This window comes from Streptomyces sp. PH10-H1 (genome assembly GCF_030063355.1).
Classification (GTDB): domain Bacteria; phylum Actinomycetota; class Actinomycetes; order Streptomycetales; family Streptomycetaceae; genus Actinacidiphila.
This window is the reverse complement of sequence record NZ_JASISZ010000026.1, coordinates 19,067-76,737: the sequence shown is the minus strand read 5'-3', so window position 1 is coordinate 76,737 and position 57,671 is coordinate 19,067. Positions and strand designations below refer to the sequence as shown.

Below are 57,671 nucleotides of genomic sequence, written 5' to 3'. Positions count from 1 at the left end.
CGCGGGGGGATGCTCGACGACCTGTGGGGCGTCCGGCTCGACACCACCGTCTGGGCGATCCTGCTCGCGCACGTCTTCTTCAACTTCGGCGTCGTCGTCCGCTCCGTGGGCGGTCTCTGGTCGCAGCTCGACCCGCGCCAGGAGGAGGCCGCCCGGGTACTCGGCGCCGGCCGTTTCGCGGCCTGGCGCCGGGTGACGCTGCCCGCGCTGGGTCCCGCCGTGGCCGCCGCCGCGCTGATGGTCTTCCTCTTCACGTTCACGTCGTTCGGCGTCATCCAGATCCTCGGCGGGCCGAAGTACTCCACCCTGGAAGTGGAGATCTACCAGCAGACCGCGCAGTTCCTCGATCTGCCGACGGCCGCGGTGCTCACCCTGGTGCAGTTCGCCGCGGTCGTCACGATCCTCGCGCTGCACGCGTGGACCGTGCGCCGCCGGGAGAGCACCCTGAGGCTCGTCGATGCCGCGCACACCTCGCGGCGGCCGCGCGGCGCGGCCCAATGGACGCTGCTGTGGACGGTGCTGGCCGTCATCGTCTTCCTGATCCTGGTACCGCTCGGGGTCCTCGTGGCGCGCTCCCTGGACGGCCCCGACGGCTACGGCCTCACCTTCTACCGGGCGCTGCTCTCGGTCCCGGAGACCGGCGGGACCTTCGTCGTCGCGCCCGTCGAGGCGGTCTGGAACTCCGTGCAGTACGCCCTGGCGGCCACGGCGATCGCTCTGCTGGTCGGCGGCCTCGCCGCTGCCGCGCTCACCCGCCGGACCGGGGGGCTGGTACGGGGGTTCGACGCGCTGCTGATGCTGCCGCTGGGCATCTCCGCGGTGACGGTCGGCTTCGGTTTTCTCATCACCCTCGACAAACCCCCGCTCGACCTGCGGTCGACATGGCTCCTGGTGCCGCTGGCGCAGGCGCTGGTGGGTGTGCCGTTCGTGGTGCGCACGATGCTGCCCGTCCTGCGGGCGGTGGACTCCCGGCTGCGGGAGGCGGCAGCGGTGCTGGGCGCCTCGCCGTGGCGGGCCTGGCGGGAGGTGGACCTGCCGCTGGTACGGCGCGCGCTGCTCATCGCGGCGGGCTTCGCGTTCGCCGTCTCGCTCGGTGAGTTCGGCGCGACCGTCTTCATCGCGCGGCCCGACAACCCGACCCTGCCGGTGGCGGTGGCCCGGCTCCTTGGCCGCGCCGGGGAGCTCAACTACGGGCAGGCGATGGCCCTGAGCACCATCCTGATGCTGGTGTGCGCGGGCGCGCTGCTGGCACTGGAGCGCCTGCGTACCGACCGTTCAGGAGAGTTCTAGATGTCCACCGTGCCTCCAGCGCTGTCCTCGCCCCAGCCCTCGCCCCGGCCCTCGACATTGCGACCGTCGTTGCTGCGGCTCGACGGGGTGACGGTCCGCTTCGGCGACCGCGCGGCGCTGGACGCCGTGGACCTGGACGTCACGGAGCACGAGACGGTGTGCGTGCTGGGGCCGAGCGGCAGCGGGAAGTCCACCCTGCTGCGCGTGGTGGCCGGGCTGCAGACGGTGGATGCCGGGCGGGTGCTGCTGGACGGCCGCGACCAGTCGGGCGTGCCCACCCACCGGCGCGGGCTGGGCCTGATGTTCCAGGACCACCAGCTGTTCCCGCAGCGGGACGTCGGCGGCAACGTCGGCTTCGGGCTGCGGATGCGCAAGGTCGGGCGCGCCGAGGCGGACCGCACGGTCGCCGGGCTGCTGGACATGGTCGGCCTCCCGGGCGCTCAGCGGCGGGCCATCGCCGCGCTGTCCGGCGGCGAGCAGCAGCGTGTGGCGCTGGCCCGCGCGCTGGCCCCGGAGCCGAAACTGCTGATGCTGGACGAGCCGCTCGGCCAGCTCGACCGCGGTCTGCGCGAGCGGCTCGTCGTGGAGCTGCGTCAGCTGTTCGGGCGGCTCGGCACGACGGTCCTCGCGGTCACCCACGACCAGGGCGAGGCGTTCGCGCTCGCCGACCGGGTCGTGGTCATGCGCGAAGGGCGGATCGCGCAGACCGGCACTCCGCTGGAGGTGTGGCAGCGGCCCGCTTCCGAATTCGTGGCCCGCTTCCTGGGGTTCGACAACGTCGTCGAGGCGACCGTGCACGACGAGGCGGCCGACACCCCCTGGGGCAAGGTCCCGGTGCTGCCGGGCGCGGCCCAGGGGCCGGGCCGGCTGCTGGTCCGCCCCGCCGGGGTGCGGCTGACCGCCGTCCGCGACGGCCTGCCCTGCACGGTGACGGCCAGGACCTTCCGCGGTGACCTGGTCACCCTGCTGCTGCGCCCGGAGCACGGCCCGCCGCTGGAGGCGGCCTGCGCGCTGCGGGACGCGCCGGAGGCCGGCGCGTCGGTGGGTGTGGCCTTCACCGCTCAGGACGTGGTGGTCCTCAGCGTGTGACCGGTGCGTTCCGGGTGAGCCGGGCGAGCGCGTCCGGCGCCTCGTCGACGGAGTCGACCAGCGCGATACGGGCCGCCATGGGCCGGTCCTTCGCGAGCGCTTCGAGCAGCGGCCAGGCGGGCAGGTCACGGGTCCAGTGCTCGCGGTCCACCAGCACCATGGGCGTCGGGCCGCTCCGGGACTCGTAGTAGTTCGGCGTCGCGTTGTCGAAGATCTCCTGGACGGTGCCGGCCGCGCCCGGCAGGAACACCACGCCGGCCGTGCAGCGGGCCAGCAGGCCGTCCTCGCGGACCGCGTTCGCGAAGTACTTGGCGATGTGACCGGCGAAGGCGTTCGGCGGCTCGTGGCCGTAGAACCAGGTCGGGATGCCGACGGACGCGCCGCCGTCCGGCCAGCGCTCCCGTACGGCGAAGGCGGCCGACGCCCAGTCGCCGATCGACGGCGTGAACGAGGGCGACTTCGCCAGCAGCTCCAGCGCCTCCCCGAGCATCGCGTCCGCGAACGGGGCCGTGTACGCGCCCAGGTTCGCCGCCTCCATGGCGCCGGGGCCGCCCCCGGTGGCGACGGTCAGCCCGGAGCGGGCCAGCGTCCGGCCGAGCACGGCGGCGCCCGCGTACGTGTCCTTGCCGCGCTCCATCGCATGGCCGCCCATGACTCCGACCACCCGCGCCCCGGTGAGTAGTTCGTCGAGCGCGTCCGAAATGGCGTCGTCATGGATGCTCCGCAGCATCGACGCGAGTATGTCGCCGTCCGCCCTGGTCCGCTGGAACCACTCGTAGGCGCGGGCGTCGGGCGTCGTCGGGTAGCCCGCCTCCAGCCCCTCGTAGAGCGCGTCCGGGGTGTACAGCGCCCCGCGATAGGGATCGAACGGCAGATACGGCACCGGCGGGAACACCATCGCCCCGCGCGCCCGTACATGCGCCATGGCCGCCGGTTCCATCGGACAGCCCAGGAACACCGCCTCGGCCGGGTCCAGTGACAGCAGGACGGAGGTACGGTCCGTCAGATCGACGGCCTGCAGCCGGTATCCGGCGAGCGAGCCGGCGGCGGCCACGCGGTCGAACTCCGCCAGCGTTTCGATCTCACGGTCATGGGCGCCGCTGTACGGCGTGGAGTCGGTCAGCACGGCTGCACCCTAGTGGCAGTGGCGGCAGGAGACGGCGAGGACCTGCGCTCCCACCGCCTACGCGGTCAGCGGTGACGCCGCGAGCTGCGCGATGACGGCGGCCAGCGGGAAGGCGACCGCGAGCACGACCGCGCACCGCAGGGCGGCGGCCGCACGCAGCAGGCCGGCGGGCGCGCCGAGCTGGACGAGGGCGGCGGTGGAGTGCTCACGGGTGCGCCCGGCCTCGATGACGGCGGTGACGGCGGCCGTGACGGTGCAGACCGCGATCAGCGCGGCGGCGAAGCCGGTGAGTGGGCCGAACGGGCGGGAGCCGGTGCCGTTGAGCTCGATGGCGGCCAGCGCCCCGGAGGCGACGGCGCACAGCACGGCGAGCGGGCGGCCGGTCCTGCGGGACTCCTCCTGGAGGGCGCGGCCCGCGAGCAGCCGCAGGACGCCGGGCCGGTGGAGGGCCAGCAGGCGTCCGCAGGCGTGGACGAGTCCGGGGCCGGCGAGGACCATGCCGGCCGCGGTCAGTACCCAGCCGGCCAGGACCGCGGGAGCGACCTGGCCGAGGCCGCCGGGCAGCGGCAGCAGGTCGGCGGCGGTCGAATGGCGCAGGTCGTCGGTGGACACCTCGATGACGAGGCCGATGGCGGTGAGGGCGGCGCCCCATGACAAGCCGGCCGGGGCGGTGACCGCGGAGCGGGTGCCGGGGTCGTCCGCGTCGGCGGAGGCGGCCGCCGTGGGGGCGGTGCGCCGCGGCCACAGGCTGGCGGCGCTGGCCGCCGTGGCCAGCAGCGGCACGGCGGCGAGGAGCGTCAGCACGCCCGCGACCGGCAGCGGGCGGTCCTGGCCGAGGGCGCCGGAGGCCGTTCCGTCCAGCCCGGCGAGGCCGCCGCGCAGCCGCAGGAAGACCAGCAGCGCGATGACGCTGCCCAGCCCGCACGACAGCGCCGTGGTGGCGGCGCCGAGCACCGGCACTCCGGTGCGGCCGAGCCCGGCCGCGGCGAGTCCCGCGTGCAGGCGCCCGCTGGGTTCGGTCCTGGAGACCGCCACCGAGACCTGGACGGCGGCGGCGAACGGGACCACGCACCACGCGAGACGGGTCGCCGACGCGGCGGAGTGGCCGGGGTGTCCCATGGCGTAGCCGAGGGCGGACAGCAGCAGAAATCCGGTACCGGCGGAGGCGGCGGCGACCAGCAGTCGGCGGAGCAGGACCGTGACGGCGGATCCGCGCGCTACACGGAGGCTGAGCACGACGCGGCGCCCTCCCGGTCCTGAGCCGGCATGGCCGCGGCCGGCCGGCCGTCGACCAGGGTGATCACCCGGTCGGCGAGCGAGGCCACCTCGGGATCGCTGGTGGCGAGCACCACGGTGATGCCGTGCGAGCGCGCGGCGCTGGCCAGCGTACGAAGCACCTGGGAGCGGTCCGCGCGGTGCAGCGGGGCGGTGGGCTCGTCGGCGAAGATTACCTCGGGGAGGGTGACCAGGGCGCGGGCGATGGCCACCCGCTGGCGCTGCGCCTGGAGCAGCTCTGCGGGGCGTTTGCGGGCCACCGAGCCGACGTCGAGGCGGTCCAGCCACTCCTGGGCGGTGATCTTGGCGGTGCGGTGCGGATGGCCGCAGAGCAGGAGAGGGAGGGCGGCGTTCTCCCGGGCGGTGAGTTCGGGCAGCAGCTGCGGGGTGCTGCCGATCCATCCGAAGCGGTCACGGCGCAGCCGCTCGCGCGCGAGCAGCGGGAGGGTGTGCACGGGCGCGCTGTTGAACCACACTTCGCCCTGGTCCGGCAGCAGCTGTCCTGACAGGCAGCGCAGAAGTGTGGTCTTGCCCGAGCCACGGGGCCCCAGCACACCGAGGATCTCGCCGTCGCGTACGCCCAGCGAGACGCCGAGCAGTGCGGGTGAGCCCTGGTGGGCGTGGCGCAGGGCGCGGGCCCAGAGCACATCGTTGTCGGGCGGGGCCACCATTGCCGATTACCTCCGCGAGTCGTTCCCCCTGATCCGGTCAACGAATGCGGGGGAGACCGGTCACTGCCGGATCACTGCGTTGGCACCTTACTGAGGGTGCGGCGGCGCGCGGGTGAGGCTCGACGGCGGATCGTCCGGACGGCCGCACGCAAGCGCCGGCCGGGCTGCATTCAGCCCGGCCGGCGCTTGCGGCCTACGGAAACACCGCGTAGCGGTTAGAGCTTCGTCCACGCCTCGGTGAGGACCGCCCGCAGGATGCCCTCGATCTCGTCGAAGGTCTCCTGGGTGGAGATCAGCGGCGGCGCGAGCTGGATGACCGGGTCGCCGCGGTCATCGGCACGGCAGTACAGGCCGTTCTCGAAGAGCGCCTTGGAGAGGAAGCCGTACAGGACGCGCTCGGTCTCCTCGTCCGTGAAGGACTCCTTGGTGACCTTGTCCTTGACCAGCTCGATGCCGTAGAAGAAGCCGTTGCCGCGGACGTCTCCGACGATCGGCAGGTCGTGCAGCTTCTTGAGCGTCGAGAAGAACGCGCCCTCGTTGTCGAGCACGTGCTGGTTGAGGCCCTCGCGCTCGAAGATGTCGAGGTTCGTGATCCCGACGGCCGCGGAGACCGGGTGGCCGCCGAACGTGTAGCCGTGCAGGAAGGTGTTCTCGCCCTTGTAGAACGGCTCGGCGAGCTTGTCGGAGATGATGCAGGCGCCGATCGGGGAGTAGCCCGAAGTCATGCCCTTGGCACAGGTGATCATGTCCGGCACGTAGTCGAACTTGTCGCACGCGAACATGGTGCCGAGGCGGCCGAAGGCGCAGATGACCTCGTCGGAGACGAGCAGCACGTTGTACTGGTCGCAGATCTCGCGGACCCGCTGGAAGTACCCGGGCGGCGGCGGGAAGCAGCCGCCGGCGTTCTGCACCGGCTCCAGGAACACGGCCGCGACGGTCTCGGGACCCTCGAAGAGGATCTCCTGCTCGATCTGGTCGGCGCACCAGCGGCCGTAGGCCACCGGGTCGTCGCCGAAGAGCGGGGCGCGGTAGATGTTGGTGTTCGGCACCTTGTGGGCACCGGGGACCAGCGGCTCGAACGGCGCCTTGAGCGCCGGCAGGCCGGTGATCGACAGGGCGCCCGCCGGGGTGCCGTGGTAGGCGACCGCACGGGAGATGACCTTGTACTTGGTCGGCTCACCCGTGAGCTTGAAGTACTGCTTGGCCAGCTTCCAGGCGGTCTCGACCGCTTCACCGCCACCGGTGGTGAAGAAGACCTTGTTCAGGTCGCCGGGGGCGTAGTTCGCCAGCCGCTCGGCCAGTTCCACAGCCTTGGGGTGGGCGTACGACCAAATGGGGAAGAAGGCCAGTTCCTGCGCCTGCTTGTACGCGGTCTCGGCGAGCTCGTGGCGGCCGTGACCGGCGTTGACCACGAACAGGCCGGAGAGGCCGTCGAGGTACTTCTTGCCCTTGTCGTCGTAGATGTACGTGCCCTCGCCGCGCACGATGGTCGGCACAGGGGCGTTCTCGTACGACGACATGCGGGTGAAGTGCATCCACAGGTGGTCGTACGCGGTCTTCGAGAGGTCCGCGCTCATGGCTATCTGGTTCCCCAGGTGTAGGTCTGCTTCCGGAGCTTCAGGTAAACGAAACTCTCGGTGGTCCGCACGCCGGGCAGCGCGCGGATCCGCTTGTTGATCATTTCCAGCAGGTGGTCGTCGTCCTCGCAGACGATTTCGATCAGCAGATCGAAGGACCCCGCCGTGATGACGACGTACTCGACCTCGCCCATCTCGGCGAGGGCGTCGGCGACCGGCTCTATGTCACCTTCGACATTGATGCCGACCATCGCCTGCCGCCGGAAACCGACGGTGAGCGGGTCGGTCACGGCGACGATCTGCATGACGCCCTGATCGAGCAGCTTCTGGACGCGCTGCCGTACTGCCGCCTCCGACAGGCCGACGGCCTTGCCGATAGCGGCATAGGGCCTGCGCCCGTCCTCCTGGAGCTGCTCGATGATCGCCTTGGAGACGGAGTCGAGAGCTCCGGAGCCGGTGGTGCTCTTCGGATCTGTACTACGAGTGGCCACGGGCCCCACTGTGCAGTAGAGGTCGACGGTCCCGCAACCCCTGAACGATTAAATCCGTAGTTCTAGGGCAAGAATCTCACTGATTCCATTGTTTTGAGGATCCAGGTATGTCGAACACGGCCGTGGTGCGACTAGGCTGCGATTACTCTGGAAGCGTCTCACCCATCGGACAAAGGACAGGAGAGGTGCAGTGAGCGAGCTCAAGCGTCTGCGCAACTACATCAATGGAGAGTTCCGCGACGCCGCTGACGGGAGGACCACGGATGTGGTCGACCCGGCCACCGGTGAGGTCTACGCCACCGCGCCGCTCTCCGCCGCCGCCGACGTCGACGCCGCGATGGCCGCCGCGGAGGCAGCGTTCCCGGCCTGGCGCGACGCCACGCCGTCCGCACGCCAGAAGGCGCTGCTGAAGGTCGCCGACGCGATCGAGGCACGGGCGGACGAGCTGGTCGCCGTCGAGAGCGCGAACACCGGCAAGCCGCTCGGGCTCACGGCCAGCGAGGAACTGCCGCCGATGGTCGACCAGATCCGCTTCTTCGCGGGTGCGGCCCGGATGCTCGAAGGCCGCTCCGCCGGCGAGTACATGGAGGGCATGACCTCCATCGTCCGGCGCGAGCCGATCGGTGTCTGCGCCCAGGTCGCGCCGTGGAACTACCCGATGATGATGGCCGTCTGGAAGTTCGCCCCGGCGATCGCCGCGGGCAACACCGTCGTCCTCAAGCCGTCGGACACCACCCCCGCCTCCACGGTGCTGCTCGCCGAGATCCTCGGTGAGGTGCTGCCCAAGGGCGTCTTCAACGTCGTCTGCGGCGACCGCGAGACCGGCCGCGCCATGGTCGAGCACAAGGTCCCGGCGATGGCCTCCATCACCGGTTCCGTCTGCGCCGGCATGCAGGTCGCCGAGAGCGCCGCCAAGGACGTCAAGCGCGTCCACCTGGAGCTCGGCGGCAAGGCCCCCGTCGTCGTGTTCGGCGACGCGGACATCGCCAAGGCCGCCGAGGACATCGCGGTCGCGGGATTCTTCAACGCCGGCCAGGACTGTACGGCCGCCACCCGCGTACTCGTCCACGAGTCGATCCACGACGAGTTCACCACTGCGCTCGCCAAGGCCGCCGCCGACACCAAGACCGGCGCCGCGGACGACGAGGACGTGCTCTACGGCCCGCTGAACAACGCCAACCAGCTCGCCCAGGTCAGCGGCTTCATCGAGCGGCTCCCCGCGCACGCCAAGGTCGAGGCGGGCGGCCACCGTGTCGGCGAGAAGGGCTACTTCTACGCCGCGACCGTCGTCTCCGGCCTCAAGCAGGACGACGAGATCATCCAGAACGAGGTCTTCGGACCGGTCATCACCATCCAGCCGTTCACGGACGAGGACCAGGCCGTCGAGTACGCCAACGGCGTCGACTTCGCCCTCGCCTCCTCGGTGTGGACCAAGGACCACGGCCGCGCGATGCGGATGTCCAAGCGGCTCGACTTCGGCTGTGTGTGGATCAACACCCACATCCCGCTGGTCGCCGAGATGCCGCACGGCGGCTTCAAGAAGTCCGGCTACGGCAAGGACCTCTCCGCGTACGGCTTCGAGGACTACACCCGCATCAAGCACGTCATGACGTCCCTGGACGGCTGACCCCGCCCTGCGGCACGACGGCCCCGGACGCGGAGGACGCGTCCGGGGCCGTCGTGCGTCCCGGCCCGTACGGCGCGGCGGCGAGACACAGTGTCAGGCAGTTGGGGGGTACGGCTGACGGATCGCCGGTTGCCCCGGGCATCGTCCGACCGGGAGGGTGGCCCGCATGAGTGATCTCTCCCGTCGTACGGTGCTGCGCGGACTCGGGCTGGCAGGGCTGCTGGCCGCCGCCTCGGCATGCGGTGTACCCCCGGCGCACATCAACGCGGCGGACCGGGCGGCACGCGACCGCTCAGCGCAGGACAAGACGCTGAACTTCGCGAACTGGCCGCTGTACATCGATATCGACGCGAAGATCGCGAAGAAGCGGCCGACGCTCGACGCCTTCAGCGAGCGCAGCGGGATCAAGGTCAAGTACACCGAGGAGATCAACGACAACGACGAGTTCTTCGGGAAGGTCAGCCCCGCCCTGATGAACCATCAGGACATCGGCCGCGACCTGATCGTCGTCAGCGACTGGATGTCGGCGCGCTATGTACGGCTCGGCTGGGTGCAGGAGATGGACCGCGCCCGGCAGCCGAACGTCACCAAATACCTCGACCCGCTGCTGCGCGACCCCGCCTTCGACCGCGGCCGCAGATTCGCCGTGCCGTGGCAGTCCGGGATCACCGGCATCGCTTACAACAGCAAGGCGCTGGGCCGCGAGATCAAGCACGTCTCGGACCTGTGGGCTCCTGACCTCAAGGGCAAGGTGACGCTGCTGTCCGGGATGGACGAGGCGTTCGCGCTGCTCATGCAGGGGCAGGGCGTCGACATCCGGAACTGGACGGCGGACGATTTCCACCGGATGACGGACCAGGTGGAAACCCTGGTGCGCAGCAAGCAGATCCGGCGCTTCACCGGGAACGACTACACCAAGGACCTGTCGTCGGGCGACGTCCTGGCCTGCCAGGCGTATTCCGGCGATGTCGTCCAGCTGCAGTCGGACAACCCGCACATCAAGTTCGTCGTGCCCGAGGAGGGCGCCGAACTGTGGGCGGAGAGCCTGATGATCCCGAACCGGGCCGCGCACAAGAGCAACGCCGAGGCGATGGTCGACTACTACTACGACCCCGAGGTCGCCGCCGAACTCGCGGCCTACGTCAACTACGTCTGCCCGGTGCCGGCCGCCCGCGATGTGCTCGCCTCGTCCAAGGACGAGGGCACCGCAGCGCTGGCCGGGGACCCGCTGATCTTCCCGGACGACGCGATGCGCAAGCGGCTCGCGGTGGCCCGCGACATCACACCGCAGGAGCGCCCGGAGTTCGAGCAGCGGTGGAACCAGATCGTGGGTCTGTGAGCTGCGGGCGCCCGGAGCTCACCGGTCGTTCAGCGGTCGTCGAGGAGTTCGCGCAGGACGTCGAGGCGGTTCGTGGTGACCGAGTCGACGCCCATGCCGAGCAGCCGCGCCATCGTGCGCCGCATGTCGGCGGTCCAGGCCGCCACCAGCAGATCGCGTTCGCGCGCCCAGCGGACCAGCGGCGGACTGACGAGGCCGAACTGGAGGTTGATCCAGCGCGGCTGGACGGCGGTGAGCAGCTCCGCGGGCGGGAGCACCGAGGTCTTCCAGGTCAGCGCGATCTCGGCGGCCGGGTCGTACCGGCGCACCGCGAACATCGCGGTGAACTCGCCGCAGTAGTAGGCGCGGCTCTCCGCCCCCGCGTCCCGTACGGCGGCCACCGTCGGGCCTGCCTGATCCTCGGCGGTCAGGTCGAGCAGCGCCCGGCCGGTCCCGTGCTCGGCGACGGCGGTCAGCGCGTCGTGCAGCGTGGGTACGCCGTCGGCCGTGAGCCGCCGCAGCCGGTCCGAGGTGAGATCGGCGACGGCGGTCCTGTGCCCCCACAGCCGCCTCAGCGTCGGGTCGTGCAGCAGCACGGGGACGCCGTCGCGGGTGAGGCGTACGTCGATCTCCACCGCGTCGGCGCCCGCCCGCAGGGCGGAACGCAGCGACGGGAGGGTGTTCTCGCGGTGATGGTACGGGTCGCCGCGATGGGCGACAGCTACCGCCACGCGGCCGTGTACGCGTCGATCTCGGCGGCGATCCGCGCCTTGCCCGGCGCGTCGAGGAATGACGCCTCGACGGCGTTCTTCGCCAGCCCGGCGATACCGGCCGCGTCCAGGTCCAGGAGGCGTGCGGCGATCGCGTACTCCTTGTTCAGGTCGGTGCTGAACATGGGCGGGTCGTCGCTGTTGATGGTGACCAGGACTCCGGCCTCGACCATCTGCCGCAGGGGGTGCTCGTCGAGGGTGCGGACCGCTCGGGTCGCGATGTTGGAGGTCGGGCAGACCTCCAGCGCGATGCGGTGTTCCGCCAGGTGCTCCAGCAGCCGCGGGTCCTGGACCGAGCTGGTGCCGTGCCCGATCCGCTCGGCGCCCAGCAGGTCGACGGCGTCCCAGACGGTCTCCGGGCCGGTGGTCTCGCCCGCGTGCGGGACGCTGTGCAGGCCGATGGCGCGGGCCCGGTCGAAGTACGGCTTGAACTGCGACCGCGGCACCCCGATCTCGGGTCCGCCGAGCCCGAAGCTGACCAGCCCCTCGGGCCGCAGCTCGGTCGCGATCCGCGCGGTCTCCTCGGCGGAGGGCAGCCCCGCTTCGCCGGGGATGTCGAAGCACCAGCGCAGCACGACCCCCAGCTCGGCCTCGGCGGCCTTGCGGGCGTCCTCGATCGCCTCGACGAAGGCGCGGTCCGGAATCCCGCGGCTGGTCGAGGAGTACGGGGTGACGGTGAGCTCGGCGTAGCGGATGTTCTGCCGGGCCATGTCGCGGGCGACCTCGAAGGTCAGCAGCCGCACGTCCTCGGCGTCCCGGATCAGATCGACGACCGACAGGTACACCTCGATGAAATGAGCGAAGTCACGGAAGGTGAAGTACTCGGCCAGCGCGGCGGGATCGGTGGGTACCCGGGAGTCCCGGTGGCGGGCGGCCAGCTCGGCGACGATCCTCGGCGACGCGGACCCCACATGGTGGACATGCAGCTCGGCCTTGGGCAGTCCGGCGATGAAGGCGTCCAGGCCGGGTGCGGGTCCGGGTGCGGTGTCGGTCATGCGGATCCTCCTGCGCAAGTCAACGGTGTTGTCATCGTAGACGGCGGCCGGGGCTCCGCGAGGGCCTTCCGCTGCCCGACGCAGGCCATAGCATTGCCGGACGTAGTCAGAGGAAGGCCGCAATGTCCGACCAGCCCGATAGCCCCGCGCCCCGCAATCCCTGGGCACCGCCCGCGGACGTCCCGTCGCAGGCAGGACCGGGACCGCGCCCGGCGGACTCCGGCCCGCCGCTGCCGCCGCCCCCGCCGCTGGCGCCGGGCGCGGAAGCGTACGGCGACGGTGCCTACGGGTACGACCCGTCGGGTCAGTACGACCAGCCGGGTCAGTACGAGCAGTACCAGGGAGCGGGCGGCTACCAACCCGGCTACCTGATGGGTCCGTACGGCGGCTGGTCCCCAACACCGCGCAACGGCTTCGGCCTCACCGCGCTCGTCCTGGGCATCGTCGGCGTGGTCCTGTCGGTCATGTGCGTCTTCGCGATCCTCGGCGCCCCGCTGGGCATCGCCGCGATCATCTTCGGGATCGTCGGCCGGCGGATCGCCAAGCGCGGCGAATCGACCAACGGCGGGCAGGCCCTGGCCGGCCTGATCCTCGGCATCACCGCGACCGTGCTGTCCGCCGGGATGCTGGTGACCATAGGACTGTCGGTCAATCGCGGCTGGCTGGACAACGGGAGCGGAATGCGGGAGCCCGACCGGGGCACCTATGGCTCACCGCTGGCCGTCGGCGAGACCGCCAGGTATGACAGCGGGCTGCAAGTCACCATCGACGGCGTCCAGGACTCCGGCCGGCCGCCGGCCACCCAGGGCGGCGGCAGCGCACTGAAGTTCACCGTCACGGTGAAGAACACCGGCGGCGGCACCGAGAACCTGGACTACGGGGATGTGTCCGCGTACGCGGACCAGGAGGGTGACAACCCGCTGAAGGACATATCGGGGCAGGACGGCTTCAGCGGCCAGCTCGCCCCCGGCGCCGTACGGTCCCTGGACTTCATCGTCGTCGTCCCCAACGCCGACTACGAGTCCGTCGAGGTCGACGTCTCCCCGGGCGACGCCTACGACTACGCGTACTGGAACGTCCCCGTTCCCGTCCCCACCTCGTAGGGCCGGTCCGAACCTCCCAGGGCCCGGTCCGGCCCTAGCGTCGTACCGCCTCCAGGGCGAGCAGTGCCACGTGCAGGGACAGGCACGACTCCACCTGGTCGAGGTCGACACCCAGGATCCGCTCGACCCGGTGCAGGCGGTCGTAGAACGAGGGGCGGGACAGGTGCGCGGCGTCGGCCGCCGCCGACTTGTTGCGGCCGTTGTCCAGGTAGACGGTCAGGATGCGGACCAGGTCGGAGCCGTGTTCGGCGTCATGGGCGAGCAGCGGGCCCAGTTCGCGCTCGACGTAGGTCTGCAGCCGGGCGTCGTCGCGCAGCAGGTGCAGCAGTCCGCGCAGCCGGACATCGGGCAGCCGGTAGTACGTGCCGGCCTTGCGCCGTTCCGCGCCGCCCGGTGAGCCGTGCAGCGCCGCGTCGGCGACCTGCGCGGCCTCCAGGAGGGTGCGCCGCGCGTCGCGCAGCGAGCCGACCGAGGAGCCGGCCGCCATCACGAAGGCGGGCGCCTCGGAGGCCGGGTCCTCGATCCGGTCGAGGGTGGCGGCGAAACCCTCCAGGGAGCGGTGCTCCTCGTCGTGCGGCCCGAGCGACACCAGGACGCCGACCGCGCCGTCGTCCAGTGCCCCGGTCAGGGCGGTCAGCCCGCGCTCCCGCACCGCGAGCGCCACGTTCTCGGTGAAGTCGCGCAGCCGGGCCTGCGCCTCCAGCGCCGCCGACGCGGGACCGCCGCGCAGCCGCAGCATGACGCCGACCAGCCGGCGCCCTTCGAGCGGTACGCCCAGCGCCCGTGCGCGCAGCGCGACATCGGAGACGGTCAGGGCGTGGGTGAGGATTCCGGACAGCAGGGTGCGGTGGGTCTGCCGCTCCAGTGACTCGCGGTCGCGCTCCAGCAGCCGGTTGAGCGCGAGGGTGGCGGCGCCGCGTTCGAGCAGCACCGCGTGCCGGTGCGGACCGGTCATGGTGACGGGACGCCCCTCGGCCGAGGAGCGCGGCGGCGGGCCCGGCTCGCCCACCAGGATGAGGCGGCCCCAGTCACGGCCGCGCGCGCCGACCGAGGTGACGAGCCAGCCGGCCCGGCGGTCGTACCCTGTCCTGCCCGCCGGGGCCACCCCCCGCGAGCGCCGTTCCCAGCCGTCCAGCAGCGCCTCCGCGTCGTGGCCGGCCGGATCGAAGGCCAGGACCTGGTGCGACAGGTTCTCCAGGACGACCGGTGCGCCCGCCATCCGGGCCACCTCCCGGACCACCTCGTCGGCCTCCGCGCCCTCGACCGACAGCTCGTTGAACGTCTGGTGCACGGCTTCCGAGGCTCGGAGCTCGGTCAGCTGCGCGTCCACCACATGGGCGTGCACCGCCTGGGTGACGCTCACGAAGCGCACCTCGGTGCGCAGCGCGATCAGCGGCAGCCCGCGCCGCTCGGCGGCCCTGACCAGCGGGCGCGGCAGCGCGTCGGCGTACCGCCGCCCCAGCTCCACCACCAGACCGGCCGCGCCGACGTCCGCGAGGGCGTCGATGTACTGGGCCAGCGACTCCTTGTCCTCGGGCAGCATCACGCCGGTCGTCAGGACCAGCTCGCCGCCCTGCAGCATCCCCGCGATATCGGCCAGCTCGCTGATGTGCACCCAGCGCACCGGCCGGTGCAGCCCGGCGGCGCCCGCGACCACCTGCGGTGCGCCGCGCCGCAGCGCCTCGAGTTCCAGGACCTGGGCGACGGTGGGAAACACGGTGAGACCTCCGGTCGGGACAGGGGGTTCGGCGTGGTCGCACGCCACTGCCGGGGGCAGAGTGTAAAGCTCTCCGCGCCACCGGTTGCGGTGTGACGGTTCCGCCGCGCGCAGCGCTCCGGCATCGTGCCTCGGGACGCCGGAGAAGCCCACTGTGCAGCAGATCGCGGAAGACAGATTTCGTTGCGTAACCAAAAGGCAACAACGGAATCCCTTGTTGGCACAAGGCTACTCTGCCAGGATCAGCCACCAATCCAGTCTTCGGCCACGGCGTCAAGCGGATGCGAGGAGAGCACCATGGACCACCGTTTCGATGTGAAGAACCGGTTCGCGGACGGGGCCCAGTACATTGCAGGAGCCTCTCGCCCGGGTACCTCGGGCCACTCCCACTCCGTGATCGACCCGGCCACCGGCGAGTCGGTGTACACCTACGAGCTCGCCGGGGCGGCCGATGTGGACGCCGCGGTCGCCGCCGCCAAGGAGGCTCTCCCCGGCTGGTCCGGAGCCACCCCCGGTGAGCGCTCCGCCGCCCTGCACCGCTTCTCCGAGGTACTGGCCGCGCAGGCGGACGATCTGGCCTTCGCCGAGTCGCTGCAGTGCGGCAAGCCGCTCCGGCTGAGCACCGAGTTCGACGTACCGGGCACGGTCGACAACACCGCGTTCTTCGCCGGCGCCGCCCGCCACCTCGAGGGCAAGGCCGCCGGCGAGTACTCCGGCGATCACACCTCCTACGTACGGCGCGAGCCCATCGGTGTGGTCGGCTCGATCGCGCCCTGGAACTACCCGCTGCAGATGGCCGCCTGGAAGGTCCTTCCGGCCATCGCCGCGGGCAACACCATCGTCCTCAAGCCCGCCGAGCTGACGCCGCTCACCTCGCTGATGTTCGCCCGGGCCGCCACCGAGGCCGGCATCCCGGACGGCGTGGTCAATATCGTCACCGGCGCCGGCAAGGAGGCGGGCGAGCACCTCGTCGGCCACCCCGACGTCGCCATGACCTCCTTCACCGGCTCCACCGGCGTCGGCAAGCGCGTCGCCGAGATCGCCATCCGTACGGTCAAGCGGCTGCACCTCGAACTCGGCGGCAAGGCCCCCTTCGTGGTCTTCGACGACGCGGACCTCGAAGCGGCCGTGCACGGCGCGGTCGCCGGCTCCCTGATCAACACCGGCCAGGACTGCACCGCCGCCACCCGCGCCTATGTGCAGCGGCCCCTCTACGACGCCTTCGTCGCCGGAGTGGCCGATCTGTTCTCGGGTATCCGGCTCGGCGACCCGTTCGACCCCTCGACCGACCTCGGCCCGCTCATCTCGCACCTCCAGCGGGACCGGGTCGCGGCCATCGTCGACCGCGCCCGCGCCTATGCCACCGTCGTCACCGGCGGCGAGGCCCCCGGCGACAAGCTGGCGGGCGGCGCGTTCTACCGCCCCACCCTCATCACCGGCGCCGCGCAGGACAGCGAGATCGTCCAGTCCGAGATCTTCGGCCCGGTGCTCGTGGTGCTGCCCTTCGACAGCGACGACGAAGGTCTGGCCCTGGCCAACGACACCCCGTACGGCCTGGCCGCGTCCGCCTGGACCCGTGACGTCTTCCGCGCCAGTCGCGCCACCCGCGAGATCAAGGCGGGCTGCGTCTGGGTCAACGACCACATCCCGATCCTCAGCGAGATGCCGCACGGCGGCTACAAGGCGTCCGGCTTCGGCAAGGACATGTCCGCGTACTCCTTCGAGGAGTACACGCAGGTCAAGCACGTGATGTTCGACAACACCGCGATCGTCCGCAAGGACTGGCACCGCACGATCTTCGGCGACAGATAACCCCCCGCACCAGGCGCCCCCACCGCCGGTCCGCTCGGAAGGGCACAACCACGATGGAGCAGTACGAGACACTCTCGCCGCCCCAGCTCTCGGCGATACGGCGCAGCATGACCAACGGGCGTGGTGCCCTCGCCCGCCGGTCGCTGCTGCGCGCCGCCGGACTCGGCGCCGTGGCGACCGCAGGGCTCACCGGCCTCACCGGCTGCGGCATCCCGGCCGCCGCCGGCCAGAAGGACACCGCCACCACGACGGATTACTCCGGTACGGAGAAGACGGTCAACTTCTCCAACTGGACGCAATACATCGACGCCTCCGCCGACGGCAAGCACCGCCCGACGCTCGACGGCTTCGCCAAGCGCACCGGCATCACCGCCAAGTACACCGAGGACATCAACGACAACGTCGAGTTCTTCGGCAAGGTCAAGCCGCAGCTCGCGGCCGGCCAGGACACCGGCCGCGACCTGATGGTGCTCACCGACTGGCTGGCCGGCCGCATGATCCGGCTCGGCTGGGTGCAGAAGCTCGACCCCTCGAACCTGCCGCACGCGTACGCCAATCTGGAGCAGCGCTTCCGCAGCCCCGACTGGGACCCGGGACGCGCCTACTCGTACCCGTGGACCGGCATCGCGACCGTCATCGCCTACAACAAGAAGGCGACCGGCGGCCGCAAGGTCACCTCGGTCTCGCAGCTGCTCGACGACCCCGCACTCAAGGGCCGGGTCGGCATGCTCACCGAGATGCGCGACACCGTGGGCATGACGCTCATGGACATGGGCAAGAACCCGGCGTCCTTCACGACCGACGACTTCGACGCCGCCATCGCCCGGATTCAGAAGGCCGTCGACTCCAAGCAGATCCGCCGCTTCACCGGCAACGACTACACCGCCGACCTCTCCAAGGGCGACATGGCCGCCTGCCTCGCCTGGGCCGGTGACCTCGTCCAGCTGAAGGTCGACAACCCGGACATCGAGTACGTGTTCCCCGACGCGGGCTATCTCTCCTCGACCGACAACCTGGTGATCCCCAACAAGGCGCGGCACAAGAAGAACGCCGAACGGCTCATCGACTACTACTACGAGCCGCCGGTCGCGGCGCAGCTCGCCGCGTTCATCAACTACATCAGCCCGGTCGCGGGGGTACGCGATGAGCTCGCGAAGATCAATAAATCGCTCGCCGAGAACACGCTGATCCTCCCCGATGCGGCGCTGGCCGCCAGGACGCACTCCTTCCGCCTCCTGTCCTCCGCCGAGGAGACCGCGTACGAGCAGAAGTTCTCCAAGCTCATCGGCGCCTGACCGCACCTGACGACGACTGACGACTTACGGGAAGCGACCCCATGACACACGACTCCTCCGGCGGCGAGGTACACCTCTCCGGGATCAGCAAGCGGTACGGCTCGTTCACCGCCGTCCACCCGCTCGACCTCACCATCCCGCAAGGCTCCTTCTTCGCCCTGCTCGGTGCCTCCGGCTGCGGCAAGACCACCACCCTGCGCATGATCGCGGGCCTGGAGGACCCCACCTCCGGCAGCGTCTCGCTGGCGGGCGAGGACGTCACCGCCCTCCCGCCCTACAAGCGCCCGGTCAACACCGTCTTCCAGAACTACGCGCTCTTCCCGCACCTGGACATCTACGAGAACGTCGCCTTCGGGCTGCGCCGCCGCGGTGTGAAGTCGGTGAAGAAGCAGGTCGACGAGATGCTGGAGCTCGTCGAGCTCGGCACCATGGCGCGCCGCAAGCCGCACCAGCTCTCCGGCGGCCAGCAGCAGCGCGTCGCGGTCGCCCGCGCGCTCATCAACCAGCCCAAGGTGCTACTGCTCGACGAGCCGCTCGGCGCCCTGGACCTCAAGCTGCGCCGTCAGATGCAGCTGGAACTCAAGCGCATCCAGACCGAGGTCGGCATCACCTTCGTACACGTCACCCACGACCAGGAGGAGGCCATGACCATGGCCGACACCGTCGCGGTGATGAACGGCGGGCGGGTGGAGCAGCTCGGCGCCCCCGCCGACCTGTACGAGAACCCGGGATCGACGTTCGTCGCGAACTTCCTCGGCACCTCCAACCTCATCGAGGCCGAGGTCACCGGCGTCTCGGGCGACGACCTGCTGCTCGTCGCGGGGGGCGAGAAGCTCACGCTGCCCACCGCGCGATGTTCGGCCAAGGTCGCCGCGGGCGGACGGGTGCTGGCCGGGGTCCGCCCCGAGAAGATATCCGTCACCCACCGCGACGACGAGGACGCGATAGGCGCCGGCCGCAACCGGATCCCCGGCCGCGTCGTCGACTCCAGCTTCATCGGCGTCTCCACCCAGTTCGTGATCGACAGCCCGGTCTGCCCGGAGCTGGAGGTCTTCGTGCAGAACGTCGACCGCGACTCGCGCCTGGTGCCCGGCGCCCCCGTCGTCCTGCACTGGAATCCCGCGCACACCTTCGCCCTCGACGCGGCCCAGGACATCGACGCGGGCGTGCAGGAGGTGGAAGCCGCGTGAGCACCGTCATCGACCGGCCGCCCGCCGGGCCCGAGGCGCCGGCCCCCGTCCCCGTCGCGATGCGCAGAGCCGCCGCGCGCAAGCGCCGGGTGCCGTACTGGCTGCTGCTGCCGGGGATCGCCTGGCTGCTGGTGTTCTTCGTGGCGCCGATGATCTACCAGGCGTCCACCTCCGTGCAGACCGGTTCGCTGGAAGCGGGCTTCAAGGTCACCTGGCACTTCGCGACCTACTGGGACGCGCTGACCCAGTACTACCCGCAGTTCCTGCGCTCGTTCGAGTACTCCGCCATCGCGACCGTGCTGTGCCTGGTGATCGGCTACCCGCTCGCCTACACGATCGCCTTCCGGGCCGGGCGCTGGCGCAACGTGATCCTCATCCTGGTCATCGCGCCGTTCTTCACCAGCTTCCTGATCCGCACCCTCGCCTGGAAGACGATCCTCGCGGACGACGGTTTCGTGGTGCGGAGCCTCAACAACCTGCACATCCTGAATCTGACGTCCGCGCTCGGCATCACCGAGGGCGACCGCGTCCTGGCCACCCCGCTCGCGGTGATCTGCGGTCTGACGTACAACTTCCTGCCCTTCATGATCCTGCCGCTCTACACCTCGCTCGAGCGCATCGACGGCAAGCTGCACGAAGCGGCCGGCGATCTGTACGCCAAGCCGTTCACCGTCTTCCGCAAGGTGACCTTCCCGCTGTCCATGCCGGGCGTGGTCGCGGGCACCCTGCTCACCTTCATCCCGGCGACCGGTGACTACATCAACGCCGAACTGCTGGGCACCACCAACCAGAAGATGATCGGCAACGTCATCCAGTCACAGTTCCTGCGCGTCCTGGACTATCCGACGGCCGCCGCCCTGTCCTTCATCCTCATGGCGGTGATCCTCGCGATGGTCATGTTCTACATCCGCAAGGCCGGAACGGAGGAGCTGGTCTGATGCGCTGGATACGCAAGAACCTGGTGGTCTTCGCGGGCGTGCTCTGCCTCGCGTACCTGATCCTGCCGAACGCCGTGGTGATGCTGTTCTCGTTCAACAAGCCGAACGGGCGCTTCAACTACCAGTGGACCCGCTTCTCCACCGACGCCTGGCAGCACCCCTGCGACGTCGCCGACATGTGCGGTTCGCTGGGCCTCAGCCTGCAGATCGCGCTCTACGCCACCATCGGCGCGACCGTCCTGGGCGCGATGATCGCCTTCGCGCTCGCCCGCTACCGGTTCAAGGCGCGCGGTACGACCAACATGCTGATCTTCCTGCCGATGGCGATGCCCGAGGTCGTGATGGCCGCCTCGCTGGGGACGCTGTTCCTCAACATGCGCGTCCCGTTCGGCTTCTGGACCATCCTCATCGCGCACATCATGTTCTGCCTGAGCTTCGTCGTCACGGCGGTCAAGGCCCGCGTGATGAGCATGGACCCGCGACTGGAGCAGGCCGCGCAGGACCTCTACGCCTCCCCGCTCCAGACCTTCCTGCGGGTTACCCTCCCGCTGGCGGCACCCGGCATCGCCTCCGGCGCCCTGCTGTCCTTCGCCCTGTCCTTCGACGACTTCATCATCACGAACTTCAACGCCGGCTCGACGGTGACGTTCCCGATGTTCGTCTGGGGCTCGGCGCAGCGCGGCACCCCGGTGCAGATCAATGTGATCGGCACCGCGATGTTCGCGATCGCGGTTCTCGTCGTCGTCGCCGGGCAACTGCTCGGCAGCCGGCGCAAGGCCCGCGCGTAACACCGGCAAACCCGTACCGGATCACCAAAAGGTGTGAGAACAGATGGACCCAGCCCGTTCGCTCGCTGACGCGCGGCCGACACCCTTCTGGCTGGAGGATCCCGGCAGGCCGCAGCCGCTCGCCGCACTCACCGGCGACGAGCACTGCGACCTGCTGGTGATCGGCGGCGGCTACTCCGGACTGTGGACCGCGCTGCTCGCCAAGGAGCGCGACCCGTCGCGCGATGTGGTCCTGATCGAGGGCCATGAGATCGGCTGGGCCGCCTCCGGGCGCAACGGCGGCTTCTGCGCCGCCAGCCTCACCCACGGCCTGTCCAACGGGCTCACCCGCTGGCCCGGCGAGTTCGCGAAGCTGGAGGAGCTCGGGAACCGCAACCTCGACGAGATCGAGGCGGCGGTCGCCCGCTACTCGCTGGACTGCGAGTTCGAGCGGACCGGCGAGATCGACGTGGCCACCGAGCCGTACCAGTTCGAGGAGCTGCGCGAGGCCGCCGAGGAGGCGGCCCTGCACGGCGTCGACCTGGAGCTGCTCGACCGCGACCAGCTCCGCTCCGAGGTCGACTCGCCGACCTTCCTCGGCGGCCTGTGGGACCGCACCGGCGTCGCCATGGTCCATCCGGCCAAGCTCGCCTGGGGCCTCAAGCGCGCCTGCCTCGGCCTGGGGGTCCGGATCTACGAGCACACCCGCGCCACCGCACTCGCCGCGAACGGCGCCGGCATGGCGGTGCGCACCTCGTACGGCCGGGTCCATGCCCGGCAGGTCGCCCTCGGCACCAACGTGTTCCCGTCGCTGGTCAAGCGGGTGCGCCCGTACATCGTCCCGGTGTACGACTACGCGCTGATGACCGAGCCGCTCAGCCAGGAGCAGCTCAACTCCATCGGCTGGAAGAACCGGCAGGGACTCGGCGACAGCGCCAACCAGTTCCACTACTTCAGGCTCTCGGCCGACAACCGGATCCTGTGGGGCGGTTACGACGCCGTCTACCCGTACGGCGGCCGGCTCTCCGCCGAGCGCGACCAGCGCCCGGAGACCAACCTCACGCTGGCCCGGCACTTCTTCCGCTGCTTCCCGCAGCTGGAGGGCGTGCGGTTCACCCACACCTGGGGCGGCGCGATCGACACCTGCTCACGGTTCACCGCGTTCTTCGGGACCGCCCACGGCGGCAAGGTGTCCTACGCGGCCGGCTACACCGGCCTCGGCGTCGGCGCCACCCGCTTCGGCGCTGACGTGATGCTCGACCTGCTGTCCGGCGAACGCACCGAACGCACCGGTCTGGAGATGGTGCGCAGCAAGCCGATGCCGTTCCCGCCCGAGCCGTTCACCTCCGTCGGCATCGGCCTCACCAAGTGGTCCCTGGACCGCGCCGACCGCAACGGCGGCCGCCGCAATCTGTGGCTGAAGGCGATGGACAAGGCCGGACTCGGCTTCGACAGCTAGGGACTGCGCAAGGGGCCGTACGGGGCCGACGGGGCAAGGGCGCCGGTCACGTGCGCCCCGCGCCCCCAGGCGCACCTCCGCGCGGAGCCTGTGAGCCGCCCCGCTACCAATCAGTAGCGAAACCCGCGTAATGATCCGCGCTCCGGGCCCTCTCTTCCGTGACAGCAGTATCAGCTTCACGGGACGGAGGGACCGGCATGGGCAGCGCCGGTGCGAAGAGTGCGGTCGAATGGCTGGTATCCGCGGCGCCCGATCCGGAGGCCTGCCGGTGGGACTGGGAGCGCAACCCCCTCGGGGTCGCGCTGCTGCCCGCCGGCAGGCTCTGGGACGTTCTGATCCTGACGGGGGAGCTGGGTTATCCGACGCTGGACGTGCTCACCCGGCTCATCGACCGGCCGGGACCGGTCCTGTCGGACTTCGGGGACTCCCGGATGGGCTTCTTCGTGCCTCCGGGAACGGCTGCCCGCTGGATCGCCACCGGCGTGCGCAGCGCGGGCCGCGGCACCTGGATCGTCGTCCCCGACCCCGGACGGGCCACCGGCGGCGTCCGCTGGCTCATCCCGCCGGACGGCACGGGACACCTCAATGATCCGGTGATCCTGGAGCTGGCGATGCACGAGGCTGTCGCGCAGCTCGCGGGCGACGGCTGACCCACCGGAAAACCCCCACGGACACCGGAAAGCTCCCCACGGACACCCGCTGTCCGACGGTCTGTAAGGCCCCGCGACGCGCCGCCGACACGTTGCTGCTTGTACGCCCCGCCATGCCCTCGCAAGACTGGCAGCAGGCTAACGACCTGCCCCGCGATAGGGAGCGGGCTCGCGACGCCCTGCGACTCCGCTTGCGGCGTTGTCGTCGGTCGCCGAACTCCGCATGGACTCCCTCCTCCGCCTTGCAATCGAAGCCCCATGCCGCCGCTCCCTGATCCGCCCCCTACCGCGGGGCAGGTCGTTACGAGAGAAGGGTCCGCCCGTGACCACCAAGAACATCACCCACTGGATCGCCGGCCAGGCATGGACCGGCACCGCGGAACGGCGCGGAGACGTGTACGACCCGGCCACCGGGGCGGTCACCGGACAGGTGGACTTCGCGTCGATCGGTGAGGTCGACCAGGCCGTCAGCGTCGCCGTAGAGGCCTTCGCCGGCTGGCGCAACGCGTCGGTCGCCAAGCGCACCCAGGTGCTCTTCGCGTTCCGCGAACTGATCAACTCCCGCCGCGACGAGCTCGCCTCGATCATCGTCTCCGAGCACGGCAAGGTGCATTCGGACGCGCTGGGCGAGATCGCCCGCGGCATCGAGGTCGTCGAGTACGCCTGCGGCATCCCGCAGTTGTCGAAGGGCGGCTTCACCGAGCAGGCGTCGACCGGCGTCGACGTGTACTCGATCCGCCAGCCGCTCGGCCCGGTCGCGATCATCTCCCCGTTCAACTTCCCGGCCATGGTGCCGATGTGGTTCTTCCCCATCGCCATCGCCGCGGGCAACACGGTCGTCCTCAAGCCCTCCGAGAAGGACCCCTCGGCCGCGAACTTCATCGCGGGGCTGTGGAAGGAGGCCGGACTGCCGGACGGCGTCTTCAACGTCGTGCACGGGGACAAGGTCTCCGTCGACCGCCTCCTGGAGCACCCCGACATCAAGGCCGTCTCGTTCGTCGGCTCCACGCCGATCGCCCGCTACGTCTACGAGACGGGTACCCGTTACGGCAAGCGCGTCCAGGCCCTCGGCGGCGCCAAGAACCACATGCTGGTCCTGCCCGACGCCGACCTCGACCTCGCGGCCGACGCGGCCGTCAACGCCGGGTTCGGCGCGGCGGGCGAGCGCTGCATGGCGATCTCCGTCCTCGTCGCCGTCGACCCGGTCGGTGACGAGCTCGTCGAGAAGATCAAGCAGCGCATCGCGGGTCTGAAGGTCGGCCCCGGCTGCAACGGCGACTCCGAGATGGGCCCGCTGGTCACCGGCGTCCACCGCGACAAGGTGACCTCCTATCTCGACGCGGGCCTCGCCGACGGCGCCACCCTCACCGTCGACGGCCGCAAGCACCCGATCTCCGGCGAGGGCACCGCCAACGGCTTCTGGCTCGGCCCGACGATCTTCGACCACGTCAAGCCCGGCATGTCGGTGTACGACGACGAGATCTTCGGCCCGGTGCTGTCCGTCGTCCGGGTCACCTCGTACGACGAGGGCCTGGAGCTCATCAACAGCAGCCCGTACGGCAACGGCACCGCGATCTTCACCAACGACGGGGGCGCGGCCCGACGCTTCCAGTACGAGGTCGAGGTCGGCATGGTCGGCATCAACGTGCCGATCCCGGTCCCGGTCGCCTACTACTCCTTCGGCGGCTGGAAGAACTCGCTCTTCGGCGACACCCACGCCTACGGCGAGGACGGCGTCAAGTTCTTCACCCGCGGCAAGGCCGTGACGCAGCGCTGGCTGGACCCGTCCCACGGCGGCATCAACCTCGGGTTCCCCACCAACGACTGACCGCGGGGATCACGCGGATCACGCGGATCACGGGGATAGTGCGGATCACGGGGAGCACTCTCCGTCGCCGGGCGGGCTCGTTCTCCGAGCCTGCCCGGCGGCTTCGGTCCCGGGCGGTGTCAGGGCCACTCCCGCCAGCAGCGCCGCGCTGAGGCACCAGCTCCCGACGACGTCCAGCGGCCAGTGGTATCCGCACCACACCAAGGACACCCCGACGGCGGCCACCAGCAGCACGGCTGCGGCGGCGACCAGCCGCCGCCGCGCGGCGCGGTGGACATACGGCAGTACCAGGAGTGCGGCGGCGCCGATGGCGACCGTCGCCGACGCCGTATGCCCGGACGGGAAGAAGCCGGGGTAGGAGCCGGGGCCGAGACGGTGGTGGCCGGGGGAGGGGCGGGCGATGACCGTCTTGGCGCAGGTGACGATCAGTGGCACGGCGGCCATGGCCAGGGCCGCGGCCAGCGGTCGCGGCCACCACCGCGGCACTCCGGCCCGGCCGTCCCGCCAGGCGGCGTGGCCGATGGCGGCGGTGAGGAGCGGGACCGCGAGCTGCGCGTTGCCGATATCGCAGAGGAACTGGCCGGTGCTCCGCAGGCCCGCGAACCGCGCGGCGGTGTGCTGGGTCCGCCGGAGCAGCCACCGGTCGGCGTCGACCAGGGGACCTCCGGCAACGACCTGCCAGGTGATCAGCGCGAACAGCAGCAGGCTGAGAACCAGGACCAGGACCTGAGTCCGGAGAAAAATCGGCCGCCCCGGAACAGGGGGGAGAGTTCCGGAGCGGCCATGACGATCGTCGTGCCGCTCGACCCGGGGGGTTTGGGACGAGCGGCCGATCGATCGGCGAGGAGTGCCGGAACGCTTCGTTCCGGCGCTTTTGTGCGCGAGGGCACTGCCCTGCCGGCAATGGGGGGTCGCCGGCGAGGTGTCGCCCGTGGTCTCCCACGAGCGGGATGGTGCGGTGGATCTGTGGAAACCGTACGTCACCGGCGGGGTCGCCGGGAGAGCGATTACCCCTCCGCCATCAGGCCCGCACACCTTCTTCACCTATGCCGCCCCCTTGCCCAGAGTTACACCGGGTGTCACACCCGGGCGAAAGCCCCCTCGATGATGTCGAGGCCCTCGTTCAGCAGATCCTCGCCGATGACCAGCGGCGGCAGGAAACGCAGCACATTGCCATAGGTGCCGCAGGTCAGGACGACCAGGCCCGCGGCGTGGCAGGCCTTCGCCAGCGCGGCGGTGGCCGCCGCGTTCGGGTTCTTGGTGCCCGGCTCCACGAGCTCGACGGCGATCATGCCGCCGCGGCCGCGTACCTCGCCGATATTGACCGTCGCCGAGTCGGCCAGCTTCTCCTGCATCGCGAGCAGTCGGCCCTTCATGACCTCCTCGATGCGCCGCGCCCTGGCGTTGAGGTCGAGTTCCTTCATGGTCTCGATCGCGCCGAGCGCCGCGGCGCACGCCACCGGGTTGCCGCCGTAGGTGCCGCCGAGGCCGCCCACGTGGGCGGCGTCCATGATCTCGGCGCGGCCCGTGACGGCGGCGAGCGGCAGACCGCCCGCGATGCCCTTGGCGGTGGTGATCAGGTCGGGGACGATGCCCTCGTCCTCGCAGGCGAACCACTGGCCGGTACGGCAGAAGCCGGTCTGGATCTCGTCGGCCACGAACACGATGCCGTTCGCCTTGGCGAACTCCACGATCTTCGGCAGGAAGCCCTTGGCCGGCTCGATGAAGCCGCCCTCGCCCGCGATCGGCTCGATCACGATCGCGGCCACGTTCTCGGCGCCGACCTGCTTGGTGATCATGTCGATCGCCTGGGCGGCGGCCTCCTCGGCGCAGTTCTCCGCGCCGGTCAGCCAGCGGTAGCCGTAGGCGAGCGGCACCCGGTAGACCTCGGGCGCGAACGGCCCGAAGCCCTCCTTGTACGGCATGTTCTTGGCGGTGAGCGCCATCGTCAGGTTGGTGCGGCCGTGGTACCCGTGGTCGAAGACGACGACCGCGGTGCGCTTGGTGTAGGCGCGGGCGATCTTCACGGCGTTCTCGACGGCCTCGGCGCCGGAGTTGAACAGCGCGGTGCGCTTCTCGTGGTCACCCGGGGTCAGCTCGTTGAGCTGCTCGGCGACCTCGACGTAGCCCTCGTACGGGGTCACCATGAAACAGGTGTGGGTGAAGTCCGCGAGCTGCGCGGTCGCCCGCCGCACCACGGCCTCGGCGCTGTTGCCGACCGAGGTCACCGCGATGCCGGAGCCGAAGTCGATGAGCGAGTTCCCGTCCACGTCCTCCAGCACGCCGCCGCCGGCGCGCGTGACGAAGACAGGGAGGGTGACGCCCACACCGCTGGGGACCGCCGCGACCTTGCGGGCCATCAGCTCCTGCGACTTCGGGCCGGGGATCGAGGTGACGAGCCGGCGCTCCTGGGACAGTTCGGTCATGGCGGGCGTACTCCTCATATATGTCCACGGGCTTTTCCCGCAGGCTAAGCGGGGGCCGCGCGGGATCGCTTACTCCGATAGGGCGCAGTGTCGGGCGGCCGTTCGACACCACGGACAGTCGGCTTCCCGGCCGACCGTAGTCCCGGCAGCCGATTTCGGCACCCGCGCCCCGCGAAGCGCCATGATCCTTATGGACCGGTGTCCGCTCCACTACATTGAGTTCCGTCGCTGGCGACGAGGCTGAGGGGCGGCTGGTAGTGGACATCGAGGGTACGCAGGGATACCGGAAGGTCGCGCCCGCGACCCCGGTTCCGAGGCCGGCGGGGCCGCCGCCGATGCCGCAGGCGCCGCCGGTCTCCGCGCTGGAGACCTGGCTGCGTACGCCGCGCCACCGCGACGCGCCGGGGATCTTCGCGTACGGCCATGTGCCGCGGCCTCCGGAGGACTCCGGCCGGCTCGCCGGCCGCCGGCTGATCGGCGGCGCGCTGCTGGCCCTGCTGTGCGGGCTGCTGGTCTGGTCGCTGCTCTGGAACTATTTCGGCAGCCTCTGGCTCAAGCCGATGTTCTGGCTGATCCCGGACACTTGGGCCTACACGGGCGACCGGATCGCCTACTCCGTCGTCTCCAACAGCTACTACCTCATCTGGGCGTGCCTGCTGGCCTTCGCGTTCGGCCGGGCCGGCCACTGGCCGGAGGTCTGGCGCCGCTACGCCGCACCCGCCCTGAGCCGGCTGTGGGACCAGCCGGCCGCGACAGCGATGGGGCCCGACGGGCAGCCCGCCGAGGACGACCCCGTCGAGTGGCCCGAGTTGCGGGCCGCTGGGCAGGGCGTGCTTGCCGACCATCTTGCGGGCGAGATCCGCGGCGGGCGGATGAACGATGTCGACTACACGCGGATCCGGCGCGCCTGGACGTCGGTGCAGGCGCAGCCGGAGCGGATCGACGCGTTTGCCGACACGGTGCTGCGGCAGGGTGCCGCCGCCTGTCTGCATCCCTCCGGTGACCGTGACCTGCCCTTCCGCTCGGCCCCGCACGACCTGCTCGGCGGCCAGGTACGGATCGGTCTGGCGCCGGCCGACGACCGCAACCCGTACCAGCACCGGGGCGCCGGGCTGGCGCTCGATCCGACGCTGCTCGGCACCGGGCTGGTCGCCGTCGGCCCGCCGGGTTCCGGCAAGACCCACCGGCTGGTCCGGCCGGTCGTGGAGGCGCTGTGCCTGCAGGCGCTGTCCGGCACCGCCGCGGTCATCGCCGTGGGCTCCGCGGGCGCCGACCTGGGACCGGCGGACGGCTTTGACGTCGTCATCTCGCTCGGCGACCCCGCCTCGCGCGACGACCTGGACCTGTACGGCGGCAACCCCGACCCCGACGCGGCCGGAAGCACGCTCGCCGAGGCGCTCATCGACGACGGCCCCACGCACGAGGCCGACATCCGGCGGGCCGCCACCGCGCTCGCCCAGCTGCTCGGCCCGTACCGCGCCGCCCACGGCCGCTTCCCCGCCGTCACCGAGCTGCGCGAGCTGCTCGACGGCACCCCGCACGCGTTCGCCGCGCTGCGCGACGCCCTGGACCTGGCGGGCGCGCCGGGGCCGGTCCGCGAACTCGACGCGCGGGAGCGGCAGGCGGGGCGCCCCGACGACATCGGCACCCTGCTCGCCGACCGGGTCGCGCTGCTCGACCGGCCGGCCTTCGCGGGCTTCTTCGACGTGACGGGCCGCACCCGGCCGTTCTCCATGCACACGCTGGAGCACCCGCTCCGGGTCCGCATCGACCTCCCGGAACGCGGCCACGCCGAGGCGTCGCGGATCCTCGCCCGGCTCGTCCTGGCCCAGTTCACGGCCGCGGTCGTGGGCCGCCGCGACCGGTCGCTCTTCGCCTGCCTGGTCCTGGACGACGCCGCCCACACGATCACCGGCGAGTCGGTGCGCGGGCTGCAGCGCCTGCGGTCCGCCAACGCCGGGGCCGTACTGGCCCTGCGGACGCTCGACGACGTTCCCGAGGCGCTGCGCACCGCGCTGCTCGGCGCGGTGGGGTGCCGGATGGCCCTGTCCGGGATCACGACCTGGGACGGGAAACGTTTCGCCGAGGCCTGGGGCACCACCTGGGTGGAGGCCCGGGACGTCACCCGTACGCCGGATCAGTCCGGCGGTCTGCTGCGCCGGGTGAGCCGCGGTGTGCGGCGGCTCTTCACCGGCGAGGCCGTCACCACCGAGTCGGTCACCGTCCGCAGGGTCGAGCGCGAGCGCTGGTCGGCCTCCGAGCTGGCGCATTCGGTGCCGGCCGGCCACGCCGTCGTCTCCCTCACCGCCACCGACGGCGAGCACGCCCCGCCGATACTGGTCGACCTCCGCGCCTGACCGCCGCCTGCCCCTGCCCGCCCACTCGGCGCCGGGCCGGGGGTGAGCCGGGACCTGGACGGTGAGGCAGAATCGGAATCGGCGACCACTACCGGTCGGCCAAATCCGAGGCGCCGCGGGCGCCATCCCGGGACTCCCCGCCGGAGGCGACAGCGCGTCATGCCCCTCACTCTCGCCTCTCTCGTCCACCACTCGGCGCTCAAGCTCGTCGTCCTCGCCGGCGGCGACCGGCTGAACGCCGCCGTGCGCTGGGTGCACACCAGCGAGCTGGACGACCCGGGACCGTATCTGGAGGGTGGCGAGCTGCTGCTCACCACCGGTCTCAAGCTCGACGTCGACGATCCGGCGAGCCTGCGCGCCTACGTGGAGCGGCTGGCCGGCGCCGGGGTGGTCGGGCTGGGATTCGGTGTCGGGGTGGGGCACGACGCCGTACCGCCCGCACTCGTGGACGCGGCGGCGGCGCTGGATCTGCCGCTGCTCGAAGTGCCGCGCCGTACGCCGTTCATCGCGATCAGCAAGGCGGTGTCGGCGGCGGTCGCGGCCGACCAGTACCAGGCCGTCACCGCCGGCTTCGAGGCCCAGCGCGACCTGACCCGGGCGGCCCTCGCCCCGGACGGCACCGGCGCGCTGCTCGGCCGCCTCGCCCATCACCTCAACGGGTGGGCCGCGTTGTACGACGCCTCCGGCGCGGTGCTGGCCGCCGCCCCCGAGTGGGCGGGCCGCCGCGCCGCCCGGCTGGCCGGCGAGATCGACCGGCTGCGGGACAAACCCGCGCCCGCCAGCGCGGCCGTGGCCGGGCCCGCGGGTACCGAGGACCGCGTCGAGCTGCAGTCGCTGGGCACCGCGCGCCGCCCGCGCGGCTTCCTCGCCGTCGGCACCGAGGAGCGGCTGGACACCTCCGCCCGCTACGTCGTGCACGCTGCCGTCGCCCTGCTCACGCTCTCCCTGGAACAGTCACGGGCGCTCCAGGACACCGAGCAGCGGCTCGCCGCGGCCCTGCTGCGCATGCTGCTCTCGGGCGAGACCGAGCATGCCCGCACCGTCGCGGGCCAGCTCTACGGCGATCTGCTGACGCGTCCCGTGCGGCTGCTCATCGCTGAGCCGGCCGAGCTCCAGGCCAAGCCCGCGGCCCGCGCCGGGCGCCCGCTGACGGCCCTGGACTCGGTGGCGCTGCTGGCCGAGCGCGCCGAGGCCGCCGCCGCCCGGTCGGGCGAGCCGGTCATCGCCGTACGCGAGGGCCCGCGGCTGATCGTGCTCGCCGCCGACGGGGCGGCCGTGCTCAGCGCCTGCACCGATTTCACCGAGGCCGACGACACACTGGCCGCCGGTCTGTCCGCGGCGGTCCCGGTCGCGGAGCTGCCCGACGCCCTCCGGCAGGCCGAACGGGCGCTGGCCGTCGCGCTGCGGCGCGGCCGCAATCTGGTCGAGCACGGCGAGGTCGGAGCGGGATCGGTCCTGCCGCTGCTCGGCGACGACGCGGTCAGGGCGTTCGCCGAGGGGCTGCTGCGGCCCTTGCGCGAGCACGACGCGACGAGCCGCGGCGACCTCCTCGCCTCGCTCCAGGCCTGGCTCTCCCGGCACGGCCAGTGGGACGCGGCCGCCACCGACCTCGGCGTCCACCGGCACACCCTGCGGTACCGGATGCGCCGGGTGGAGGAGATCCTCGGCCGGTCCCTGGACGACCCGGACGTCCGGATGGAGCTGTGGCTCGCCATGAAGACCCTGCCGCCCGGCGAGTGACACAACGGAGTGCCGGCCGGGAGCGGCACTCCGCAGTGGACAAACGCCCCCGCGCTCTCCCCGGCCTACCGTGGACGAACCGATCGACACCACCACCCCCATCGGAAGGGCCGGGCCGCTGTGAGCACCCCCACCGCATTCTGGCTCGCCGGCCGCAAGGCGACCGGCGAGGACAGCTTCGACGTCACCAACTCGTGGGACGGACGGCTCGTCGGCACGGTCAGTGTTCCCACCGAGGCCCAGGTCGAAGAGGCGGTCGCGGCCGCCGAGGCCGTGCAGGCCGAGTTCGCGGCAACCCCGGCCCATGTGCGGTCCGCCGCGCTCGATCTCGTCGCCAAGCGGCTGGCGGAGCGCACCGAGGAGATCGCCCGGCTGATCACCGCCGAGAACGGCAAGCCGATCAAGTGGGCCCGCGGCGAGGTCGGCCGTGCCGTCTCCGTCTTCCGCTGGGCCGCCGAGGAGGCCCGCCGCTTCAACAGCGGCGAGGCGCAGCGGCTGGACACCGACGCCGGCGGCGTCGGCCGGCTGGCGCTGACCCGCCGGTTCCCGCGCGGACCGGTCCTCGGCATCGCGCCGTTCAACTTCCCGCTGAACCTGGTCGCCCACAAGGTCGCCCCGGCGATCGCCGTCGGCGCGCCGATCATCCTGAAGCCGGCCCCGGCGACCCCGCTGTCGGCCCTGGTGCTGGGCGAGATCCTGGCCGAGACCGGTCTGCCGGCCGGCTCCTGGAGCGTTCTGCCGGTCCCCAACGACCGGATGCCGGCCCTGGTGCAGGACAAGCGCCTTCCGGTGATCTCCTTCACCGGTTCCGACAAGGTCGGCTACCAGATCATGGATTCGGTGCCGCGCAAGCACACCACCCTCGAACTGGGCGGCAACGCCGCGGCCGTGGTGCTCGCCGACTGGTCCTCCGAGGAGGACCTGGAGTGGGCGGCCACCCGAATCGCCACCTTCGCCAACTACCAGGGCGGCCAGTCCTGCATCTCGGTGCAGCGGGTGATCGCCGATGCGTCGGTCTACGACGTGCTCGCCGAGAAGGTCGTCGCCAAGGTCGCCGCGCAGGTCACCGGTGACCCGTCCGACGATGCCACCGACGTGGGCCCGCTGGTCGACGAGAACGCCGCCAGGCGCGTCGAGTCCTGGGTCGACGACGCCGTGACCAAGGGTGCCAAGCTCCTCACCGGCGGCACCCGCGACGGCGCCTCGTACGCCCCCACCGTGCTCGCCGAGATCCCCGCCGACGCGATCCTCGCCACCGCGGAGGTCTTCGGCCCGGTCCTGTCGCTGCAGAAGGTCAATGGCACGGCCGAGGCGTTCGCGGCCGTGAACGACTCCAACTACGGCCTGCAGAGCGGTGTGTTCACCCACGACCTGCAGACCGCCTTCCGCGCCCACCGCGAGCTGGAGGTCGGTGGCGTGATCATCGGCGACGCGCCCTCGTACCGCGCCGACCAGATGCCGTACGGCGGCGTGAAGGACTCCGGTGTCGGCCGCGAGGGCGTCGCGTACGCGATGGGCGACTACACCTACGAGCGGGTCCTCGTCCTGACCGGCCTGGACCTCTGACCTCAGAGACGGACCCCGGTCACAGGCCTCCGGCCTCGGGCCCCACCTCCGACCTCAACCCCTGAGACCACCGGGCCACCCTCCACCGGCCGGGGCGCATGTGCGGTGCGCCCCGGCCGGTTTTTCTCTGCCCTCCGGCGACCGCGTGGTCCTGGCCGCCCCTAGGACGGGATCGGCACGACCATGACCGGCGGTCCCGAGGGGGTCCGTGAACCACCGGCCGGCTCCACCGTCACCCCGACGCCGTCGGCGCCCCGCGGGCCGCCCGCCAGGAACTGCGCGCCGTCCGAGCGGCCCGGATCGACGAGGCCCGCCGGGACCATCGAACCGTTCTCGCTGTACCAGAGCTGGTAGACCCGCGAACCGGCCAGCGGCGGCAGGTCGTGGTAGAGGATCGCGGCCTGGCCGAGCCGCTGGGAGGCGACGACGGTCGCCCCGCCGCCGCCCCTCATCGCGCCCGTCCGCAGCGAGGCGTCGGGCGCGGCTATCAGCGTCGTCAGGTCGGAGGCCCGCTGTTGGGCCTGCACACCCCGGGACCGCTCCTGGTCGGCGTTCCGCTGCTCCTGTACCGCCCAGACGCCGGTGCCCGCGGCGAGGGCCAGACAGGCCGCAGCGGCCAGGTACGGCAGCCGCTGCCGCCACCGGCGGCCCCGCAGCCGGACCACGGCGGGCTCGGCGACCAGCGGCGGCAACTGCCGTACGCCGGGCAGTGCCCTCATGACCCGCTCGCGCAGCGCGGGCGGGGGTACCTGCGCTGCCGCGAAGGCCAGCCGGGTAGCGGTCTCCCGCAGCTCCCGGACTTCCCGTGCGCAGGCCGGGCACTCGGCGAGGTGCCGGGCGAACTCCTCCGCCTCACGGCCGGAGAGGGCGTCCAGCGCGTAGGCGCCGGTCAGTGTGTGCAGATCGGCGGAGTCGGTCACGACGTCACCCCCAAACAGTCCCTGAGGCGGATGAGCCCGTCCCTCAGCCGGGTCTTGACCGTGCCGAGCGCGGTTCCCAGCACATCCGCGGTCTCCCGGTAGGTGTACCCGCGGTAGTAGGCCAGGATTACCGACTCGCGCTGCAGTTCGGTCAGCGCCTGCAGGCAGCGGCGCACCTGTTCGCGTTCCAGCCGCCGCTCGACGAGTTCGGCCACCTCGTCGAACGCGGGGGTGTGGTCGCGGACCGCGGCCCGGTGCTCGCGGTTGGCGGAGGCCTGTGCGGAGCGCACCCGGTCGACCGCCCTGCGATGGGCGAGCATCATGATCCATGCCATGGCGCTGCCTCGCCCGGAGTCGAAGCGGGCGGCGCTGCGCCATACCTCGATCAGCACCTCCTGGGCGACTTCCTCGGACTGTGCGGGATCCCGCAGCACCCGGTGGGCCAGCCCGAGCACCGAGCCGGCGACCGCCGTGTACACGCTGTTGAACGCTTCCTGGTCGCCCCTGGAGACCCTTTCGAGCAGGGTCTCCAGGCTCCCGGGGCCCGGCGCCGAGAATTCGTCGTCGCGGGCTACCGCGCGCATGCGCACCTCCGAGCAATGGTTGTCACACCACTGATTCGTCGCCGGTGACCCGGCGGATTGGTCGTACCGGTCAGGAAACCGGAGGGTTCAGCACCGTGTCGATGAGGTAGACGGTGGCGTTCGCGGTCCTGACGTTGCCACAGACCACATGGGCGGTGTCGTTGACCATGTACGACTCGCCGGAGCCCTTTGTGCTGAGGGGCTGCTTCTCCAGCGTGGGGAAGGTACCGCTGTCGAGCCGGTTCGGGGCCAGCCGCTCGCCGACGACGTGGTAGGTCAGGATCTTGGTGAGCATCGCCTTGTCGGCCAGGATCGCGTCGAGGTCGCCCTTCGGGATCTTGGCGAAGGCGTCGTTCGTCGGGGCGAAGACCGTGAGGTTCTGCGCGCTGTTGAGGGTGTCGACGAGACCGGCCTTCGTCACCGCCGCGACCAGTGTGGACAGCGCGGGGTTGTGCGACGCGGCCGTGGCCACCGGGTCCTTCGCCATCCCGTCGAAGCTGCCCGCTCCGTCCTTCGGCACACCCGCACAGGCGCGGCCGAAGGGCTGGTCGGCGGCCGCGGCGACCGGCGCGGCGGAGGTGGTGTTTGAGGCCGCGGCGTTGCTCGAGTGGCCGCCGCTGCCGCTGTCCGAGCAGGCGGAGGCGGTGACGGCGAGGACGGCCGCGGCGGCCGAGGCGAGAGCGATACGGCGCCTACGAGTGGTTGTGTACATGACATATCTCCTCTTGGGGGTTCCCGGTGGGCCGGGGTGCTGCGGATGAGTGGTGGTGCCGGGATACGGCGGTGACGGTCCGTGGGTCTCACTCCACGGTGACCACCACCGAGTGCCAGCCCGTCGAACCGTCGGGCACGGTGCCCTGCCGGTCGCCGGTCTGGGTCCTGCCGGCGCGGTCCGTCGCGCGGACCTCGATATGGTGCGAACCGGGCCTGGCGTCCCAGACGTGGGACCACTGGCGCCAGGTGTCGGCGGTGTCCTCCGTGGCGGGCCGGGCGGCCAGCCACTCACCGCCGTCGATCCGCACCTCGATCCGGTCGATACCCCGGTGCTGGGCCCATGCGACTCCCGCCACGGGGACGGGGCCCGCCTTCAGCGAGGCGAAGGGCCTGGGGGTGTCGATCCGGGAGGACGTCTTGACGGGAGCCTGCGCGGACCAGCTGCGCCGGACCCAATAGGCGTCGAAGTCCGCGAACGTGGTCAGTTCCAGATCGGTCAGCCACTTGCACGCCGACACATAGCCGTACAGCCCGGGGACGAGCATCCGGACCGGGAAGCCGTGGACGAACGGCAGCGGCTCGCCGTTCATCCCGACCGCGAGCATCGCGTCCCGGCCGTCGAGCACCGTCTCCACCGGGCTGCCGAGCGTGATCCCGTCCACCGAGCGCGCCACCAGCTGGTCGGCGGGCCCCCCGGCGGACGGCGCGCGCACTCCGGCCTCCCGCAGGAGCCCGGCCAGCGGCACTCCGATCCACCGGGCGTTGCCGATGTACGGGCCGCCGACCTCGTTGGATACGCAGTTCAGGGTGATGTCCCGCTCGATCAGCGGGCGCCGCAGCAGGTCCTGGTAGCCGAACTCCAGCGGCTTGGTGACGCCGCGCCCGTGGATCCGCAGCCGCCAGGTGGCGGCGTTCACCTGGGGAACGGTGAGCGCGGTGTCCACCCGGTAGAACGCCGGATTGGGCGTCGTGAAGGGCTGCGCTCCGGGGATCCGCAGATCGGCGCCCGCGGGTACCCGTCCCGCCACCGACAGCGGGGCGGGCAGTCGTACGGCGTTCCGCGAGGCCACGGCCGCCGCGTTGGTCGCGTTCAGCCGCCGCCCGACGACGCCTGCGACGGCGGAGAACGCGGCCGCCGCGGACGCGGCGATCAGGAAACCCCGCCGGTCGAAGGCGCCGGCCGGTTCAGCGGGGCCCGCCGGTTCCGCGGTGTCCGTGGCGCCGATCCGCCCGGCCAGCAACCACAGCGCCGCCGCCCCGGCCACCGCGCCGACGAGGGACGGAAACGCGTCCGTCCACACCCCCACGGGCCGCCGGACCGCCGCCACCGCGCCGACCGCGCCGAAGAGCGCCACTCCGGCGACCCCCAGCCATCGGTGGCGTACGGCGGCCATCCCGACGACCGCCGCGAAGACCGCCAGCACCGCCACGATGCCCAGCTGCAGCACCAGTTTGTCCTCGGTGCCGAAGTTCCGGATCGCCCAGTCCTTCACCTGGACCGGAGTCGCGTCGATCGCCGTCCCGCCGACCGCCGTCACCGGCGAGGCCTGCGGGCCGACGACGGCCGCCACCAGCTCGGCGGCGGCCAGTGAGACGGCTGCCGCCAGTTCTCCGCTCACCGCGCCGAGCAGCAGCTCGCGCACCCTGTTCGTCGTCACGCAGGGGATTCGGAGCCCCGGCGGCAGCGGATTGGTCGGTCACCCGATCGGACGAGCGGGAAGGCGCCCGCGCCAAGCCGGGGCTGCGCGGGGGGTGGTGGACCACCGGAAATTGGGGTAGATACGGGCAAGTAGCACCGGTCGGTAACCGACCGCGCCCGCACGTACCCGACTCCGCGGCGAGGTGAGCCCTCTTGACCGCACCATCCGCACGCAATGTTTCTGAACGCGAGGCCCGGCAGGTGGCCGAGGCCGCCCGCGAACAGGACTGGCGGAGGCCCAGCTTCGCCAAGGAACTGTTCCTGGGCCGATTCAGGCTCGACCTGATCCATCCCCACCCCATGCCGGCGCCCGAGGACGTCCAGCGCGGCGAGGAGTTCCTCGCGAAGCTCCGGGAATTCAGCGAGAAGAAGATCGACGCGGCCCGCATCGAACGCGAGGCGCAGATCCCCGACGAGGTCATCAACGGGCTCAAGGAGCTCGGCGCGCTCGGCATGAAGATCGACACGAAGTACGGCGGCCTCGGCCTCACCCAGGTCTACTACAACAAGGCCCTGGCCCTCGTGGGCTCCGCCAACGCCTCCATCGGCGCGCTGCTCTCCGCGCACCAGTCCATCGGCGTACCGCAGCCGCTCAAGATGTTCGGCACCACGGAGCAGAAGGAGAAGTTCCTTCCGCGCTGCGCGCGCACCGACATCAGCGCCTTCCTGCTCACCGAACCCGATGTCGGCTCCGATCCGGCCCGGCTGGCGACCAGCGCGGTCCCCACCGAGGACGGCTCCGCGTACATCCTCGACGGCGTCAAGCTCTGGACGACCAACGGCGTCGTCGCCGATCTGCTGGTCGTCATGGCCCGGGTGCCCAAGTCCGAGGGACACAAGGGCGGCATCACCGCCTTCGTCGTCGAGGCGGATTCCGCCGGCGTCACCGTGGAGCACCGCAACGCCTTCATGGGGCTGCGCGGCCTGGAGAACGGCGTCACCCGCTTCCACCAGGTCACCGTCCCGGCGGAGAACCGGATCGGCCCCGAGGGCGCCGGGCTCAAGATCGCCCTCACCACCCTCAACACCGGCCGTCTCTCGCTGCCCGCGATGTGCGTCGGCGCCGGCAAATGGTGTCTGAAGATCGCCCGCGAATGGTCCCTGGTCCGCGAGCAGTGGGGCAAGTCCATCGCGAAGCACGAGGCGGTCGGCTCGAAGATCGCCTTCATCGCGGCGACCACCTTCGCCCTCGAAGCCGTCGTCGACCTGTCGTCGCAGATGGCCGACGAGGACCGCAACGACATCCGGATCGAAGCCGCTCTCGCCAAGCTCTACGGCAGCGAGATGGCCTGTCTCATGGCCGATGAACTCGTGCAGATCCGCGGCGGCCGCGGATTCGAGACCGCCGCGTCGCTCGCCGCCCGCGGTGAGCGTGCCGTCCCCGCCGAGCAGGTGCTGCGCGATCTGCGCATCAACCGGATCTTCGAGGGCTCGACGGAGATCATGCACCTGCTGATCGCCCGCGAGGCCGTCGATGCCCATCTGTCCGTCGCGGGCGACCTCATCGACCCCGACAAGAGCCTCGGCGACAAGGCCAGGGCAGGTGCCAAGGCCGGCGGCTTCTACGCCCGCTGGCTCCCCAAGCTCGTGGCCGGAGCTGGCCAACTCCCCATGTCCTACGCAGAGTTCCATCCGCCCGGCTACCCCGACCTGGCCACCCATCTGCGCTACACCGAACGCAGCGCGCGCAAGCTCGCCCGCTCCACGTTCTACGCCATGTCCCGCTGGCAGGGCCGGATGGAGACCAAGCAGGGCTTCCTCGGCCGCATCGTCGACATCGGGGCGGAGCTCTTCGCGATGAGCGCCGCCTGCGTACGCGCCGAGATGCTGCGCACCTCGGGGGAGGAGGGCAGGGCCGCGTACCAGCTCGCCGACGCCTTCTGCCGGCAGTCCCGGATCCGTGTCGAGGAGCTCTTCGGTCGGCTGTCGTCCAACACCGACGACCTCGACCGCAAGGTCGTCGACGGGGTGCTCGGCGGCACCTACACCTGGCTGGAGGCCGGCATCGTCGACCTCAGCGGTGACGGTCCCTGGATCGCCGACGCCACCCCGGGCCCCGCCACGACCGACAACGTCCACCGCCCCATCCACTGACACCCGCGCCCGATCCCCGCATCCCCTGTCGGAACCGACAGGGGATGCGGCCACAATGGGAGGATGACGGACTCCCTCGCAGACCCGCATCACCGCGAATTCGCGGCCGCCGCCGCCACCGACGGACCCCGGGACATCGTGATCCTCGGCTCCACCGGGTCCATCGGCACCCAGGCCATCGACGTGGTGCTGCGCAACCCCGACCGCTTCCGCGTGGTGGCCCTGTCCGCCGCCGGCGGCCGGATCGAGCTGCTCGCCGAGCAGGCTCACCAGCTGCGCGTACGGTCCGTCGCGGTGGCGAACGAGGACGCCGTCGTACCGCTGCGGCAGGCGCTCGTCCACCGCTTCGGCGCCGGTGAGCCGCTCCCCGAGATCCTGTCGGGCCCCGACGCCGCGACCCGGCTCGCCGCCATGAAGTGCCACTCGGTCCTCAACGGCATCACCGGTTCGATCGGGCTGCACCCCACGCTCGCCGCGCTGGAGGCCGGCCGGGTGCTGATCCTCGCGAACAAGGAGTCGCTGATCGTCGGCGGCCCGCTGGTGAAGGCGCTCGCGAAGCCCGGCCAGATCATCCCGGTGGACTCCGAGCACTCCGCGCTCTTCCAGGCCCTGATGGGCGGCACCCGCGCCGAGGTCCGCAAGCTGATCGTGACCGCCTCCGGCGGCCCCTTCCGCGGCCGTACGAAGGAGGAGCTCGCCGGCGTCACCCCGGAGGACGCGCTCGCCCACCCGACCTGGGACATGGGCCCGGTCATCACGATCAACTCCGCGACCCTGGTCAACAAGGGTCTGGAGGTCATCGAGGCGCATCTGCTCTACGACATCCCCTTCGACCGGATCGAGGTCGTCGTCCATCCGCAGTCGTACATCCACTCGATGGTGGAGTTCACCGACGGCTCCACCCTCGCCCAGGCCAGCCCGCCCGACATGCGCGGACCCATCGCGCTCGGTCTCGGCTGGCCCGAGCGGGTGCCGGACGCCTCGCCGGCCTTCGACTGGTCCAAGGCGTCGACGTGGGAATTCTTCCCGCTGGACGACGACGCGTTCCCGGCAGTGGCATTGGCGCGACATGTAGGTAGCCTCGGTGGCACCGCACCGGCGGTGTTCAACGCGGCGAACGAGGAATGCGTCGAAGCCTTCCTCGCGGGCCGGCTGCCGTTCACCGGGATCGTGGACACCGTCGCCCGGGTGGTCGAGGAACACGGCCACCCGGATCCGGGAACTCGGCTGACCGTCGAGGACGTCCTTGAAGCGGAAGCGTGGGCACGGGCCCGCGCACGGGAACTGGCAACGGAGGCAGCGCGGGTATGACGGCACTCATGTGGGGCCTCGGGATAGTCATCTTCGTCGTGGGCCTGCTGTTCTCCATCGCCTGGCACGAGCTCGGCCACCTCTCCACCGCCAAGCTCTTCAAGATCCGCGTGCCGCAGTACATGGTCGGCTTCGGCCCGACGATCTGGTCGCGGCACAAGGGCGAGACCGAGTACGGCTTCAAGGCGGTGCCGCTCGGCGGCTACATCCGCATGATCGGCATGTTCCCGCCCGGCGCCGACGGCAAGGTCACCGCCCGCTCCACCTCGCCCTGGCGCAGCATGATCGAGGACGCCCGCTCCGCCGCGTACGAGGAGCTGCAGCCCGGCGACGAGACGCGGATGTTCTACACGCGCAAGCCGTGGAAGCGCGTCATCGTCATGTTCGCCGGCCCGTTCATGAACCTGATCCTCGCGGTCGCGCTCTTCGCGGTCTCCCTGATGGGCATCGGCGGCAATGTGGCGACCACCTCGATCGGCAGCGTCGCGGAGTGCGTGGTCAAGGCATCCGCCGTGACCGACAAGGCCACCAAGGCCGATGTCTGTCCCAAGAACGCGCCCGCCCCGCCCGCCAAGGCCGCCGGCTTCAAGGCGGGCGACCGAATCGTTTCCTTCAACGGGCAGCCGGTCAGTGACTGGAACAGTCTGTCCGACCGGATCCGGGACACGATCGGCCCGGCCACCGTCGGGGTCGTACGGGACGGCAAGCAGCTCACTCTGCACCCGAACCTGGTCAAGAACACCGTGAACAAGAAGGACAGCGACGGCTCCCCGGTCAAGGGCCAGTACGTGGACGCCGGATTCCTCGGTTTCAGCCCGGCCAACGGCGTCAGGACCCTCACCCTCGGCGAGTCCGTCGACCGCATGGTCTCGATGACCAAGAACTCGATCCGCGGCATCGCCGACATCCCCTCGAAGATCCCCGCGCTGTGGGGATCCGCCTTCGAGGGCAAGCAACGCACCATCGACCAGCCCGTCGGCATGGTCGGCGTCGCCCGTATCGGCGGCGAGGTCTTCTCGCTGAAGATTCCCGCGACGCAACAGATCGGCATCATGGTCAACCTGCTCGCCGGGGTGAACCTGTCGCTGTTCCTGTTCAACATGCTCCCGCTGCTCCCGCTCGACGGCGGCCACATCGCGGGCGCCCTGTGGGAGTCCCTGCGCCGCAAGCTCGCCCGGGTGACCCGCCGCCCGGATCCCGGCCCCTTCGACGTGGCCAAGCTGATGCCGGTCGCCTATGTCGTGGCGGGCATCTTCATCTGCTTCACGGCCCTGGTCCTCGTCGCCGATGTCGTCAATCCGGTGACGCTGTCCTGACGGATGCGGGAGACGTGGGCGGGTTGCCGTAACCTCGGTAAACGGAGCCCGCCCACGCCGGGACCTTGTTCCACACCCTTGGGGATGCCAAGACATGACCGCGATTTCGCTCGGAATGCCCGACGTTCCGATCAAGCTCGCCGACCGCCGCGTCAGCCGCAAGATCCAGGTCGGGTCGGTTGCGGTGGGCGGGGACGCGCCGGTTTCGGTCCAGTCCATGACGACGACGGTGACGGCGGACGTGAACGCGACGCTGCAGCAGATCGCGGAGCTGACGGCGTCGGGCTGCCAGATCGTGCGGGTGGCGTGCCCGACGCAGGACGACGCGGACGCGCTCGCCACCATCGCGAAGAAGTCGAAGATCCCGGTGATCGCCGACATCCACTTCCAGCCGAAGTACGTCTTCGCGGCGCTCGACGCGGGCTGCGCGGCGGTCCGGGTCAATCCCGGGAACATCAAGCAGTTCGACGACAAGGTCAAGGAGATCGCGAAGGCGGCGGCTTCGGTCGGCACCCCGATCCGGATCGGCGTCAACGCGGGCTCGCTCGACAAGCGGCTGCTGGAGAAGTACGGCAAGGCCACCCCCGAGGCGCTGGTGGAATCCGCGCTGTGGGAGTGCTCGCTGTTCGAGGAGCACGGCTTCCGGGACATCAAGATCTCGGTGAAGCACAACGACCCGGTCGTGATGGTGAACGCCTACCGGCTGCTGGCGAGCAAGTGCGACTACCCCCTCCACCTGGGCGTCACCGAGGCCGGTCCCACCTTCCAGGGCACCATCAAGTCCGCCGTCGCCTTCGGGGCGCTGCTGAGTGAGGGCATCGGCGACACGATCCGGGTCTCGCTCTCCGCTCCGCCGGTGGAGGAGATCAAGGTCGGCATTCAGATCCTGGAGTCGCTGAACCTCAAGCAGCGGCGCCTGGAGATCGTCTCCTGCCCGTCCTGCGGCCGCGCCCAGGTCGATGTCTACAAGCTCGCTGACCAGGTCTCCGCCGGTCTTGAGGGCATGGAGGTCCCGCTCAGGGTCGCGGTCATGGGCTGTGTCGTGAATGGTCCCGGCGAGGCCCGCGAGGCCGATCTCGGGGTCGCGTCCGGCAATGGCAAGGGCCAGATCTTCGTGAAGGGCGAGGTCATCAAGACCGTGCCGGAGTCGAAGATCGTGGAGACCCTGATCGAAGAGGCGATGAAGATCGCCGAGCAGATGGAGGCCGACGGCTTCGGCTCCGGCGAGCCCCAGGTCAGCGTGAGCTGACCCGGATCCCGTCCGGCGACCCCGGCCGGTACGGATCCGCACCGGCCGGACGGGCCTGGGCCCGTCCGGCGGCCCGGGGGAGTGGCCCGCCTCACCTCCGCGGAACCCGCCTCCGCGAGGTAAAGTGCGAAGATCTGCCCCCAGCCACCGGCCGGGGGTGCCCCCGCCCCCCCGCGGCCTGTAGGTGAGGCGCCCACGTGTTGACGACGACGACCGCCAAGGTCCTTGAGGCAGGCGAGCTCGACGCCGCCCTCGAAGTGCTCGACCGCGATCCCGTGGCCAATGCGTTCGTCGCCTCCCGTGTGAACGTCGCGGGCCTCGACCCCTGGCGGCTCGGCGGCGAGATGTGGGGCTGGTATTCGAGCGGCCGGCTCACCTCCCTGTGCTACGCCGGGGCGAACCTGGTGCCGATCTGCGCCGGCCCCGAAGCCGTACGCGCCTTCGCCGAGCGGGCCCGCAGGGCAGGCCGCCGCTGCTCGTCGATCGTCGGGCCCGCCGAGCCCACCACCGAACTGTGGTCCCTGCTCGAACCCATCTGGGGCCCCGCCCGGGAGGTCCGCGGCCGTCAGCCGCTGATGACCACCCGGGCGCTGCCCGCCGGCATCCCGCCCGATCCCCTCGTCCGGCGCGTCCGGCGCGACGAGATGGACGTGATCATGCCCGCGTGCGTGGCCATGTTCACCGAGGAGGTCGGCGTCTCCCCGCTCGCCGGGGACGGCGGGCTGCTCTACCAGGCCCGCGTCGCCGAACTCGTCACCGCCGGGCGGTCGTTCGCCCGGATCGAGGACGGCCGGGTGGTCTTCAAGGCCGAGATCGGCGCCGTCACCCGGCACGCCTGCCAGATCCAGGGCGTCTGGGTCGCCCCCGAGCACCGGGGCCGGGGCCTGTCGGAGGCCGGGATGGCCGCCGTGCTGCACTACGCGCTCCGGGATGTGGCCCCGGTCGCCAGCCTGTACGTCAACGACTTCAACGCCGCTGCCCGTGCCTCCTACCGCAGGGTCGGATTCACCGAGGTCGGCGCCTTCATGAGCGTGCTGTTCTGACGTAATGTCTCCGCCCATGGAGAATGTCGCGGTCGGCCGCCTCGACCTCGCGGCCCGGGTCGACGAGGCTCTCGCCGTACAGGCGCTCGCCTTCGGGCTGGGTGACGACGAGATCGCCATCCGCCGCCAGATCGTCCTGCGGCATCTCGCCTACCCCGGCGCGCGCGCCCTCGGCGCCACCACCGACGACGGGCGGCTCGTCGGCTTCGTCTACGGCATGCCCAACGACCGCGCGCACTGGTGGTCCACGGTCGTCCAGCCGTACATGCGGCACCGCGGCACCGAGGACTGGCTCGACGGCTCCTTCGTCATCACCGAACTGCACGTCCTGCCTGCCTACCAGGGGCAGCACATCGGCCGGGAGCTGATCACCACCATCACCGACACGGCCGCCGAGCCGCGCAGCATCCTCTCCGCGATCGACGTCGAGAGCCCCGCCCGCCGCCTCTACCGCGCGCTGGGCTACGAGGACCTGGCGCGTCCCGTGCACTTCCCCAGCGCCACGAGCCCGTACGCGGTGATGGGCGCCCCGCTGCCGCTGCGCCGCCCGGGCGGCCCGGGCACCCTGGGCAACCGTTAACGCATTACCGCACCGCACACCGGGCTGGATATCCTCGCGGGAATCCCCATCGATCCCCTGGAGAGCCCCCATGGTCCTGCGCATGTCCCGTCTGATGCTCAAGACCTTGCGCGACGACCCGGCCGACGCCGAGACCGCGAGCCACAAGCTGCTGGTCCGGGCCGGTTTCGTGCGCCGCTCCTCGGCGGGCGTCTGGATCTGGCTGCCACTCGGCAAGCGGGTCCTGGAGAACGTCTCCCGCGTCGTCCGCGAGGAGATGGACGCCATCGGCGGACAGGAAGTCCTGCTGCCCGCGCTGCTGCCGCGTGAGCACTACGAGACGACCGGCCGCGCGGGCGAGTACGGCGATCTGCTCTTCCAGCTCAAGGACCGCAAGGGCGCGGACTATGTCCTCGGCCCGACCCACGAGGAGATCTTCACCCAGGTGGTGAAGGACCAGTGCGCGTCCTACAAGGACCTGCCGGTGATCCTTTACCAGATTCAGACCAAGTACCGGGACGAGGCCCGCCCGCGCTCCGGTGTGCTGCGCGGCCGCGAGTTCCAGATGAAGGACTCGTACTCCTTCGACACCACGGACGAGGGCCTGGCCGAGGCGTACCGGGCGCACCGCGACGCGTACATCAAGATCTTCACCCGCCTCGGCTTCGACTACCGGATCGTGTCGGCGGTCTCCGGTGCGATGGGCGGCTCCGCGTCCGAGGAGTTCCTCGCCCCCGCCGAGGCCGGAGAGGACACCTTCGTGGACTGCCCGGCCTGCGAGTACGCGGCCAACACCGAGGCGGTCACCACGGTCGTACCGCCCGTCGAGGGCGTGGACCACGGTCCCGTCGAGGATCTGGACACCCCCGACACCCCGACCATCGAGACCCTCGCCGCGCACCTGGGCGTCCCGGCGTCCGCCACGTTGAAGAACCTGCTGGTGAAGGTCGACGGAGAGATCACCGCGATCGGGGTCCCCGGTGACCGCGAGGTCGACCTCGGCAAGCTCGGCGAGCACCTCGCCCCTGCCGTCGTCGAGCTGGTCACCGCCGAGGACTTCGAGGGCCGCCCGGACCTCGTACGCGGCTATGTGGGCCCGCAGGGCCTGGACATCCCCTATATCGCCGACCCGCGCATCGCCCCGGGCACCGCCTGGATCACCGGCGCCAACAAGGCCGGCACCCACGCGCGCAATATCGTCTGCGGCCGTGACTTCGAGGTCGGCCGGTACCTCGACGTCGTCACCGTGCGGCCCGGCGACCCCTGCCCGCGCTGCGGCGCCGGTCTGCGCCTCGACCGGGCCATCGAGATCGGCCACATCTTCCAGCTCGGCCGCAAGTACGCCGACGCCTTCCAGCTCGATGTGCTCGGCCGGCAGGGCAAGCCGGTACGGGTGACCATGGGCTCCTACGGCATCGGGGTCTCCCGCGCGGTCGCCGCGCTCGCTGAGCAGACCGCCGACGGCCAGGGCCTGTGCTGGCCGCGCGAGGTCGCGCCCGCCGATGTGCACCTCGTCGCGGCCGGCAAGGCCCTGCAGACCGAGCTGGCGCTCGAAGTCGCCGACAAGCTGCACGCTGCGGGCGTCCGCGTCCTGCTCGACGACCGCGCCGGGGTCTCACCGGGGGTGAAGTTCACCGACGCGGAACTCATCGGCGTCCCGCAGATCCTGGTCGTCGGCCGGCGCGCGGCCGAGGGCGTCGTCGAGCTGAAGGACCGCCGGTCCGGTGAGCGGGTCGAGCTGACGATCGACGAGGCGCTGGCCAGGCTGACCGCCTGAGGTGTGCTGCTGGAGTGCCGGACGGGCTGAATTCGCTACAGCCAGCTCGCGAACTCCAGCAGGAGCTCGCCGCCCTGGAGGTCGCCGACGGACAGCGACCAGACACCCGCCTCGACGGCGCGGAAGTAGCTCCAGCCGCGCAGCCGTCCCGGGTCGACGTCGAGCGCGGCGCCGAGCTTGGCGACCCGGCGCCGGGCGGCGGCCTGGGGGCCGGGGGAGGCGGCCAGCGTCTCCACCCGGTCGCGGACGAGCCAGGCCAGGTCGTACGCCCGGTCGCCGACCAGCGGCTTGGGGTCGATGGCCAGCCAGGGGCTGCGCTCGGCGGCCAGCACATTGCCGTGGTGGTAGTCGCCGTGCAGCAGCACGTCCTCGACCGGGGTGGCCAGCAGCTGCTCCCGCAGGCCCAGGGCCTCGTCGATGAGGGGGCGCACATCCGCCGCGTAGGGCTGCTCGCGCCGCTCGCGAAGGTGCCGGGCGAGGCCGGCGGTGTAGTCGGCGACCGAGGTGAACGGGTGGCCGTCGCCCGCGGGAACCCACAGCCGCTGGAGGGTGGCCGTCGCCTCGAGCATCGCCTTCGGCTCGGGAAGCGAGCGCAGGGACACCTCACCCTGGAGCCGCTCCAGCAGCATCGCGCCCTCGGCGGGATCGGCGCGCAGCAGCCGGACCGCGCCGCGGCCGTCCCAGTGCGCGAGTGCGGCGTGCTCGTGTTCCGTCTCGGGGGTGACCATGCCCAGCTTGAGTACGGCCGGGGTCCCGTCGGCCGCCCGGACGAGCACGATCATGCTGATCTGGCCACCGGGGGTGAACACCCGCTCCGGCCGCAGCTCCCACTGCTCCAGCCGCCCGGCCAGCCGGCCGGGCAGCGCCGCCAGCCAGTCCCGGCCGGCGTCGCCCTCCCAGGCACCGATCGTGCGGACCAGCCGCTCGGGCGGGTCCAGCGGTACGGTGCCGGGGCCCCCGGGCTGCGGTGCTGAAGCCATGGTTGTGCTGTCCCTCCGTGGATCCTTCTCAGGCGGCGTTGCGTCCCCGCGGGGAGATGCCTTCCCGTTCTGCCGTGCCGTGCAGCCCCGGCATGGTGCCCGGCGGCGTGGCCCTTACGGCGCGCTCCGCTCGGCCAACCCGGGGAAGGCTACGCTGCCGCCGCGCCACCGAACGGCACGCACCGCCGCCTCGCGCAGCGCGCCCGCCGCGTCACGGCGCAGATCACCGGTGGCAGCGCGCACCAAGTCCCCGTACACACCGGCGACCCGGTCCTCGATGACGGCGGCCAGCCGTACGGCCGCGGCGCTGTCGGATATCGGGAACGGCAGCGCGTACCCGGCGTCCGCGGGCACGGGTTCGGCGCCGAGGTCCCGTACGGTCCGGCTCAGCGCGTCACGGCGGGCCCGGTGGGAGTCGTAGGCCGCGCGGGCGTCGGAGGCCGGCGCACGGGTGATACGCGCGCCGATCACCCCGTATCCGTACACGGCGGCATGCTCGGCGGCGAGCGCCGCCTGGACCGCGTCCAGCGTCTGCCGGTTCATCGTTCAGCCCTTCCCCGTCAGCAGGATCACGTGTGCGGCCCCGGCGGCGGCCACCGAGGCGAGGAGCCGGGCGAGCTCGGGCGGGGCGTCGAGCAGCGCAGTCGCACGGGCGTCCGCGAGCCGGCGTTCGGCTTCGGCGAGCGCTCCGAGAGCGGCGGGCGCGGCGGTCGTTCCGGAGGTTCCGGAGGTTCCGGAGGCGCTGGGGGTGCCGGACGGCGTGCCGCCGCCGGTGGCCGGGGACGGCTTCGGCGAGCTGCCGCCGCTGCCGAACGCCTGCGCGTGCCGGGCGACTTCGGCCCGCAGCGGCGCCAGCCGCGCGGTGAGTTCCGGCCGTGCGGCGATGAGGCCGTCGTACCGCGCGAGGAGTTCGGTGCTGTCCCGGGCGGCCCGCGCCCGCAGTGCCGCTCCCGGTACGGCGGGGGCGGCGCTCTGCCGCGTCTCCGGCGTGGCCGCCGCGCCGCCGGCGCAGCCGGAGGCGACCCCGGCCAGCGCTGCCAGCCCTCCCGCGCCGATCGTCAGCGGCACCCCGGCCGCCGAGGCGAGTACCGTCCGTCTGCCCGTCACTGTGCCCGTCACCGCGCGCCCCTCCCGTGATCACCGACCAGAGCGTACCGGGCGGGGCCGGGACCCGGCCGGGCGATCACGGCCGTTCAGGGGGCAGTGGCGGGGCACGGCCGCCGCCGAATCGTCGATCCGGTGTCGGAACCGATAGGCTTTGGGGCGACACGCGACCTTCCATACAACAGCACACGCGGCCGAGGAGTCACCCGGATGAGCACCACCCAGAGCGAGAGGCTGCGCGGATTGCTGGAGCCGCTCGTCGCCAAGACGGGTCTGGATCTGGAAGAGATCACTGTGACCGCGGCGGGCAGCCGACGGCAGCTGATGGTCGTGGTGGATTCCGACGACGGCGTGCACCTCGACGCGGTCGCCGAGCTGAGCCGGGAAATCGCCCAGGTACTCGACGACACGGACGCGATGGGACAGGGCGAATACGTCCTGGAGGTCAGCTCGCCGGGTACCGACCGGCCGCTCACCACGCCGCGGCACTTCCGCCGCAACGAGGGCAGGCTGGTCAAGCTGACCCTCACGAACCATGAAGAGCTGGTCGCGCGGATCATGGCGCTGGATGACGCGGGCCTCGACCTCGAGGTCCCGGGCGTCAAGGGGCGCAAGCCCAAGCCGCGCCGGGTGGAGTTCGCGGAGATCGCGAAGGCCCGGGTGGAGATCGAGTTCAACCGCAAGGGCAAGGACGACGCAGCGGATACGGCCGACGACGCCGACACCGACAGCGACGAGAGCATTGAGGAGGCGTAGCCGTGGACATCGACATGAAGGCCCTGCGGGGTTTGGTGCAGGAGAGGCAGATTTCGTTCGACCTGCTGGTCGGGGCGATCGAGTCGGCGCTCCTCATCGCCTACCACCGGGAACCGGGCAGCCATCGCCGGGCGCGGGTGGAGCTGGACGGCACGTCGGGGCATGTGACCGTGTGGGCGAAGGAGGACCCGTCCGAGGTCGCCGAGGGCGAGGAGCCCCGCGAGTTCGACGACACCCCCTCCGGGTTCGGCCGGATCGCCGCCTCCACCGCGAAGCAGGTCATCCTGCAGCGGCTGCGCGACGCGGAGGACGACATCACGTTCGGCGAGTACGCCGGCCGTGAGGGCGACATCGTCTCCGGTGTGGTCCAGCAGGGCAAGGACCCGAAGAACGTGCTCGTCGACATCGGCAAGATGGAAGCCATCCTGCCGGTGCAGGAGCAGGTCCCGGGCGAGGACTACAAGCACGGCACCCGGCTGCGCTCCTACGTCGTCCGCGTCGCCAAGGGCGTGCGCGGACCGTCGGTGACGCTGTCGCGCTCGCACCCCAACCTGGTGCGCGCCCTCTTCAAGATGGAGGTCCCGGAGATCGCGGACGGCTCGGTCGTCATCGAGGCGATCGCCCGCGAGGCCGGCCACCGTACGAAGATGGCCGTGCGTTCCACCCGGTCGGGGCTGAACGCCAAGGGTGCGTGCATCGGCCCGATGGGCTCCCGGGTGCGGGCGGTCATGGCGGAGCTGCAGGGCGAGAAGATCGACATCGTGGACTGGTCGGACGACCCGGCCGACATGGTGGCGAACGCGCTGTCGCCGGCCCGGGTGTCCCGGGTCGAGGTCGTGGACATGTCGGCCCGTTCGGCCCGGGTGACCGTGCCGGACTACCAGCTGTCGCTCGCGATCGGCAAGGAAGGGCAGAACGCCCGCCTCGCCGCCCGGCTGACCGGCTGGCGGATCGACATCCACCCGGACATCGAGCCGGCCGGTGCCGCTTCCGATGCGGATGAACCGGACGTATCGGACGCTTCGCGGGACTGAACGTCAACCCACGACCAATCGAACAACCGTGCGTAGACTAACCCGAAGGGGTGAGGTCGGCGCGGGGAGGTAGACTTAGCAGTGTCTGGCCGGACGCGTTCACGAGCGTGCCCTGAGCGAACCTGTGTGGGTTGCCGGGAACGGGTGGCCAAGAACGATCTGCTGCGTGTGGCGGTGAGCGGGGACGCGTGCGTCCCCGATCCTCGCGGTACGCTGCCCGGTCGGGGTGCTCACTTGCACCCTGACCTGGTCTGTTTCGACCTGGCGGTTCGCCGCCGGGCCTTCTCCAGGGCCTTCAGGTCCAAGGAGACGTTCGACACCGCGGAACTCCGCCGGTACGTCGAGCAGAACACCAAGCCCGCCGAGGTGGCGGCACCGTAAGTGAACGGCACGGGTTTCCGTGCGGTCAGGTACCTCGCGAGTCGGAAGTAGGTCGAGATTGCGATGAGCACCACTCGATGAGTACGCGATGAGTACGAGCATGAAGTAGCGACGGTCCGGCGGACGATCACCCCGGACCTAAAAGGAGCGAAGTGGCTAAGGTCCGGGTATACGAACTCGCCAAGGAGTTCGGAGTTGAGAGCAAGGTCGTCATGGCCAAGCTCCAAGAACTTGGTGAATTCGTACGTTCGGCGTCCTCGACGATCGAGGCGCCGGTTGTTCGCAAGTTGACTGACGCTTTGCAGGGGCCCGGTGGCGGGAACGCCGCCAAGCCCGCTGCCAAGCCCGGCGCGCCCCGCAAGGCGACGCCTGCCAAGCCTGGCGCCCCCACCCCGGGTGCGCCGGCCCGTCCCGCTGCGCCGGCTCCCAAGCCGGCCGCGGACGCCCCCGTAACCCCGGCGGCTCCGGCCGCCACGGGCACCGGCTCCACGCCGGCCGGCCCCCGTCCGGGTCCGAAGCCGGCCCCGGTCACCCCGAAGCCCGCTCCGGCGGCTCCGGTCCCGGTCGCGGAGTTCTCAGCCCCCGAGCCGGCCCAGCAGACGCAGCAGTCCGCGGCTCCGGCCGCTCAGACGGCTCCGTCCTCCGCGCCGCGCCCCGCGGGTGCCACTCCCGGCCCGCGTCCGGCACGTCCGGCCCCCGCGCAGCGCGAAGAGCGCCGTGACGGCGGTCAGCGTGACGCCGCGCCGCGTGGCGAGCGTCCGGCCCGTCCGGGCGGCCAGGGTGCCCCCGGCGCCCCGCGTCCCGGTGGCGCGCGTCCGGCCGGTCCCCGTCCGGGCAACAACCCCTTCACCTCCGGCGGCTCCACCGGCATGCAGCGTCCCGGTGGCGCCCCGCGTCCCGGCGGCGGCCACGGCGGCGGCCAGGGTGCCCCCAGCGGCGAGCGTCCCGCTCGTCCGGCAGGCCAGGGTGGTCCCGGTGGCGCGCCTCGTCCTGGCGGTGGCCACAGCGGCGCCCCGCGTCCGGGTGGTCAGGGCGGTCCCGCCGGTGCCGGTCGTCCGGCTCCCGGTGGCATGCCCCGCCCGCAGAGCTCCGGCCCACGCCCGAACCCGGGCATGATGCCGCAGCGTCCCGCCCCGTCCGGCGGCCCCGGCGGCCGTTCCGGCGGTCCCGGCGCGCGTCCCGGCGGCGGCAGCGGTGGTCCCGGTGCTCGTCCCGGTGGCGGCAGCGGTGGTCCCGGTGCTCGTCCCGGTGGTGGCGGCGGCTTCGCCGGCCGTCCGGCAGGTCCCGGCGCCCGTCCGGGCGGCGGCGGCTTCGGCGGCCCGCGTCCCGGTGGCGCACCCGGCGGTGGCGGTGGCTTCGGCCCCCGTCCCGGTGGCTTCGGTGGACGCCCCGGCGGCCCCAACGCCCGTGGTGGCACGCAGGGTGCCTTCGGCCGTGGCCCGAACGGCCGTCCGGCCCGTGGCCGCAAGTCGAAGCGTCAGAGGCGCCAGGAATACGAGAGCATGCAGGCTCCGTCCGTGGGCGGCGTGCTGCTGCCTCGCGGTAACGGTGCCGCGGTGCGCCTGCGTCGTGGTTCCTCGCTGACCGACTTCGCCGAGAAGATCGGCGCCAACCCGGCGTCGCTCGTCCAGGTGATGCTGAACCTCGGCGAAATGGTCACAGCGACGCAGTCGGTTCCCGACGCGACGCTGCAGCTGCTCGCCGACGAGATGAACTACGTCCTGGAGATCGTCAGCCCGGAGGAGGAGGACCGCGAGCTGCTCGAGTCCTTCGACATCGAGTTCGGCGAGGACGAAGGCGGCGAGGAAGAGCTCGTCTCCCGTCCGCCGGTCGTCACCGTCATGGGTCACGTCGACCACGGTAAGACCCGGCTCCTCGACGCGATCCGCAAGACCAACGTGGTCGCGGGCGAGGCCGGTGGCATCACCCAGCACATCGGTGCCTACCAGGTCGCGGCCGAGGTCAACGGCGAAGAGCGCAAGATCACCTTCATCGACACCCCCGGCCACGAGGCGTTCACCGCCATGCGTGCCCGTGGTGCCAAGTCGACCGACATCGCGATCCTCGTGGTGGCGGCCAACGACGGTGTCATGCCGCAGACGATCGAAGCGTTGAACCACGCCAAGGCAGCCGGTGTGCCGATCGTGGTCGCGGTCAACAAGATCGACGTCGAAGGTGCCGACCCGGTCAAGGTGCGCGGTCAGCTGACCGAGTTCGGCCTGGTGGCCGAGGAGTACGGCGGCGACACCATGTTCGTCGACATCTCCGCCAAGCAGGGCCTGCACATCGACAGCCTGCTGGAGGCCGTGGTCCTCACGGCGGACGCCTCGCTCGACCTGCGGGCCAACCCGGAGCAGGACGCGCAGGGTATTGCGATCGAGGCTCATCTCGACCGCGGCCGCGGCGCCGTGGCGACCGTGCTCGTGCAGCGCGGCACCCTGCGCATCGGCGACACGATGGTGGTCGGCGACGCGTACGGCCGAGTCCGCGCGATGCTCGACGACCGTGGCAACACGCTGGAAGAAGCGGGCCCCTCGACTCCGGTCATGGTGCTCGGTCTCACCAACGTGCCCGGCGCCGGCGACAACTTCCTCGTTGTCGACGACGACCGCACGGCCCGGCAGATCGCCGAGAAGCGTGCCGCTCGTGAGCGGAACGCGGCGTTCGCCCGCAAGGGTGTCCGGTTCTCCCTGGAGAACCTGGACGAGGCCCTGCAGGCCGGTCTGGTGCAGCAGCTCAACCTCATCATCAAGGGCGACGCGTCCGGTTCGGTCGAAGCGCTCGAGTCCTCGCTCATGCAGCTGGACGTCGGTGCCGAGGTCGACCTGCGCATCCTGCACCGCGGTGTGGGCGCGGTCACCGAGTCGGACATCAACCTGGCATCGGGTTCCGACGCCATCGTCATCGGCTTCAACGTGCGCGCCGAAGGCCGCGCCACGCAGCTGGCCGAGCGCGAGGGTGTCGACGTCCGGTACTACTCGGTGATCTACCAGGTCATCGATGAGATCGAGGCGGCCCTGAAGGGCATGCTCAAGCCGGAGTACGAAGAGGTCGAGCTCGGCACCGCCGAGATCCGCGACGTCTTCCGCTCCTCCAAGCTGGGCAACATCGCCGGTGTCCTCATCCGCTCGGGCGAGGTCAAGCGCAACACCAAGGCGCGACTCCTCCGCGACGGCAAGGTCATCGCGGAGAACCTCAACATCGAGGGTCTGCGCCGCTTCAAGGACGACGTCACCGAGATCCGGGAAGGCTACGAGGGCGGTATCAACCTCGGCAGCTACAACGACATCAAGGTCGACGACGTCATCGCGACGTACGAGATGCGCGAGAAGCCGCGCGGCTGATCGTCGTAGCTCACGACCGGGGCCGGTCGGCGGAGATAATCCGTCGATCGGCCCCGGCCGTTGCGTGTACCGTTCACAACATGGATCGCCGCTGTCACCAGGGGCGTAACGACGAGGCCCCCCAGGGCGGCTTGCCCTGTCGCCCATGTATGCAGGAACGCTGTCCTTCGACCTCCTCCTCGGCGACATACATTCGCTCAAGGAGAAGAGGTCCGTCGTCCGCCCGATCGTCGCCGAGCTGCACCGCAAGTTCGCGGTCAGTGTGGCGGAGACCGGCGAGCAGGACCTTCACCGCAGGGCCGAGATCGGCATCGCGGTCGTGTCCGGGGATCTCGGACACATCAAAGACGTACTCGACCGGTGCGAGCGATGGATGATCGCCCGGCCCGAGGTGGAACTGCTGTCGGCACGGCAGCGGATCCACGGCGACGACGACTGACCTTCCGGCGGTCGGCGGCGCCTCGAAGACAAGAGCAGTAACGAAGAAGGAGACGGACAAGTGACCGACACCGCGCGGGCGCGCAAGCTGGCCGACCGCATCCGGGTCGTGGTCGCGGAAACCCTGCAGCGGCGGATCAAGGACCCGCGGCTCGGCTACGTGACGATCACGGACACCCGGGTCACCGGTGACCTGCGGGAGGCGACCGTCTTCTACACGGTCTACGGCGACGACGAGGAGCGGGCGGCCTCCGCCGCCGCTCTGGAGAGCGCCAAGGGCGTCCTCCGCTCCGAGGTCGGACGGCAGACCGGGGTGCGGTTCACCCCGAGCCTGGCGTTCGTCGCCGACGCCCTTCCGGAGAACGCGAAGACCATCGACGACCTGCTGGCCAGGGCCCGCGCCTCCGACGAGCAGGTGCGCAAGGCCGCCACCGACGCGTCGTACGCGGGCGAGGCGGACCCGTACCGCAAGCCGGCCGAGGACGACGACGTCGACCTCGATGACGACGACGATGAGGACGACGAAGCGGTGGACGTGGCGGATGCCGCGGACGCCGCCGATGCTGCGGACTCCGCGGACTCTTCGGACGCGAAGTCCGGCACCGAAGCCGACGAAAAGGGCCCCGCGACCGCATGAAGCGCAAAGGCCAGGGCCCGGACGGTCTAGTGATCGTCGACAAGCCGGCCGGGCTCACCTCGCACGCCGTGGTCGCCCGCATCCGCCGTTTCGCGGGCACCCGGCGGGTCGGGCACGCCGGCACCCTCGACCCGATGGCGACCGGAGTGCTCGTCATCGGCGTCGAGAAGGCCACCCGTCTGCTCGGCCACCTCGCGCTCACCCGCAAGGAGTACGTCGCGACGATCCGGCTCGGCCAGATCACCGTGACGGATGACGCCGAGGGCGACGTCACCGCGAGCGCGCCGGCGGTGGGCGTCACCCGTGAGGCCGTCGACGCCGGGATCGCGAAGCTCACCGGGGACATCCAGCAGGTGCCCTCGAAGGTCAGCGCCATCAAGGTCAACGGTGTGCGGTCGTACACCAGGGTGCGGGAGGGCGAGGACTTCGAGCTTCCCGCCCGTCCGGTGACGATCTCCTCCTTCACCGTCCAGGACGTCCGGGAGGCGGTGGCCGAGGACGGCACCGCGGTCCTCGACCTCGATGTCACCGTCGAGTGCTCGTCCGGCACCTACATCCGGGCCCTGGCCCGTGATCTCGGCGCCGATCTGGGCACCGGAGGCCATCTGACCGCCCTGCGGCGGACCCGGGTGGGTCCGTACGACCTGAGCTCTGCCCGCACCGTGGACGCGCTCGAAGCGACGTACCAGGCCGAAGGCGCGGAGGCCTTCGAGGTCCTGCCGATCGGCGAGGCCGCCGCCGCAGCGTTCCCCCGCTGGGACGTGGACGCGGAACAGGCCCGGTTGCTCGTCAACGGCGTCCGCCTCAAGACCGGCGGCCTCGCCGCCGGCCCCCACGCGGCCTTCGGCCCCGACGGCCGCTTCCTCGCCCTCATCGAGGACCGGGACGGAGAGACGAAGATCCTCGCGGTCCTCGTCTGACGCTTCGGCCCGCACGACTCCTCGGACCGCATGATCGTTCCGGTGCGCGATGACCCGGCCGGCTGCGCCCCATCGTGGAGCGCACGACCCTGTCCCCGCACGGACGCGCGCTCCACGATCCCCCTCCTTCCGGTACTCCTATCCGCCGCACACCAAGAATTCACCCCATCGGGCGGGCGCTCGGAGTGAACCACGGGGGTGTACGGGGGCGCGTTGGGTACGCGATCACTAGCGGCCGATCACCGTGGGCATACCGTAAAAGGCGGTTGACCAGCGGGGAGGTACGCGGATGGCGGTGCGGCCCTGCGATGCTGACGACGCGCTGGTGCGCGTCTGCGATTTGGCCGGACGGCCGCGCGGCACAGGATTCCTCGCGGACCTCGGCGGCACCCTGCTGACGAGCCACGAGGCCGTCGACGGCCTCGCCCGGCTCGTGCTGCACGCACCCGGGGACCAGGTCTGCCTCGTCGGCTCGGAGGCGATCACCCCGCTGCCGGAGCTGGGGCTCGCGCTGGTCGCGACCGAGGGAATCACCCCCCGGCCGCTGCCGGTCGCCGGTACCGGACCCGCGCACCCCGAACGCCGGGTGCGGGTGCGGGCCCGCAGCTGGACGGATGCCGTGGTCGTCGGCACCGCGTCCGTCACCTACACCGCGACCGACCGCTTCCACCTCCTCGACGAGGTCTACGAACTCGCCCTCGACACCCCCGAGGTCCTGCGTGTCCACCCGCAGGCGTCGGGCAGCCCCGTCCTCGATGCGGAGACCGGCGCCGTGCTCGCCGTGATCGCCACCGCGCTGCACGCCGGGCACCGCGCGGGCGGCTTCGCCGTCCCGCTGCGGCCCCACGAGGGGCCGCTGGCGGAGCTGCTCGCCCGCAACGCGGCCACCGTGCCCGCCTACGGCCCGCACCTCAATCTCGCGGGCGCACTGCAGCTGACGGCCACCTCGGTCGGCTCGGCGGCCGTACCGCGCGAATGGCGCGAGCCGGTCGCCAGGCCGGAGACGGAGGAGGAGCTGCGCGACTTCCTCAGCCGCGGCGGTGACCGCGGACCGCTCGTCCTCGGTCTGGTCGGCGACCCCGGCTGCGGCCGCACCACCGAACTGGCGGCGCTGGCCGCCCGCCGCGCCCGGGGCGCCGGGCCGGCCCCCACGGTGTGGCTGCGCGGCGCCGAACTGCGGCCCGGCGACGGCGGGTTGAAGGACGCGGTGGAACGCTCACTGCGCACCGCCGCGCGGATCGTGTCCGCGGCGGCCGGCGGCAGCAGGGGCGAGGCGCCCGTCGCCTCCCCCGACGCGGTCGCGGACCTGGCCCGGTCGGCGGGCCGCCCGCTGCTCGTACTCCTGGACGGCCCGGAGGAGATGCCGCCCGTCCTCGCGCACGCGCTGCCCGACTGGACGGCAGGGACGGCGAGTTGGTTGCGCGCCGGGGGTGTGCGGCTGATCGTGGCGTGCAGGCCCGAATACTGGGAGCGGGCCGGCGCCCTGTTCCCCTCCGGGATGCTCCAGGTGCCCGAGGCGCCGTCGGCCGTGCCGCCCGGCGCCCCGGCCCGTGCCCTCCCGCCCTGCGTACGGCTCGGCGACCTCCCGCAGCGGCAGGCGGTCCGCGCCCGTGCCCGGTACGGCATCCCGTCCGGAGCCCTCGCCGACACCGACGCCGCCCACCCGCTCGCCCTCCGGCTGCTCGCCGAGATCCGCGCAGCCCTCCCGGACCCCGCGGTGCCGGAGCCGGTCCC

General features: G+C 71.4%; 47 protein-coding genes and 1 pseudogene (1 of these 48 cut by a window edge). 31 read left to right on the top strand and 17 right to left on the bottom strand.

Features of this window, described 5'->3' with window-relative positions:
• Both QMK24_RS17805 and QMK24_RS17800 read left to right on the top strand, forming a co-directional pair.
• Positions 1–1,290 carry the 3' portion of an ABC transporter permease gene (locus tag QMK24_RS17805; RefSeq protein ID WP_283467138.1) on the top strand. It extends 324 nt beyond the left edge of the window, so only the last 1,290 of its 1,614 coding nucleotides appear in the window; its start codon lies beyond the left edge, outside the window; it ends in the stop codon at positions 1,288–1,290.
• Complete coding sequence (locus QMK24_RS17800; protein ID WP_283467112.1) at positions 1,291–2,379, top strand: ABC transporter ATP-binding protein; 1,089 nt, start codon at positions 1,291–1,293, stop codon at positions 2,377–2,379. It begins immediately after the preceding gene.
• Here the strand turns inward: QMK24_RS17800 and QMK24_RS17795 are convergent.
• The 5 genes from QMK24_RS17795 to QMK24_RS17775 form a co-directional block, all read right to left on the bottom strand.
• The gene (locus tag QMK24_RS17795; protein ID WP_283467111.1) at positions 2,369–3,505 is read right to left on the bottom strand and encodes an LOG family protein; all 1,137 of its coding nucleotides are present in this window, start codon (positions 3,503–3,505) and stop codon (positions 2,369–2,371) included. The two genes, QMK24_RS17800 and QMK24_RS17795, sit on opposite strands and share 11 nt — an antisense overlap.
• A 57-nt stretch (positions 3,506–3,562) precedes the next feature.
• Positions 3,563–4,741, bottom strand: a complete 1,179-nt coding sequence (locus QMK24_RS17790; protein ID WP_283467109.1) for a hypothetical protein — start codon at positions 4,739–4,741, stop codon at positions 3,563–3,565.
• Positions 4,723–5,451 (bottom strand): ABC transporter ATP-binding protein, encoded by a 729-nt coding sequence (locus QMK24_RS17785; RefSeq protein WP_283467108.1) that lies wholly within the window; start codon positions 5,449–5,451, stop codon positions 4,723–4,725. The genes QMK24_RS17790 and QMK24_RS17785 overlap by 19 nt, the downstream gene beginning before the upstream one ends.
• Before the next feature lie 215 nt (positions 5,452–5,666).
• A complete protein-coding gene (locus tag QMK24_RS17780) occupies positions 5,667–7,028 on the bottom strand; it encodes an aspartate aminotransferase family protein (RefSeq protein ID WP_283467107.1) in 1,362 nt (453 codons plus the stop codon).
• 2 nt (positions 7,029–7,030) lie between these two features.
• Positions 7,031–7,528 carry an Lrp/AsnC family transcriptional regulator gene (locus tag QMK24_RS17775; RefSeq protein WP_502962610.1) on the bottom strand — a complete coding sequence of 166 codons (498 nt, stop codon included), beginning with the start codon at positions 7,526–7,528 and terminating at the stop codon, positions 7,031–7,033.
• Positions 7,529–7,709: 181 nt separating this feature from the next.
• Here QMK24_RS17775 and QMK24_RS17770 point away from each other — a divergent pair, with 181 nt between their 5' ends.
• Together QMK24_RS17770 and QMK24_RS17765 are read left to right on the top strand one after the other, a co-directional pair.
• Positions 7,710–9,146, top strand: coding sequence for a gamma-aminobutyraldehyde dehydrogenase (locus tag QMK24_RS17770; RefSeq protein WP_283467104.1), 1,437 nt, complete (start codon positions 7,710–7,712; stop codon positions 9,144–9,146).
• A gap of 166 nt (positions 9,147–9,312) precedes the next feature.
• Positions 9,313–10,485 carry a polyamine ABC transporter substrate-binding protein gene (locus QMK24_RS17765; protein WP_283467102.1) on the top strand — a complete coding sequence of 391 codons (1,173 nt, stop codon included), beginning with the start codon at positions 9,313–9,315 and terminating at the stop codon, positions 10,483–10,485.
• Between the two features lie 29 nt (positions 10,486–10,514).
• Here the strand turns inward: QMK24_RS17765 and QMK24_RS17760 are convergent, their stop codons facing one another.
• Both QMK24_RS17760 and QMK24_RS17755 read right to left on the bottom strand, forming a co-directional pair.
• Positions 10,515–11,195, bottom strand: coding sequence for a glycerophosphodiester phosphodiesterase (locus QMK24_RS17760; protein WP_283467101.1), 681 nt, complete (start codon positions 11,193–11,195; stop codon positions 10,515–10,517).
• Complete coding sequence (locus QMK24_RS17755) at positions 11,186–12,229, bottom strand: adenosine deaminase (protein ID WP_283467100.1); 1,044 nt, start codon at positions 12,227–12,229, stop codon at positions 11,186–11,188. Before QMK24_RS17755 ends, QMK24_RS17760 begins: the two co-directional genes overlap by 10 nt.
• Before the next feature lie 122 nt (positions 12,230–12,351).
• On the opposite strand from QMK24_RS17755, the gene QMK24_RS17750 reads away from it, so the two are divergent.
• Positions 12,352–13,332, top strand: coding sequence for a DUF4190 domain-containing protein (locus tag QMK24_RS17750; protein WP_283467099.1), 981 nt, complete (start codon positions 12,352–12,354; stop codon positions 13,330–13,332).
• Positions 13,333–13,366: 34 nt separating this feature from the next.
• Here the strand turns inward: QMK24_RS17750 and QMK24_RS17745 are convergent, their stop codons facing one another.
• A complete protein-coding gene (locus QMK24_RS17745) occupies positions 13,367–15,049 on the bottom strand; it encodes a PucR family transcriptional regulator (RefSeq protein ID WP_283467098.1) in 1,683 nt (560 codons plus the stop codon).
• Between the two features lie 297 nt (positions 15,050–15,346).
• Between QMK24_RS17745 and QMK24_RS17740 the strand changes: the two genes are divergently transcribed.
• From QMK24_RS17740 to QMK24_RS17705, 8 genes are all read left to right on the top strand, one after another.
• Positions 15,347–16,861, top strand: a complete 1,515-nt coding sequence (locus tag QMK24_RS17740; RefSeq protein ID WP_283467097.1) for a gamma-aminobutyraldehyde dehydrogenase — start codon at positions 15,347–15,349, stop codon at positions 16,859–16,861.
• Between the two features lie 53 nt (positions 16,862–16,914).
• Positions 16,915–18,156 (top strand): polyamine ABC transporter substrate-binding protein, encoded by a 1,242-nt coding sequence (locus QMK24_RS17735; protein WP_283467096.1) that lies wholly within the window; start codon positions 16,915–16,917, stop codon positions 18,154–18,156.
• Positions 18,157–18,197: 41 nt separating this feature from the next.
• Positions 18,198–19,346, top strand: coding sequence for an ABC transporter ATP-binding protein (locus QMK24_RS17730; protein ID WP_283467093.1), 1,149 nt, complete (start codon positions 18,198–18,200; stop codon positions 19,344–19,346).
• A 59-nt stretch (positions 19,347–19,405) separates the two neighbouring features.
• Entirely contained in the window at positions 19,406–20,284 is an 879-nt protein-coding gene (locus QMK24_RS17725) for an ABC transporter permease (RefSeq protein WP_283467136.1), read from the top strand.
• Positions 20,284–21,072, top strand: a complete 789-nt coding sequence (locus QMK24_RS17720) for an ABC transporter permease (RefSeq protein ID WP_283467092.1) — start codon at positions 20,284–20,286, stop codon at positions 21,070–21,072. The genes QMK24_RS17725 and QMK24_RS17720 overlap by 1 nt, the downstream gene beginning before the upstream one ends.
• A 43-nt stretch (positions 21,073–21,115) precedes the next feature.
• The gene (locus QMK24_RS17715; RefSeq protein WP_283467090.1) at positions 21,116–22,510 is read left to right on the top strand and encodes an NAD(P)/FAD-dependent oxidoreductase; all 1,395 of its coding nucleotides are present in this window, start codon (positions 21,116–21,118) and stop codon (positions 22,508–22,510) included.
• Between the two features lie 197 nt (positions 22,511–22,707).
• Positions 22,708–23,160, top strand: a complete 453-nt coding sequence (locus tag QMK24_RS17710) for a hypothetical protein (protein ID WP_283467089.1) — start codon at positions 22,708–22,710, stop codon at positions 23,158–23,160.
• Between the two features lie 322 nt (positions 23,161–23,482).
• Positions 23,483–24,988 carry a CoA-acylating methylmalonate-semialdehyde dehydrogenase gene (locus tag QMK24_RS17705; protein WP_283467088.1) on the top strand — a complete coding sequence of 502 codons (1,506 nt, stop codon included), beginning with the start codon at positions 23,483–23,485 and terminating at the stop codon, positions 24,986–24,988.
• 45 nt (positions 24,989–25,033) lie between these two features.
• Here QMK24_RS17705 and QMK24_RS17700 read toward each other — a convergent pair whose 3' ends face one another.
• Together QMK24_RS17700 and gabT are read right to left on the bottom strand one after the other, a co-directional pair.
• Positions 25,034–25,972, bottom strand: coding sequence for a phosphatase PAP2 family protein (locus QMK24_RS17700; protein ID WP_283467086.1), 939 nt, complete (start codon positions 25,970–25,972; stop codon positions 25,034–25,036).
• Between the two features lie 95 nt (positions 25,973–26,067).
• Positions 26,068–27,414, bottom strand: a complete 1,347-nt coding sequence (gabT, locus tag QMK24_RS17695) for a 4-aminobutyrate--2-oxoglutarate transaminase (protein ID WP_283467085.1) — start codon at positions 27,412–27,414, stop codon at positions 26,068–26,070.
• 257 nt (positions 27,415–27,671) lie between these two features.
• On the opposite strand from gabT, the gene QMK24_RS17690 reads away from it, so the two are divergent.
• The 3 genes from QMK24_RS17690 (at position 27,672) to QMK24_RS17680 (ending at position 33,077) form a co-directional block, all read left to right on the top strand.
• The gene (locus tag QMK24_RS17690) at positions 27,672–29,771 is read left to right on the top strand and encodes a type IV secretory system conjugative DNA transfer family protein (RefSeq protein WP_502989151.1); all 2,100 of its coding nucleotides are present in this window, start codon (positions 27,672–27,674) and stop codon (positions 29,769–29,771) included.
• A gap of 159 nt (positions 29,772–29,930) precedes the next feature.
• Complete coding sequence (locus QMK24_RS17685; RefSeq protein WP_283467083.1) at positions 29,931–31,511, top strand: PucR family transcriptional regulator; 1,581 nt, start codon at positions 29,931–29,933, stop codon at positions 31,509–31,511.
• Between the two features lie 120 nt (positions 31,512–31,631).
• Positions 31,632–33,077: an aldehyde dehydrogenase family protein gene (locus QMK24_RS17680; RefSeq protein ID WP_283467081.1), complete on the top strand. Its 1,446-nt coding sequence runs from the start codon at positions 31,632–31,634 to the stop codon at positions 33,075–33,077.
• A gap of 161 nt (positions 33,078–33,238) precedes the next feature.
• Here QMK24_RS17680 and QMK24_RS17675 read toward each other — a convergent pair whose 3' ends face one another.
• The 4 genes from QMK24_RS17675 to QMK24_RS17660 all read right to left on the bottom strand — a co-directional run bounded on the left by QMK24_RS17675 (position 33,239) and on the right by QMK24_RS17660 (position 36,953).
• The gene (locus QMK24_RS17675) at positions 33,239–33,997 is read right to left on the bottom strand and encodes an anti-sigma factor (protein ID WP_283467080.1); all 759 of its coding nucleotides are present in this window, start codon (positions 33,995–33,997) and stop codon (positions 33,239–33,241) included.
• A complete protein-coding gene (gene sigK / locus QMK24_RS17670; RefSeq protein WP_283467079.1) occupies positions 33,994–34,581 on the bottom strand; it encodes an ECF RNA polymerase sigma factor SigK in 588 nt (195 codons plus the stop codon). Before sigK ends, QMK24_RS17675 begins: the two co-directional genes overlap by 4 nt.
• 70 nt (positions 34,582–34,651) lie before the next feature.
• Positions 34,652–35,293, bottom strand: coding sequence for a fasciclin domain-containing protein (locus QMK24_RS17665; RefSeq protein WP_283467077.1), 642 nt, complete (start codon positions 35,291–35,293; stop codon positions 34,652–34,654).
• Between the two features lie 88 nt (positions 35,294–35,381).
• Entirely contained in the window at positions 35,382–36,953 is a 1,572-nt protein-coding gene (locus tag QMK24_RS17660) for a molybdopterin-dependent oxidoreductase (RefSeq protein ID WP_283467075.1), read from the bottom strand.
• A gap of 194 nt (positions 36,954–37,147) precedes the next feature.
• On the opposite strand from QMK24_RS17660, the gene QMK24_RS17655 reads away from it, so the two are divergent.
• From QMK24_RS17655 to QMK24_RS17625, 7 genes are all read left to right on the top strand, one after another.
• The gene (locus QMK24_RS17655) at positions 37,148–39,088 is read left to right on the top strand and encodes an acyl-CoA dehydrogenase family protein (protein ID WP_283467074.1); all 1,941 of its coding nucleotides are present in this window, start codon (positions 37,148–37,150) and stop codon (positions 39,086–39,088) included.
• A gap of 63 nt (positions 39,089–39,151) precedes the next feature.
• On the top strand, positions 39,152–40,399 hold the full coding sequence (gene dxr / locus QMK24_RS17650) for a 1-deoxy-D-xylulose-5-phosphate reductoisomerase (protein WP_283467073.1): 1,248 nt from the start codon (positions 39,152–39,154) through the stop codon (positions 40,397–40,399).
• The gene (locus QMK24_RS17645; protein WP_283467072.1) at positions 40,396–41,715 is read left to right on the top strand and encodes a M50 family metallopeptidase; all 1,320 of its coding nucleotides are present in this window, start codon (positions 40,396–40,398) and stop codon (positions 41,713–41,715) included. The genes dxr and QMK24_RS17645 overlap by 4 nt, the downstream gene beginning before the upstream one ends.
• 94 nt (positions 41,716–41,809) lie before the next feature.
• The gene (ispG, locus tag QMK24_RS17640) at positions 41,810–42,964 is read left to right on the top strand and encodes a flavodoxin-dependent (E)-4-hydroxy-3-methylbut-2-enyl-diphosphate synthase (RefSeq protein ID WP_283467070.1); all 1,155 of its coding nucleotides are present in this window, start codon (positions 41,810–41,812) and stop codon (positions 42,962–42,964) included.
• A gap of 197 nt (positions 42,965–43,161) precedes the next feature.
• The gene (locus tag QMK24_RS17635; RefSeq protein WP_283467068.1) at positions 43,162–44,007 is read left to right on the top strand and encodes a GNAT family N-acetyltransferase; all 846 of its coding nucleotides are present in this window, start codon (positions 43,162–43,164) and stop codon (positions 44,005–44,007) included.
• A 16-nt stretch (positions 44,008–44,023) separates the two neighbouring features.
• Positions 44,024–44,587 (top strand): GNAT family N-acetyltransferase, encoded by a 564-nt coding sequence (locus QMK24_RS17630; protein WP_283467067.1) that lies wholly within the window; start codon positions 44,024–44,026, stop codon positions 44,585–44,587.
• Between the two features lie 70 nt (positions 44,588–44,657).
• Positions 44,658–46,343, top strand: coding sequence for a proline--tRNA ligase (locus tag QMK24_RS17625; protein WP_283467066.1), 1,686 nt, complete (start codon positions 44,658–44,660; stop codon positions 46,341–46,343).
• 35 nt (positions 46,344–46,378) lie between these two features.
• On the opposite strand, the gene QMK24_RS17620 is transcribed toward QMK24_RS17625, so the two are convergent.
• From QMK24_RS17620 to QMK24_RS17610, 3 genes are all read right to left on the bottom strand, one after another.
• On the bottom strand, positions 46,379–47,323 hold the full coding sequence (locus QMK24_RS17620) for an aminoglycoside phosphotransferase family protein (protein ID WP_283467065.1): 945 nt from the start codon (positions 47,321–47,323) through the stop codon (positions 46,379–46,381).
• A 114-nt stretch (positions 47,324–47,437) separates the two neighbouring features.
• A complete protein-coding gene (locus QMK24_RS17615) occupies positions 47,438–47,866 on the bottom strand; it encodes a ferritin-like domain-containing protein (RefSeq protein WP_283467064.1) in 429 nt (142 codons plus the stop codon).
• Between the two features lie 3 nt (positions 47,867–47,869).
• A complete protein-coding gene (locus QMK24_RS17610; protein ID WP_283467063.1) occupies positions 47,870–48,442 on the bottom strand; it encodes a hypothetical protein in 573 nt (190 codons plus the stop codon).
• A gap of 195 nt (positions 48,443–48,637) precedes the next feature.
• On the opposite strand from QMK24_RS17610, the gene rimP reads away from it, so the two are divergent.
• The 8 genes and pseudogenes from rimP to QMK24_RS17570 all read left to right on the top strand — a co-directional run.
• Positions 48,638–49,183: a ribosome maturation factor RimP gene (rimP, locus tag QMK24_RS17605; RefSeq protein ID WP_283467062.1), complete on the top strand. Its 546-nt coding sequence runs from the start codon at positions 48,638–48,640 to the stop codon at positions 49,181–49,183.
• A gap of 2 nt (positions 49,184–49,185) precedes the next feature.
• Positions 49,186–50,217 carry a transcription termination factor NusA gene (gene nusA, locus QMK24_RS17600; RefSeq protein ID WP_283467061.1) on the top strand — a complete coding sequence of 344 codons (1,032 nt, stop codon included), beginning with the start codon at positions 49,186–49,188 and terminating at the stop codon, positions 50,215–50,217.
• An 81-nt stretch (positions 50,218–50,298) separates the two neighbouring features.
• On the top strand, positions 50,299–50,598 hold the full coding sequence (locus QMK24_RS17595; RefSeq protein ID WP_283467060.1) for a YlxR family protein: 300 nt from the start codon (positions 50,299–50,301) through the stop codon (positions 50,596–50,598).
• Positions 50,599–50,750: 152 nt separating this feature from the next.
• Positions 50,751–53,942, top strand: a complete 3,192-nt coding sequence (gene infB, locus QMK24_RS17590; protein ID WP_283467059.1) for a translation initiation factor IF-2 — start codon at positions 50,751–50,753, stop codon at positions 53,940–53,942.
• Positions 53,943–54,087: 145 nt separating this feature from the next.
• Entirely contained in the window at positions 54,088–54,381 is a 294-nt protein-coding gene (locus QMK24_RS17585; protein WP_283467058.1) for a DUF503 domain-containing protein, read from the top strand.
• Positions 54,382–54,441: 60 nt separating this feature from the next.
• Positions 54,442–55,017 (top strand): 30S ribosome-binding factor RbfA, encoded by a 576-nt coding sequence (gene rbfA / locus QMK24_RS17580; RefSeq protein WP_283467057.1) that lies wholly within the window; start codon positions 54,442–54,444, stop codon positions 55,015–55,017.
• The gene (truB, locus tag QMK24_RS17575) at positions 55,014–55,937 is read left to right on the top strand and encodes a tRNA pseudouridine(55) synthase TruB (protein WP_283467056.1); all 924 of its coding nucleotides are present in this window, start codon (positions 55,014–55,016) and stop codon (positions 55,935–55,937) included. Before rbfA ends, truB begins: the two co-directional genes overlap by 4 nt.
• A 289-nt stretch (positions 55,938–56,226) precedes the next feature.
• A pseudogene (locus QMK24_RS17570) lies at positions 56,227–57,671 on the top strand (serine protease); the annotation flags it as partial.

Bases quoted from the DNA above. Each gene is read 5' to 3' on its own strand.
- QMK24_RS17720 (WP_283467092.1), top strand. From the start codon at position 20,284: ATGCGCTGGATACGCAAGAACCTGGTGGTCTTCGCGGGCGTGCTCTGC.
- truB (WP_283467056.1), top strand. From the start codon at position 55,014: ATGAAGCGCAAAGGCCAGGGCCCGGACGGTCTAGTGATCGTCGACAAG.
- gabT (WP_283467085.1), bottom strand. From the start codon at position 27,414: ATGACCGAACTGTCCCAGGAGCGCCGGCTCGTCACCTCGATCCCCGGC.
- QMK24_RS17615 (WP_283467064.1), bottom strand. From the start codon at position 47,866: ATGAACCGGCAGACGCTGGACGCGGTCCAGGCGGCGCTCGCCGCCGAG.
- dxr (WP_283467073.1), top strand. From the start codon at position 39,152: ATGACGGACTCCCTCGCAGACCCGCATCACCGCGAATTCGCGGCCGCC.
- QMK24_RS17710 (WP_283467089.1), top strand. From the start codon at position 22,708: ATGGGCAGCGCCGGTGCGAAGAGTGCGGTCGAATGGCTGGTATCCGCG.
- QMK24_RS17725 (WP_283467136.1), top strand. From the start codon at position 19,406: ATGCGCAGAGCCGCCGCGCGCAAGCGCCGGGTGCCGTACTGGCTGCTG.
- QMK24_RS17625 (WP_283467066.1), top strand. From the start codon at position 44,658: ATGGTCCTGCGCATGTCCCGTCTGATGCTCAAGACCTTGCGCGACGAC.
- QMK24_RS17740 (WP_283467097.1), top strand. From the start codon at position 15,347: ATGGACCACCGTTTCGATGTGAAGAACCGGTTCGCGGACGGGGCCCAG.
- QMK24_RS17645 (WP_283467072.1), top strand. From the start codon at position 40,396: ATGACGGCACTCATGTGGGGCCTCGGGATAGTCATCTTCGTCGTGGGC.
- QMK24_RS17685 (WP_283467083.1), top strand. From the start codon at position 29,931: ATGCCCCTCACTCTCGCCTCTCTCGTCCACCACTCGGCGCTCAAGCTC.
- QMK24_RS17620 (WP_283467065.1), bottom strand. From the start codon at position 47,323: ATGGCTTCAGCACCGCAGCCCGGGGGCCCCGGCACCGTACCGCTGGAC.
- QMK24_RS17755 (WP_283467100.1), bottom strand. From the start codon at position 12,229: ATGACCGACACCGCACCCGGACCCGCACCCGGCCTGGACGCCTTCATC.
- QMK24_RS17800 (WP_283467112.1), top strand. From the start codon at position 1,291: ATGTCCACCGTGCCTCCAGCGCTGTCCTCGCCCCAGCCCTCGCCCCGG.
- ispG (WP_283467070.1), top strand. From the start codon at position 41,810: ATGACCGCGATTTCGCTCGGAATGCCCGACGTTCCGATCAAGCTCGCC.
- QMK24_RS17780 (WP_283467107.1), bottom strand. From the start codon at position 7,028: ATGAGCGCGGACCTCTCGAAGACCGCGTACGACCACCTGTGGATGCAC.
- rimP (WP_283467062.1), top strand. From the start codon at position 48,638: ATGAGCACCACCCAGAGCGAGAGGCTGCGCGGATTGCTGGAGCCGCTC.
- QMK24_RS17765 (WP_283467102.1), top strand. From the start codon at position 9,313: ATGAGTGATCTCTCCCGTCGTACGGTGCTGCGCGGACTCGGGCTGGCA.
- QMK24_RS17715 (WP_283467090.1), top strand. From the start codon at position 21,116: ATGGACCCAGCCCGTTCGCTCGCTGACGCGCGGCCGACACCCTTCTGG.
- QMK24_RS17735 (WP_283467096.1), top strand. From the start codon at position 16,915: ATGGAGCAGTACGAGACACTCTCGCCGCCCCAGCTCTCGGCGATACGG.
- QMK24_RS17785 (WP_283467108.1), bottom strand. From the start codon at position 5,451: ATGGTGGCCCCGCCCGACAACGATGTGCTCTGGGCCCGCGCCCTGCGC.
- QMK24_RS17665 (WP_283467077.1), bottom strand. From the start codon at position 35,293: ATGTACACAACCACTCGTAGGCGCCGTATCGCTCTCGCCTCGGCCGCC.
- QMK24_RS17750 (WP_283467099.1), top strand. From the start codon at position 12,352: ATGTCCGACCAGCCCGATAGCCCCGCGCCCCGCAATCCCTGGGCACCG.
- QMK24_RS17585 (WP_283467058.1), top strand. From the start codon at position 54,088: ATGTATGCAGGAACGCTGTCCTTCGACCTCCTCCTCGGCGACATACAT.
- sigK (WP_283467079.1), bottom strand. From the start codon at position 34,581: ATGCGCGCGGTAGCCCGCGACGACGAATTCTCGGCGCCGGGCCCCGGG.
- QMK24_RS17730 (WP_283467093.1), top strand. From the start codon at position 18,198: ATGACACACGACTCCTCCGGCGGCGAGGTACACCTCTCCGGGATCAGC.
- QMK24_RS17630 (WP_283467067.1), top strand. From the start codon at position 44,024: ATGGAGAATGTCGCGGTCGGCCGCCTCGACCTCGCGGCCCGGGTCGAC.